The organism is Paenibacillus arenilitoris (genome assembly GCF_014705655.1).
Lineage (GTDB): Bacteria > Bacillota > Bacilli > Paenibacillales > Paenibacillaceae > Pristimantibacillus > Pristimantibacillus arenilitoris.
This window is the reverse complement of the sequence record NZ_JACXIY010000040.1, coordinates 1-57,671: the sequence shown is the minus strand read 5'-3', so window position 1 is coordinate 57,671 and position 57,671 is coordinate 1. Positions and strand designations below refer to the sequence as shown.

50 protein-coding genes, 1 pseudogene and 1 riboswitch are annotated in these 57,671 nt (G+C 56.4%); of the genes and pseudogenes, 39 read left to right on the top strand and 12 right to left on the bottom strand.

From position 1 onward, the window contains the following. The first annotated feature begins 20 nt into the window (after positions 1 to 20). From IDH41_RS26100 to IDH41_RS26090, 3 genes are read left to right on the top strand one after another with little or no spacing between them, the layout of a single operon-like run. Complete coding sequence (locus IDH41_RS26100) at positions 21 to 1,472, top strand: spore germination protein (RefSeq protein ID WP_190866417.1); 1,452 nt, start codon at positions 21 to 23, stop codon at positions 1,470 to 1,472. A 23-nt stretch (positions 1,473 to 1,495) separates the two neighbouring features. Next, the gene (locus IDH41_RS26095; RefSeq protein ID WP_190866415.1) at positions 1,496 to 2,584 is read left to right on the top strand and encodes a GerAB/ArcD/ProY family transporter; all 1,089 of its coding nucleotides are present in this window, start codon (positions 1,496 to 1,498) and stop codon (positions 2,582 to 2,584) included. After that, the gene (locus IDH41_RS26090) at positions 2,581 to 3,657 is read left to right on the top strand and encodes a Ger(x)C family spore germination protein (protein WP_190866413.1); all 1,077 of its coding nucleotides are present in this window, start codon (positions 2,581 to 2,583) and stop codon (positions 3,655 to 3,657) included. The genes IDH41_RS26095 and IDH41_RS26090 overlap by 4 nt, the downstream gene beginning before the upstream one ends. Positions 3,658 to 3,777: 120 nt before the next feature. Here IDH41_RS26090 and IDH41_RS26085 read toward each other — a convergent pair whose 3' ends face one another. Continuing rightward, on the bottom strand, positions 3,778 to 4,059 hold the full coding sequence (locus tag IDH41_RS26085) for an alpha/beta-type small acid-soluble spore protein (RefSeq protein ID WP_190866411.1): 282 nt from the start codon (positions 4,057 to 4,059) through the stop codon (positions 3,778 to 3,780). A gap of 302 nt (positions 4,060 to 4,361) precedes the next feature. On the opposite strand from IDH41_RS26085, the gene IDH41_RS26080 reads away from it, so the two are divergent. The 26 genes and pseudogenes from IDH41_RS26080 to IDH41_RS25960 all read left to right on the top strand — a co-directional run bounded on the left by IDH41_RS26080 (position 4,362) and on the right by IDH41_RS25960 (position 36,541). Beyond that, a complete protein-coding gene (locus IDH41_RS26080) occupies positions 4,362 to 8,843 on the top strand; it encodes an InlB B-repeat-containing protein (RefSeq protein ID WP_190866409.1) in 4,482 nt (1,493 codons plus the stop codon). 234 nt (positions 8,844 to 9,077) lie between these two features. Next, on the top strand, positions 9,078 to 9,488 hold the full coding sequence (locus IDH41_RS26075) for an XRE family transcriptional regulator (RefSeq protein WP_190866407.1): 411 nt from the start codon (positions 9,078 to 9,080) through the stop codon (positions 9,486 to 9,488). Between the two features lie 102 nt (positions 9,489 to 9,590). Further along, the gene (locus IDH41_RS26070) at positions 9,591 to 10,334 is read left to right on the top strand and encodes a YveK family protein (RefSeq protein WP_190866405.1); all 744 of its coding nucleotides are present in this window, start codon (positions 9,591 to 9,593) and stop codon (positions 10,332 to 10,334) included. Next, the gene (locus tag IDH41_RS26065) at positions 10,324 to 10,989 is read left to right on the top strand and encodes a CpsD/CapB family tyrosine-protein kinase (protein WP_190866403.1); all 666 of its coding nucleotides are present in this window, start codon (positions 10,324 to 10,326) and stop codon (positions 10,987 to 10,989) included. The genes IDH41_RS26070 and IDH41_RS26065 overlap by 11 nt, the downstream gene beginning before the upstream one ends. A gap of 327 nt (positions 10,990 to 11,316) precedes the next feature. Further along, the gene (locus IDH41_RS26060; RefSeq protein ID WP_190866401.1) at positions 11,317 to 13,143 is read left to right on the top strand and encodes a polysaccharide biosynthesis protein; all 1,827 of its coding nucleotides are present in this window, start codon (positions 11,317 to 11,319) and stop codon (positions 13,141 to 13,143) included. A 25-nt stretch (positions 13,144 to 13,168) separates the two neighbouring features. Next, positions 13,169 to 14,050 (top strand): UTP--glucose-1-phosphate uridylyltransferase GalU, encoded by an 882-nt coding sequence (gene galU / locus IDH41_RS26055; protein WP_190866399.1) that lies wholly within the window; start codon positions 13,169 to 13,171, stop codon positions 14,048 to 14,050. Between the two features lie 22 nt (positions 14,051 to 14,072). Further along, entirely contained in the window at positions 14,073 to 15,236 is a 1,164-nt protein-coding gene (locus tag IDH41_RS26050; protein WP_190866397.1) for a glycosyltransferase family 4 protein, read from the top strand. Next, positions 15,221 to 16,366, top strand: coding sequence for a glycosyltransferase family 1 protein (locus IDH41_RS26045; RefSeq protein ID WP_190866395.1), 1,146 nt, complete (start codon positions 15,221 to 15,223; stop codon positions 16,364 to 16,366). Before IDH41_RS26050 ends, IDH41_RS26045 begins: the two co-directional genes overlap by 16 nt. Then, positions 16,332 to 17,255 (top strand): glycosyltransferase family 2 protein, encoded by a 924-nt coding sequence (locus IDH41_RS26040; protein ID WP_190866393.1) that lies wholly within the window; start codon positions 16,332 to 16,334, stop codon positions 17,253 to 17,255. The genes IDH41_RS26045 and IDH41_RS26040 overlap by 35 nt, the downstream gene beginning before the upstream one ends. Next, complete coding sequence (locus IDH41_RS26035; RefSeq protein ID WP_190866391.1) at positions 17,236 to 18,306, top strand: EpsG family protein; 1,071 nt, start codon at positions 17,236 to 17,238, stop codon at positions 18,304 to 18,306. Before IDH41_RS26040 ends, IDH41_RS26035 begins: the two co-directional genes overlap by 20 nt. 15 nt (positions 18,307 to 18,321) lie before the next feature. Further along, positions 18,322 to 19,062: a glycosyltransferase family 32 protein gene (locus IDH41_RS26030; RefSeq protein ID WP_190866389.1), complete on the top strand. Its 741-nt coding sequence runs from the start codon at positions 18,322 to 18,324 to the stop codon at positions 19,060 to 19,062. Between the two features lie 37 nt (positions 19,063 to 19,099). Next, positions 19,100 to 19,705: a sugar transferase gene (locus IDH41_RS26025; protein WP_317890819.1), complete on the top strand. Its 606-nt coding sequence runs from the start codon at positions 19,100 to 19,102 to the stop codon at positions 19,703 to 19,705. Then, positions 19,695 to 20,687: an ATP-grasp domain-containing protein gene (locus IDH41_RS26020; RefSeq protein ID WP_190866385.1), complete on the top strand. Its 993-nt coding sequence runs from the start codon at positions 19,695 to 19,697 to the stop codon at positions 20,685 to 20,687. The genes IDH41_RS26025 and IDH41_RS26020 overlap by 11 nt, the downstream gene beginning before the upstream one ends. Continuing rightward, positions 20,677 to 21,303, top strand: a pseudogene (locus IDH41_RS31575) (HAD family hydrolase); the annotation flags it as partial. The gene IDH41_RS26020 and the pseudogene IDH41_RS31575, both read left to right, overlap by 11 nt. 90 nt (positions 21,304 to 21,393) lie before the next feature. After that, on the top strand, positions 21,394 to 22,578 hold the full coding sequence (locus IDH41_RS31570; protein ID WP_223830078.1) for a DegT/DnrJ/EryC1/StrS family aminotransferase: 1,185 nt from the start codon (positions 21,394 to 21,396) through the stop codon (positions 22,576 to 22,578). A 133-nt stretch (positions 22,579 to 22,711) separates the two neighbouring features. Further along, on the top strand, positions 22,712 to 23,905 hold the full coding sequence (locus IDH41_RS26010; protein ID WP_190866382.1) for a nucleotidyltransferase domain-containing protein: 1,194 nt from the start codon (positions 22,712 to 22,714) through the stop codon (positions 23,903 to 23,905). Positions 23,906 to 23,928: 23 nt separating this feature from the next. Further along, on the top strand, positions 23,929 to 25,125 hold the full coding sequence (locus tag IDH41_RS26005) for a glycosyltransferase (protein WP_190866380.1): 1,197 nt from the start codon (positions 23,929 to 23,931) through the stop codon (positions 25,123 to 25,125). Positions 25,126 to 25,147: 22 nt separating this feature from the next. Beyond that, positions 25,148 to 26,179, top strand: a complete 1,032-nt coding sequence (locus IDH41_RS26000) for a glycosyltransferase (protein ID WP_190866378.1) — start codon at positions 25,148 to 25,150, stop codon at positions 26,177 to 26,179. Between the two features lie 28 nt (positions 26,180 to 26,207). Then, positions 26,208 to 27,365 (top strand): polysaccharide pyruvyl transferase family protein, encoded by a 1,158-nt coding sequence (locus IDH41_RS25995; protein WP_190866376.1) that lies wholly within the window; start codon positions 26,208 to 26,210, stop codon positions 27,363 to 27,365. 7 nt (positions 27,366 to 27,372) lie between these two features. After that, the gene (locus tag IDH41_RS25990) at positions 27,373 to 28,566 is read left to right on the top strand and encodes a glycosyltransferase (protein ID WP_190866374.1); all 1,194 of its coding nucleotides are present in this window, start codon (positions 27,373 to 27,375) and stop codon (positions 28,564 to 28,566) included. 11 nt (positions 28,567 to 28,577) lie between these two features. Continuing rightward, positions 28,578 to 29,759 (top strand): glycosyltransferase, encoded by a 1,182-nt coding sequence (locus IDH41_RS25985; protein ID WP_190866372.1) that lies wholly within the window; start codon positions 28,578 to 28,580, stop codon positions 29,757 to 29,759. An 18-nt stretch (positions 29,760 to 29,777) separates the two neighbouring features. Beyond that, complete coding sequence (locus tag IDH41_RS25980; RefSeq protein ID WP_190866370.1) at positions 29,778 to 30,965, top strand: glycoside hydrolase family 88 protein; 1,188 nt, start codon at positions 29,778 to 29,780, stop codon at positions 30,963 to 30,965. Between the two features lie 23 nt (positions 30,966 to 30,988). After that, positions 30,989 to 32,569, top strand: a complete 1,581-nt coding sequence (locus IDH41_RS25975; RefSeq protein ID WP_190866368.1) for a lipopolysaccharide biosynthesis protein — start codon at positions 30,989 to 30,991, stop codon at positions 32,567 to 32,569. Between the two features lie 50 nt (positions 32,570 to 32,619). Further along, positions 32,620 to 34,926 carry a right-handed parallel beta-helix repeat-containing protein gene (locus tag IDH41_RS25970; protein WP_190866366.1) on the top strand — a complete coding sequence of 769 codons (2,307 nt, stop codon included), beginning with the start codon at positions 32,620 to 32,622 and terminating at the stop codon, positions 34,924 to 34,926. A 131-nt stretch (positions 34,927 to 35,057) separates the two neighbouring features. Further along, on the top strand, positions 35,058 to 36,104 hold the full coding sequence (galE, locus tag IDH41_RS25965) for a UDP-glucose 4-epimerase GalE (RefSeq protein WP_190866364.1): 1,047 nt from the start codon (positions 35,058 to 35,060) through the stop codon (positions 36,102 to 36,104). 175 nt (positions 36,105 to 36,279) lie between these two features. Then, positions 36,280 to 36,363, top strand: a riboswitch (cyclic di-GMP riboswitch). A gap of 16 nt (positions 36,364 to 36,379) precedes the next feature. Next, a complete protein-coding gene (locus IDH41_RS25960; protein ID WP_190866362.1) occupies positions 36,380 to 36,541 on the top strand; it encodes a hypothetical protein in 162 nt (53 codons plus the stop codon). A 14-nt stretch (positions 36,542 to 36,555) separates the two neighbouring features. On the opposite strand, the gene IDH41_RS25955 is transcribed toward IDH41_RS25960, so the two are convergent. From IDH41_RS25955 to IDH41_RS25925, 7 genes are all read right to left on the bottom strand, one after another. Continuing rightward, complete coding sequence (locus tag IDH41_RS25955) at positions 36,556 to 36,885, bottom strand: helix-turn-helix domain-containing protein (protein WP_190866360.1); 330 nt, start codon at positions 36,883 to 36,885, stop codon at positions 36,556 to 36,558. Between the two features lie 211 nt (positions 36,886 to 37,096). Next, positions 37,097 to 38,896, bottom strand: a complete 1,800-nt coding sequence (locus IDH41_RS25950) for an ABC transporter ATP-binding protein (RefSeq protein ID WP_190866358.1) — start codon at positions 38,894 to 38,896, stop codon at positions 37,097 to 37,099. Positions 38,897 to 38,933: 37 nt separating this feature from the next. Further along, the gene (locus IDH41_RS25945; protein WP_190866356.1) at positions 38,934 to 39,392 is read right to left on the bottom strand and encodes a lasso peptide biosynthesis B2 protein; all 459 of its coding nucleotides are present in this window, start codon (positions 39,390 to 39,392) and stop codon (positions 38,934 to 38,936) included. Next, positions 39,355 to 39,672: a lasso peptide biosynthesis PqqD family chaperone gene (locus IDH41_RS25940; RefSeq protein ID WP_190866354.1), complete on the bottom strand. Its 318-nt coding sequence runs from the start codon at positions 39,670 to 39,672 to the stop codon at positions 39,355 to 39,357. Before IDH41_RS25940 ends, IDH41_RS25945 begins: the two co-directional genes overlap by 38 nt. Positions 39,673 to 39,685: 13 nt before the next feature. Next, positions 39,686 to 40,609 carry an HPr kinase/phosphorylase gene (locus tag IDH41_RS25935; protein WP_190866353.1) on the bottom strand — a complete coding sequence of 308 codons (924 nt, stop codon included), beginning with the start codon at positions 40,607 to 40,609 and terminating at the stop codon, positions 39,686 to 39,688. Positions 40,610 to 40,708: 99 nt separating this feature from the next. Beyond that, a complete protein-coding gene (locus tag IDH41_RS25930) occupies positions 40,709 to 40,840 on the bottom strand; it encodes a paeninodin family lasso peptide (RefSeq protein WP_190866352.1) in 132 nt (43 codons plus the stop codon). A gap of 14 nt (positions 40,841 to 40,854) precedes the next feature. Beyond that, positions 40,855 to 42,792 carry an asparagine synthase-related protein gene (locus IDH41_RS25925; RefSeq protein ID WP_190866351.1) on the bottom strand — a complete coding sequence of 646 codons (1,938 nt, stop codon included), beginning with the start codon at positions 42,790 to 42,792 and terminating at the stop codon, positions 40,855 to 40,857. A 282-nt stretch (positions 42,793 to 43,074) separates the two neighbouring features. On the opposite strand from IDH41_RS25925, the gene IDH41_RS25920 reads away from it, so the two are divergent. Together IDH41_RS25920 and IDH41_RS25915 are read left to right on the top strand one after the other, a co-directional pair. After that, positions 43,075 to 43,836, top strand: coding sequence for a metallophosphoesterase (locus IDH41_RS25920; RefSeq protein ID WP_190866350.1), 762 nt, complete (start codon positions 43,075 to 43,077; stop codon positions 43,834 to 43,836). Positions 43,837 to 44,147: 311 nt separating this feature from the next. Further along, on the top strand, positions 44,148 to 45,503 hold the full coding sequence (locus IDH41_RS25915) for a dicarboxylate/amino acid:cation symporter (RefSeq protein WP_190866349.1): 1,356 nt from the start codon (positions 44,148 to 44,150) through the stop codon (positions 45,501 to 45,503). Positions 45,504 to 45,571: 68 nt separating this feature from the next. Here IDH41_RS25915 and IDH41_RS25910 read toward each other — a convergent pair whose 3' ends face one another. Together IDH41_RS25910 and IDH41_RS25905 are read right to left on the bottom strand one after the other, a co-directional pair. Then, the gene (locus IDH41_RS25910; RefSeq protein WP_190866348.1) at positions 45,572 to 45,850 is read right to left on the bottom strand and encodes a hypothetical protein; all 279 of its coding nucleotides are present in this window, start codon (positions 45,848 to 45,850) and stop codon (positions 45,572 to 45,574) included. Between the two features lie 51 nt (positions 45,851 to 45,901). Continuing rightward, positions 45,902 to 46,198, bottom strand: coding sequence for a DUF3055 domain-containing protein (locus IDH41_RS25905; RefSeq protein ID WP_190866347.1), 297 nt, complete (start codon positions 46,196 to 46,198; stop codon positions 45,902 to 45,904). Between the two features lie 245 nt (positions 46,199 to 46,443). Here IDH41_RS25905 and IDH41_RS25900 point away from each other — a divergent pair, with 245 nt between their 5' ends. Further along, the gene (locus IDH41_RS25900) at positions 46,444 to 47,442 is read left to right on the top strand and encodes an HRDC domain-containing protein (protein ID WP_190866345.1); all 999 of its coding nucleotides are present in this window, start codon (positions 46,444 to 46,446) and stop codon (positions 47,440 to 47,442) included. An 82-nt stretch (positions 47,443 to 47,524) separates the two neighbouring features. Here the strand turns inward: IDH41_RS25900 and IDH41_RS25895 are convergent, their stop codons facing one another. Continuing rightward, complete coding sequence (locus IDH41_RS25895; protein WP_190866343.1) at positions 47,525 to 48,541, bottom strand: zinc dependent phospholipase C family protein; 1,017 nt, start codon at positions 48,539 to 48,541, stop codon at positions 47,525 to 47,527. A 169-nt stretch (positions 48,542 to 48,710) separates the two neighbouring features. Here IDH41_RS25895 and IDH41_RS25890 point away from each other — a divergent pair, with 169 nt between their 5' ends. The 6 genes from IDH41_RS25890 to IDH41_RS25865 all read left to right on the top strand — a co-directional run bounded on the left by IDH41_RS25890 (position 48,711) and on the right by IDH41_RS25865 (position 54,919). Continuing rightward, positions 48,711 to 49,172, top strand: coding sequence for a chemotaxis protein CheX (locus IDH41_RS25890; RefSeq protein ID WP_190866341.1), 462 nt, complete (start codon positions 48,711 to 48,713; stop codon positions 49,170 to 49,172). Positions 49,173 to 49,252: 80 nt separating this feature from the next. Further along, on the top strand, positions 49,253 to 50,026 hold the full coding sequence (locus IDH41_RS25885) for an SDR family NAD(P)-dependent oxidoreductase (protein ID WP_190866339.1): 774 nt from the start codon (positions 49,253 to 49,255) through the stop codon (positions 50,024 to 50,026). A gap of 26 nt (positions 50,027 to 50,052) precedes the next feature. After that, entirely contained in the window at positions 50,053 to 51,453 is a 1,401-nt protein-coding gene (locus IDH41_RS25880) for a DEAD/DEAH box helicase (RefSeq protein WP_190866337.1), read from the top strand. 112 nt (positions 51,454 to 51,565) lie between these two features. After that, the gene (locus IDH41_RS25875) at positions 51,566 to 52,807 is read left to right on the top strand and encodes an S-layer homology domain-containing protein (RefSeq protein ID WP_223830073.1); all 1,242 of its coding nucleotides are present in this window, start codon (positions 51,566 to 51,568) and stop codon (positions 52,805 to 52,807) included. A gap of 112 nt (positions 52,808 to 52,919) precedes the next feature. After that, the gene (locus IDH41_RS25870; protein ID WP_190866335.1) at positions 52,920 to 53,669 is read left to right on the top strand and encodes an ABC transporter ATP-binding protein; all 750 of its coding nucleotides are present in this window, start codon (positions 52,920 to 52,922) and stop codon (positions 53,667 to 53,669) included. Beyond that, a complete protein-coding gene (locus IDH41_RS25865) occupies positions 53,669 to 54,919 on the top strand; it encodes an ABC transporter permease (protein WP_190866333.1) in 1,251 nt (416 codons plus the stop codon). The genes IDH41_RS25870 and IDH41_RS25865 overlap by 1 nt, the downstream gene beginning before the upstream one ends. A 113-nt stretch (positions 54,920 to 55,032) precedes the next feature. Here IDH41_RS25865 and IDH41_RS25860 read toward each other — a convergent pair whose 3' ends face one another. Continuing rightward, the gene (locus tag IDH41_RS25860) at positions 55,033 to 56,331 is read right to left on the bottom strand and encodes an aminotransferase class I/II-fold pyridoxal phosphate-dependent enzyme (protein WP_190866331.1); all 1,299 of its coding nucleotides are present in this window, start codon (positions 56,329 to 56,331) and stop codon (positions 55,033 to 55,035) included. 185 nt (positions 56,332 to 56,516) lie between these two features. Here IDH41_RS25860 and IDH41_RS25855 point away from each other — a divergent pair, with 185 nt between their 5' ends. Then, positions 56,517 to 57,302, top strand: coding sequence for a helix-turn-helix domain-containing protein (locus IDH41_RS25855; protein ID WP_190866329.1), 786 nt, complete (start codon positions 56,517 to 56,519; stop codon positions 57,300 to 57,302). Positions 57,303 to 57,671: the final 369 nt, after the last annotated feature.

The window sequence follows — 57,671 nt, the reverse complement described above, 5'->3', positions numbered from 1 at the left end:
GTGGAAAAGAGTGATTAGAATTGAAATCAGTTCCTCCGCTATGGAAGGAGTTAAGCGAATCGTCGGATTTCGTTTGCTACGAACATCAAACGAACGCCGTTTCTTTGTTCATCGGCTATTTCAAATCGCTTACGGATCCGAAAGTCTTGCACCAGCATATCATGGGTCCCCTGAGCAACGAACCGGATCTATCTTTCGATGATTTGTACCGTTCGATCCCGGTTGCGGAAAAAGAAATATCATGGGATTGGGACTTTATTCATAACAAAATGTTGCGGGGAAATGTCGCGATTCAATATGGTCATCAAAGCCATCATTGCATTTTGGTCAATGCCGCCGATTCCAAAGGCCGCAGCGTAACGATACCCGAAATCGAGTTCACCGTGGAAGGGCCGAAAGAAGCCTTTGTTGAATCATTGGACGTCAATCTGAACTTGATCCGCAAGCGGGTTCCTTTTCCAGAGTTCCGCATAAAAGAGCTCAAGATAGGGAGTATATCCAAGGCGAGAGTTGCGATTTGTTACATAGAGGGAGTAACGAACGAACAATTTTTAAATACATGCATTCAGCGCATTGAGGATGTGCAATTCGATCAAATTACGGATAGCACCAAGCTTCAACAAATGATCGAAGACAATTCCAATTCCATCTTTCCGCAGACGATCGGGACCGAAAGGCCGGATTACGTTGCTTGGGCCGTATCGTCGGGGCAAGTATGCGTGTTGAAGGACGGATCCCCGACCGCGTTTTTTGCTCCGGTCAGCTTGGGGTCGTTTTTCATTACGTACGAAGATTATTATTTGCCTTGGATCATTGCCTCGATATTGCGGCTGATTCGGATGTTTTCCGTGCTGTTTTCCGTCTTTGCCACACCGTTATACGTTGCCGTTCTGACCTATCACGGGCAGGGCATTTCCAATGTTTTTTTGCCCACGATCGTTGCTTCGAGGATCAATGTGCCTTTCCCTCCCGTCGTGGAAGTGCTCATCATGGAGCTTGCCATTGAATTATTAAGGGAAGCGGGCGCCAGATTGCCTACCAAAATCGGACAAACCATTGGCATTGTCGGAGGTATCGTACTCGGAACGGCCGCCGTTGAAGCCGCGCTTACAAGCAACTTTTTATTGATCATTGTGGCGTTATCGGCGCTAGCTTCTTTCGCTACACCTATTTTTCGAATGAGCGCTACCATACGAATTCTTCGTTTTCCGTTTATTTTCGCAGCGCAATTATGGGGGTTGCTTGGTATTTTTATTTGCACCCTTGCCTTGGTTGCGCATCTGCTGCGATTAACGTCACTCGGAATGCCTTACCTGGTTCCTTTCTATCCTCTTCGCGCTTCCGACTTGTATGATACTGTCATTCGACCACCCTATTCCAAATTTCACCATAGATTTAGCTTTCTTAGATCGCCAAAACCGGTAAGATTCGATAAGAAAAACGCAAACTTGAAAAAAGACATAGACGAATGAATACGTTATGGGAGCGATACAACATGAAGTCAACGGAACCCTCGCGTTATACCATATCGCCTTATCTGGTTTTCGTGCTGATTCTCACGATGCAGTTCGGACCCGAGTATATCACCATGTCGAACAAGCCGATTCAATTGGCCGGCCAAGATGCTTGGATCTCCGTTATCCTTTGCGGCATCAGCTTCCACATCGTCATTTGGGTGATGTATCGAATTCTTGACCGTAACGGGACGGATCTCATTCATATTCATGAACGATTTTTCGGAAAATGGGCGGGCGGGGCTCTTAACTTGATCTTTATCGCTTACTTCCTGCTCCATGCCTGTTTTCAAATGCGGTTATTTATAGAGATTATACAAGTATGGCTATTTCCCGATCTTGAAACATGGGCGCTCGCGCTGGCTTTGCTCTTGCTAGTTTATTATATCGTTGCAGGCGGGTTTCGAGTGATCGTAGGCATTTGTATGTTTAGCTTACTGCGATATTTTGCATTATTTACCTTGATTTTTACGGCCGAGTATTTTCATTTTAGCAATTTATCGCCTGTTATGGATCATTCTCTGCACGAGATCATCAAAGCAAGCAAGCAGTTTACATTTCCCTATTTAGGGGTGGAAACGCTCCTATTCTGTTATACGTTCATCAAAACACCTAAAAAGTCTCAAAAATGGACGCATTTATCGAACGTTGTTATAACCGTATTTTACCTTATGATTGTTTCCGTATCGTTGTTATTGTTCAAACCCGAACAGTTATCAACCGAAATGTGGGAGCAATTAACCAAAAATAAATTTGTTCATTTCCCTTTTATCGAACGTTTTGAATACATCGGCGCTGCTTCGCAAATATTGTGGGTAATTCCAGTCATATGTTTTTGTCTTTGGGCATCAAGCCGAATGGTTAAACTCATGTTCACCGTAAAACAATTGACAGTCCTGCCGATATTATTAATGGTTGTTTTTGCCGCCGTATGTCTAATTCAAGGCCGCAGTCGAATGGATGCTATTCAAACGATGTTATCCGAGTTCGGATTTTATATGATCTACGGGTACATCCCGTTTCTGTATATCGTCGACGTTGTCAGAATGAAAGCGAGAAGATCCATATGAATCGGCTATTTGTTTTACTATTGGGTATTTGTTTTCTGTTAACGGGGTGCGTAAAGCAACAAATTTTAGAAAAAATTACATTAGCTACGGTCTGCGCTTACGATGAAGCGCCAAACGATCAAATCGAACTTACGATAGCGGCGCCCATGTTCGAACCTGGTAAATCAGGTTCCGTTACTAATAAATTGTACTCAAAGGTTGGCTACACAAGCAGAAATATTTTGCAATCCATGAACTTGCGATTAAACCGGCCCATTCATCCGGGAAAAATTTCCGTGGCCCTGTATGGAAAAGAGCTGGCGGCAAAAGGGGTGGCAGACGAAATGGAAGTGTCTTCCCGCGACGCTCAATCTTCGCGCAAGAAGTATATGGCCGTTGTCGACGGAAAAGCAAAGGAGCTGCTGCAAGCGAAATTCAGTTCAAATGAGGAAAAAGGAATGTTCTTGTTTAATTTGCTCGATACGAACGCGCGGACCGGACTTGTTCCCGTGCAAAATCTTCACGAATTCGAGTACTCTTATATGGGCAAAGGAATGGACCCTTTCTTGCCGCTCCTTCAATTGCAAAACGAGCAAGTTCTGATTTCCGGCATCGCTTTATTTAAGGATGACAAGTATGTAAGGTCACTGAACGAAAAGCAGATGCGAGTCATGAAGCTTCTTCTGGAAGATGCGAAGCACGGTACGCTTGAAGCGAAGCTGGACAATGGATCTAATATAGCCGTGGTCAATGTCGGCTCAAAAGTGAATTATCGGGTCGGGAAAGATTCGAAAGGTCCAAAAGTGGCGATAAGCCTTACTCTAAATGGTGAAATTCTAGAGTCAAAGGGAATGCTCTATCCATCGCAAGAAAAGCGGACAATAAAAGACCGTTTCGAAACAGACCTTGTCGCAACCGGAACGGAGCTCATTCAATTGTTTAAAAAAGAAGGGATCGACCCGCTCGGATTAGGGGATATCGTCAGGAGCAAAACGCGAAATTGGAACGAAGAGGAATGGAAACAAAAATATCGAACGTTGGACGTTAAATTGAACGTCAAGGTGAATTTTCCGGAAACGGGAATCAGGAAATAAATCCGGCGCTGCGAATAGCCTTAAAACAAGGAGAAGAGCCTCACTAATCAGTGAGGCTAGACTCATTCATACAACTTTTTGCAGTGTACCTGCTAATCACTCTACTCCCGCCGCTTACGATTATTGATCCGAACGGCCGGCCAGCTTGTCCTGGGCGAGCCGGATCATCTCGCGAACCATCGAACCGCCGATTTTGCCGCCGATGTGGCCTGCGGACTCCGTCGATAACTCGCCGTTGTCGCCGGGCTTCAGCGGAATGCCGAGCTCCTTGGCCACTTCGTATTTCACGTCGTCGACCCTCTCGGGGTTGACGGCGTAGCCTTCGCGTTTCATGACCTCCGCCTTAAACTGCTGCATGCCCCGTTCGGCGCCGGGCACCGAATAACGTCTTCTTCTAGCCATGGCTTTTGCTCCTTCGTTGTTTTTACCTTTAAGATGCCCCGCATTCCGTCCCGTCACTCCCGGCGAAGCGAACGGATTTTTTGTCGCGTGTACTGGTTCATTTGGCAGCGGTAGCGAATGGCGGGACCGTTGGCTCGAATCGCGCCGGTTGCCGCGAAAATTTGTCGATGAATTTTTGACAAATTTCGTCGAAATTCCGGCCAAACCTTACATGAAGCGCTTTCTTTTCAGTTTGCCCGAAGGCGACGCCTGTACAATGGAGATTGGTTAATCGAGATTGCGTACGCGCAGGAGGGACGGAAATGAACTTCAATTGGAAGAGAATATGGGCGGTCGCGCTGGCCATCGTCGTTGCGGTCGCAGCGCTGCCGGGGCTCGCGCCCGGCGGAAGCCGCGCTTATGCGGCCCCAAGCAAATGGGAGTATGTGGGAGGGGCGGGATTAACGGAGAACAACGTCAACGATATGTCGCTGTTTGTCGACGGCGGCACCCCTTACGTCGTATACTACGACGATGCGGCTGGGTCCAGAGGCTTCGTGAAAAAATATAACGGAAGCGGCTGGGAGACGGTCGGAGGGGGTCCATTTTCGGATACCTGGGTAAACAATGTATCGCTCTATGTTCATGAGGGGACGCCTTATGTGGCATATGCCGATGGCGCAGTCCTTAGCAAGGCTACGGTGAAGAGGTTTAACGGAAGCACCTGGGAGACGGTGGGCTCGGCCGGATTCTCGCCTTCCTCGGTTTCGGGCGTGAAATTGGATTTTGACGGCGGCACGCCTTACGTCGCCTTCCGGGACGAAGCGAATGAGAGAAAAGCTTCGGCGATGAGGTTTGAGGGAAGCAACTGGGTATCGGTAGGCAGTGCGGGGTTAACGCCGGGCTGGGCCGATAACATTTCACTGCAAGCAGACGGAGGGATCACTTACGTCGCTTATAAGGATCACGATACCTTCAGGCCCAAGGTCATGAAATACGAGGAGGGCAGCAGCTGGCAGCCGGTCGGAGGCGCGAGCATATCGGCGGGCTCAATCGATTACGTATCGCTGGCCGTACATGACGGCAGCCCTTATGTCGCCTATTACGACTGGTCGCTAAGCAGGACGGCGGTAAAGCGATTTAACGGGAGCGAATGGGAATACGTCGGAGGGGCTCCGGTTACGAGCGGCTCTAACCCTTCGTTATTCATCGATGCCGGTACTCCTTATCTCGCGTACTCGGAACCCGCGAATCCTGCCAGGGGGACCGTCGTAAAGTTCGACGGGAGCGGCTGGGCGACGGTCGGAAACGCCGGATTTACGCCCGATGCATTCATCGGGACGTCCTTGTCCGTATACGATGGAACGCCGTATGTCGCCTTTCGGGACGGCAGCATCTCCAACCGGACCTCGGTGATGAAGCTGAGGCACGTCGTCGTCTACGACGGCAACGGCAGCACGGGAGGGGCGGCGCCGACGGACAACAACGGCTACGATGCGGACAGTACGGCTACCGTTCTTGGGAGCGGCAGTCTCGTTAAGACGGGTCATTCGTTCGCCGGCTGGAACACGGCCCCGGACGGGAGCGGGGCGAGCTACGACGCTGGCGAGGCGATCTCTATGGGCTTGTCCGGCGTGGCGCTGTACGCGATGTGGACGATTAACAGCTACGCGGTTGCCTTCGACGGCAACGGCGCGGCGACCGGTTCCGCGCCTGCCGGAGGCAGCCACCTCTACAACGCCAGCGTCACTGTGCCCGGCAACACCGGGAACCTGGCGAAGCCCGGCCATACGTTCGCCGGCTGGAATACGGCCGCGAACGGAAGCGGAACGCGGTACGTCCCGGGCGGCATGTTGACCGTCGGCGACTCGAACTTGACGCTGTACGCGGAGTGGAGCGCGATTCCATACGCGTTCGCCTACGACGGCAACGGCGCGACGTCCGGCACGGTGCCTGCGGGCGGAAGTTACCTATATAACGCCAGCGTTACGGTTCAAGGCAACATAGGAGGGCTGTCGAGGACAGGCTATACGTTCGCGGGCTGGAATACGGCGGCGGACGGAAGCGGAACGGCCTACGCGGCGGCGGAGGCGGTGACGATCGGCGAAAGCAGCGTGACGCTGTACGCGCAGTGGACGGTGAACGTCTACTCGGTCGCCTACGACGGCAACGGCGCTGCGTCGGGCAGCGCGCCGGCCGGCGGCAGCCACGATTACAATACGAGCTTCGCCGTACCGGGCAATACCGGAGGGCTGTCGCGGACAGGGCATACGTTCGCGGGTTGGAATACGGCGGCGGACGGAAGCGGAACGGCTTATTCGGCTGCGGACATGTTCACGGTCGGCACAGCTAATGTCACGCTGTACGCGCAATGGGCGGTGAACGCCTATTCGGTCGGCTACGACGGCAACGGGGCGACGTCGGGCAGCGCGCCGGCCGGGGGCAGCCATGACTACAACTCGAGCGTTACCGTACAGGGCAACACGGGAGGACTGACAAGGACCGGCTATACGTTCGCGGGCTGGAACACGGAACCGGACGGAAGCGGAACGAACTATGCGGCTGCGGACCTGCTCACGGTCGGCGCGTCTAATGTCACGCTGTACGCGCAGTGGACGGTGAACGCTTATTCCGTCGCTTACGACGGCAACGGGGCGACGTCCGGCGGCGCGCCGGCCGGAAGCAGCCATGACTACAATACGAGCGTCGCCGTACAGGGCAATACGGGCGGGCTGGCGCGGACAGGTCATACGTTCGCGGGCTGGAATACGGAAGCGGACGGAAGCGGGACGGACTATGCGGCCGCGGACTTGCTGACGGTCGGCGCGTCTAACGTCACGCTGTACGCGCAGTGGACGGTCAACCGCTACGCGGTTGCCTACGACGGCAACGGAGCGACATCCGGCAGCGCGCCGGCCGCGGGAAGCCACGACTATGGCGCGAGCGTCGCCGTGGCGGGCAACGAAGGGAGCTTGGCCAGAGAGGGCCATACGTTCGCCGGCTGGAACACGGAAGCGGATGGCAGCGGGACGGACTACGCCGATGCGGACCTGCTCACCGTCGGCGATTCCGACACGACGCTGTACGCAAGGTGGACGGTGAACCGCTATAGGGTAAGCTTCGAGCCGAACGGCGGCATCCCGGTAAGCAGCCAGACCGTTGCCTACGGCGACACGGCGGAGAAGCCGGCCGATCCGGCGAAAACGGGTCATACGTTCGGAGGGTGGTACGCGGACGGCGGCTTGAGTGCGGAATATGATTTTGATTCGGCGGTTGCCGGGGACATGACGTTATTCGCGAATTGGGTCGTGAACCGGTACTCGGTCGGTTATGACGGCAACGGCGCCGACTCCGGCATCGCTCCGGAGGCCGCCGCCCACGATTACGGGAGCGTTGTCGCCGTGACGGGTAATTCCGGCGAATTGGCGAAGACCGGCCATACGTTCGCCGGGTGGAATACGGCGGCGGACGGGAGCGGGACGGCCTATGCCGAATCCGATACGTTCACAATGGCCGACGCGGAAGTGACGCTGTACGCGCAGTGGACGATCAACCGGTACGCACTCGCCTACGACGGCAACGGCGCCGCTTCCGGCAGCGCGCCGGCGGCCGAAAGCCACGATTACAACGCGAGCGCCACCTTGCCCGGGAATACCGGGAATTTGGCGAAGGCCGGCTACCGGTTCTCCGGATGGAATACGGCGGCGGACGGAAGCGGCGATCGCTACGCTCCGGGAGATGCGATCGTGATCGGAGCGGAGAACGTCACGTTATATGCGCAGTGGGCAGCAATACCCGCGTCCGGCACAGGCGGCGGAGCGGCGCCCGGCGGCAAAGTCGCTTCGTCGGACGGGCAGCTGACGCTGCCCGCGGGCTTGATCGGCGAGCTGAGCTTGCAGGATGAAATTTTCGTCGCGATCTCCGCAGGCTCGTTCGACCAAGAAACGAAGCTGACGATCGGGAAAGCGGCGGTCGCCGAGGGGCGTTTGCCCGAAAGGGCGAAATTAATAAGCGCCGTCTATTCGGTTCGAAGCAGCTTGGCGCAAAGCGCCAAGAAACCGGCGCAGGTTGCGTTAACGTTCGATCCGGCGATGCTGGCGAGCGGCCAAGAGCCGGCGGTCTACTATTATGACGGTGCGGCGGGAAGCTGGACGAAGATCGAAGGCGGCCGGATAGACGGCAACCGCGTCGTCGTCGACGCCGATCCGCTCCGTGCTTTTGCCGTATTCGCGGCGGATACGGAGCCGGAGATCTTCTTCAACGACGTTTCCGGCCATTGGGCGGAGGCTCGAATCGAACAAGCGGTCACGGCCGGCATCGTCTCCGGCTATCCGGACGGTACGTTCAGGCCCAAGCAAACGGTGACGCGAGCGGAGTTCATCGTCCTGCTGATGCGCGTTCTGAGGCCGGAGAAGGGGCAAGCGGCGGAGCTGCCGTATTCCGACGCGGATACGATTGAAGCTTGGGCAGCGGAATCGGTGGCGCAAGCCGTTCAAGCGGGCATCGTAAGCGGCTTCGAGGACGGCAGCTTCCGGCCGGACGCGGAAATGACGCGGGCGGAGATGGCGGTCATGCTCGCGAACGCGCTCGGGAATCCGGACGGCGAGAGCGCCGCGACAAGGTTCGAGGACGAAGAACGCATTCCGGCCTGGGCCAAGGGCGCGGTGAACGCCGTTTCGGAGCTCGGCATCGTCCAGGGCAGCGCGAATCGGTTCAATCCGGCAGGCAAGACGACGAGAGCGGAGGCGGTTACCGTTCTGCTGAACCTGTTGGACACGCGCGAGCAAGCAAGCCGAATCGAATAGGTAGCTGGTACACCCCCTCGCTTCCCGGCGAGGGGGTGTTTGCCGGCCGAAGCAGGCGGGGCAAGCGCGGGATGGAAGCGATTTTGCCGAAACGGCCCCGGAAACGGCTTTACCCTGTTGACCTGTTCTCTTTAAAGAACTAAAATAGGATTATCGTTTGTTATAAAGTCCATCTCTGTCCATGCCGGCTTGATGGGATTGATAAGATATCTAATCTGACCGAAGGAGAATTTTATGATTGGGGAACGAATCAAAAATTTACGGGAAAAGAAAGGCTTATCGATAACGAAGCTTGCCGATCTTGCAGGCGTTTCCAAGTCCTATTTGAGCTATATCGAACGAAATATGCAAAACAACCCCTCTCTGCAAGTGATGGCCAAAATCGCGGCTCCTTTGGATTCGAACATCGAATATTTGCTGGGAGAAGACCATTTACCGAAACTTCAAGAGGAAGAGGTGCTCGACGAGGAGTGGCGCTCCCTCATCAAAAACGCGGTGGACGAAGGGATGAGCAAAGGCGACTTCCAAGCCTTGAAAGATCTGATCCGCTCGAATAAGTGGAAGGAAGGCGCGCCTGCCGAAGGAGACGGAGCAAACGAAAAAAAGAAAACATCGAACATCATCATTCTTCATATCGATAACTAGCGGAGGTGCGGAGAGCAGGAAATCCCGTATTGACATGTTCTATATAAAGAACTACTATTAGGTTAGTGTTCTTTATAACAAACAATGTTGGCAGGTGTAAAAATGGATGAAAAGCAGTTGGAAGACGCCCATTCGGCGCGTGGAGAGAAGGAGAAGGTCAAGGAGATCAACATCAAGGCGCTTTACGCCGTCGTCCGAAAGCGGCTTTGGATGATCGCGCTCGTTACGATCGGCTTCACCGTGCTGGCGGGCATTTACAACTCGAGGCCCGAGACGCCGCTCTATTCGGCCTCTTCGCGGATGATCATCGCCTCCACCCCGGATATGATGGGCACGATGAAGGTGATGCTGCGCGAGCCGATCGTGCTGGAGAAGGTCATCGAGACGCTTGGCCTGGACCGTTCGGTCGGGCAGCTTAGGGGGCAGATCCGAGTGGACAGCGTCGACGGTTCGCTCGTCACCGTCGTCTCCGTCGTCGATCCGGATCCCGTACTTGCGTCGGACATTGCGAACGCCTCGGTCGAGATTTACCGGCAGGTCGCGGCGCAGACGCTCGGCAACGGGAACATTCGGGTGCTCACCGAAGCCGAGGCGAATCCGGTCCCGATTAACGTCAAGAGCAATACCGTGTTGTACGTCGGCTTCATTGCCGGCCTCGTGCTGAGCGTCGGTCTGACCTTTCTGCTCGATTCGCTCGACGATTCGATCCGGACGGAGCGGGAGATCGAAGAGCTGCTCGGCCTAACGATGCTGGGGCAAGTCGCCGACATGAAGCGAAGAGATTACGCCAGAAAGCCGAAGAAACAAAAAAGCGTCATAGCGCGAGGTGAGACCATTGGTTCGTGAACGAAAAAAAGCGGCTAAAGCGTTCGTCGGCAAAAGCTTGCTGTCCAACGTGAATCCGTACGGTCCGACCGCCGAGCAATTCCGCACGATCCGGAACAATATCCAGTACGCCTCCAAAAGCAAAGCGATCCGTTCGCTGCTCGTCACGTCGCCCTCCGAAGGAGAGGGGAAATCGACGGCGGCTGTCAATTTGGCGGTGTGCATGGCGCAGCGCGGCGACCGGGTGCTCGTCATCGACGCCAACTTCAGAAACCCGATGTTGCATCAAATCTTCGGCGTCCAGACGTCGCCCGGCTTGTCGAACGTGCTCGGGCAGCAGCTCGAAATTCGCGAGGCGATCTACAACACCGAGGTGGAAGGGCTCGATATTTTGCCGAGCGGGCAGCGGTTCTTCAATACGACCGAGCTGCTCGATTCCGAGCGGATGGCCGATGTGATGGACTACGCGTCGAGCCATTACGACAGGGTGGTGCTCGACTGCCCGCCGGTGCTCGGGACGGCCGATACGAACGCCCTCGCAGGCAAGTGCGACGGCGTCATCCTGCTGCTGAAAAGCGGGAAGACGCAGGAAGGGCTGGCGAAGGAGGCGAAGCGGTCGCTGCTGTTCGCCAAAGCCAATATATTGGGCGTCATATTGAACAAAAAAAGCGTTTGATGATGGCAATCGGATAACGCTTTTTTTTCGGGCAAATGTTCTCAATAAAGTACAGGTACTATTTTCAAAGGAAAAAGCTTGCAAGCGGTAATGTCTCCTCACCGTTATCAACGGAGGCACTCGGCCATGCTGTGGGTTTCGAATGGGACCTTAGACGCAAGTCGTCAAGAGTGTGGCGTGAGGGCGGGTTTGATGCCCACGGCTTAGCATTAGCGTGCTTAACTATGAGGTTTTTGGGAGCAAAGACCTCGCAGTTAAACACTCTAACGGGTGTCTCATTATACCAACCATTATTTTGACGCATTTTCTGGAAAGGGTGAACGGGCTTTGACGTATCGGCAAAGGATATCGTTACTGATTTTAATGGACTCGCTTATCGTTCTGACCGCAATTTTTTTCAGCAGGTTTCTGCTGGACGCCTCGCTCGACGTCGTGACGGCTCCGATCGTCATCAGCTCGATTACGCTGCTGCTCAGTCATCATTTCGTCGCCTTCTGGTTCAAGTTATACAAGAAGGCATGGGAATACGCGAGCGTAGGGGAGCTGCTGATCATTACGAGAGCGGTCTCGCTCTCGATCGCGTGCGCGGCGCTCATTCAGCAAATCGTCGTGCAGGACGTATACTTCAGGCTGCTTGCCGTTACGTGGATGATTCATATGCTGCTGATCGGGGGGTCGAGGCTGTGCTGGCGGGTGTTCCGGGGCCGTTACCAGAAGCAAGGCGGGCAGAGGAAGCGGACGCTGATCGTCGGCGCGGGCTCCGCGGGGACGATGCTGGCCAGGCAGCTGCTCTTAAGCGGCGACAAGGAGCTTCTGCCGGCGGCCTTCGCTGACGATGACGTCAACAAGCATCACCTGGACATTATGGGCATTCCGGTCGTCGGCGGCGTCGCGAAAATTGCCGAAATCGCGCAAAAGCACGAAATCGACAATATCGTGATCGCTATTCCTTCCTTAAATAAAAAACAGCTGAACACGATTTTTACCGAATGTGCGAAGACGAAGGCCAAGACGCAAATCATTCCGATGCTGGAGGATCTCGCCACGGGCAAAGTATCCGTCAACCAGTTCCGCGACGTACAGGTGGAGGACTTGCTCGGACGCGAGCCGGTCGAGCTGGACATCGACAGCATCTCCGGCTACGTCACGCAGAAGGTCGTGCTCGTGACGGGAGCGGGCGGGTCGATCGGCTCGGAGGTATGCCGGCAAATCTCGAAATTTGTGCCGGAGAAGCTCATTCTGCTCGGTCACGGGGAGAACAGCATCTACTCCATCGAGCTGGAGCTGCGGGAGCTGTACGGCCATACGAAAATTCAGTTCGTGACCGAAATCGCCGACCTGCAGGACGCAGCCAGAATGCAGCTCGTCATGCAGACGCACCGGCCGCATGTCATCTACCATGCCGCTGCGCATAAGCATGTGCCGCTCATGGAGCGCAATCCGGAGGAGGCGTTCAAGAACAACGTGCTCGGCACGTTGAACGCCGCCAAGGCGGCCAGCCTGTGCCGCGTCGAGACGTTCGTCATGATCTCGACCGACAAAGCGGTCAATCCGACCAGCGTCATGGGCGCGACGAAGCGGATCGCCGAGATGATCATTCAACAGATGGACCGCGTCAGTTCGACGAAGTTCGTCGCCGTCCGGTTCGGGAACGTGCTGGGGAGCCGCGGAAGCGTCATCCCGCTGTTCAAGAAGCAGATCGAGAAGGGCGGTCCGGTAACGGTCACCCATCCCGACATGGTCCGGTATTTCATGACGATTCCGGAAGCGTCCCGCCTCGTGATCCAAGCCGGCGCGCTGGCCAAGGGAGGCGAAATTTTCGTGCTGGATATGGGCGATCCGGTCAAAATAACCGACCTCGCCCAAAACGTGATCCGGATGTCCGGCTATACGGTCGAGGAGATCGGCATTCAGTTCACCGGCATCCGGCCGGGCGAGAAGCTGTTCGAAGAGATGCTCAAGGATAACGAGATGGAAGAGCAGCAGGTGTATCCGAAAATTTACATCGGCAAGTCGATCGAGGTCGATTACGGGGAAATCGAAGAGATCATCCGGGACTTCGGCGGCATGAACAAGGCCGAGCTGCGCGTTCGTTTGCTCGATCTTGCGAATAATGTTGTTGTTTTACCGAAATTCGTGTCGGTTACCGGCTAAAGAAGGCGAAGGAGCGGATGTACCTATGAAAGTAAGAAAAGCGATAATTCCGGCCGCGGGACTCGGGACGAGGTTTCTGCCGGCGACCAAGGCGATGCCGAAGGAAATGCTGCCGATCGTCGACAAGCCGACCATTCAGTATATCGTCGAGGAAGCGATCGAATCGGGAATCGAGGACATCATTATCGTCACCGGCAAGAACAAACGGGCGATCGAGGACCACTTCGACAATTCGCTCGAGCTGGAGCAAATTTTGACGGCGAAGCACAAGTTCGACCTGCTCAGCGAGGTGCGGAAATCGGCGGATATGGTCGACATTCATTACATACGGCAGAAGGAGCCGAAAGGACTGGGCCATGCGATCTGGTGCGCGAGGAAGTTCATCGGCGACGAGCCGTTCGCCGTGCTGCTCGGGGACGATATCATCGCCGCGGATAAGCCGTGCATGAAGCAGATGATCGAGAAATACGAGCAGTATCGCACGTCGATCATCGGGGTGCAGCAGGTGCAGGGCGATGCGGTGTCGCGATACGGCATCGTCGACGGGACGCGCATGGAGGAGTCGTTCCACCGGGTGAAGCATCTCGTCGAGAAGCCTTCGAGAGAAGAAGCGCCGTCCAATATGGCGATCATGGGCCGGTACATATTGAACCCGTCGATCTTCGACGTGCTGGGCAATCAGCAGCCGGGCGCCGGCGGCGAAATTCAGCTGACGGACGCCATCGCGGCACTAAACATGACGGAGGCGGTGTATGCCTACGAGTTCGAAGGGACCCGCTACGACGTCGGCGAGAAGATGGGCTTCATCCAAACGACGATCGAGTTCGCGCTGCAGCGGGACGATCTGCGGTACGAATTGCTGGATTACCTGTCGCAGACCGTGGACCGCGAAGCAGCCCGCAGCTAGGCGGGGGATAGGACGGGTATCGATGACGAACAAAATCTTGTTTTGCGCTAGCGTGGATTACCATTTCCAGGCGTTTCACCTGCCGGTGATGCAATGGTTCAAAGAGCAGCAGTGGGAGGTCCACGTCGCCGCGAACGGCGGGCTGGACCTTCCTTTCGTAGACCGGAAGTTCGATCTTCCCATCGAACGCTCTCCCTTCAGCTTAAGCAACGCGAAGGCGTACCGGACACTTAAGGCGATCGTGGAGACGAACGACTACAGCATCGTTCACGGCCATACGCCAATGGGGGGCGTGCTCGCAAGGCTCGCGGCCCGGAAGGCCAGACGGGCGGGGACGAAGGTCATCTATACGGCGCACGGCTTTCACTTCTGCAAAGGAGGGCCGCTGCTGAACTGGCTGCTTTATTACCCGATCGAGAAAGGACTGTCCGGCTCGACCGACTGTCTCATTACGATAAACGGGGAAGATTACGGGCTGGCCGCCGAAAAAAGGTTTAAGGCCGGCCGGATCGAGCACGTGCACGGCGTCGGCGTCGATACCGCGCGTTACAAGCCGATGGCCAAAATCGAGCGGTGGCGGCTGCGGCAGGAGATGGACTACCGGACCGACGATTTTCTGCTGTTCTACGCCGCGGAGTTCAATAAGAACAAAAACCATCAACTGCTTATTGCCGCGCTTGCCGCCATCAAGGACCAAGTGCCGCATGCCAGGCTGCTGCTCGCCGGGCAAGGCCCGCTGCTGGAGCCGTGCCGGGAGCTGGCGGCGCGCCTTGGCGTGGAGCCGATGGTCCGGTTCCTCGGCTACCGCCGCGACATCGACCGGCTGCTGCCGATGTGCGACGTCGCGGTGGCGTCAAGCCTGCGCGAAGGGCTGCCCGTCAATATTATGGAAGCGATGGCGTGCGGACTGCCGGTCGTGGCGACGCGCAACCGCGGGCATGCCGAGCTGATCGGGGAAGGCGTGAACGGCTTCGTCGTCGAGCCCGGAGACGCAGCCCGGTTCGGAGCCAGGCTGAGGCAGCTGAGCGAGTCGATCGAGCTGAGAAGGACGATGGGCGCCCGCAGCTTGCACGATGTGCAGAAGTACGGGCTGATCCAAGTGAAGCAGGAGCTGAGCGGCATATACAAAGCATACATGAAGCCGAAAGGCGACGGATTGGAGCGGTTGGAATGGGCGGTCCAATAAAAATATTGCACGCCGCCGTGAACATGAACCGCGGCGGCGCGGAGACGCTGATTATGAATCTGTACCGCCATATCGACCGGACGAAGCTGCAGTTCGATTTTCTTACGTGCAAACCCGGCGTGTTCGACGAGGAGATCGAGCGGCTGGGCGGCCGGATTCACCGGATTCCCCACATTACCGACGTCGGCCATAGGGGCTACGTCCGCGCGCTGCGGCGATTCTTCGCCGAGCATGGCGATTACCCGATCGTTCATGCCCATATGGACCGGATGAGCGGCCTGGTGCTGCGGGCGGCAAGAGGGGCTAACATTCCCGTCCGCATCGCCCACAGCCATAACACGAGAAGCGAAGGAGGCTTGCTCGCCAGACTGTACAAACGGTACGCGGGCGCGCATATCCGTTACTCGGCGACGCACCGTATCGCATGCTCCGATGCGGCGGCCCGTTGGCTGTTCGGCGGCAGAGCCGCTTCCGCCCGGATTATGCGCAACGGAATTGCCTGCGAGCGGTTCGCATACTCGCCGGAAGTCCGGTCGGCGCTCCGGTCGGAGCTCGGCGTCCGGGAAGGGACGCTCGCGATCGGCCATGTGGGCCGGTTCGTCCATCAGAAAAACCACGCCCAGCTCGTGGAGCTGTTCGGCGAGGTGAGGCGGCGCAGGCCGGATAGCGTGCTGCTGCTTGCGGGCGACGGCCCGCTTCGGCCGGCGATCGAGCAGCGGGCGCGCGAGCTGGGTCTCGCGGATAACGTGAGGTTATTAGGCGTTCGAAGCGACATTGACCGCCTGATGCAAGCGTTCGACGTATTCGTGTTTCCGTCGCTCCACGAAGGCCTTCCCGTCACGCTGGTCGAAGCCCAGGGCGCCGGGCTGCCGTGCGTCATTTCGGACGCCGTTACGCCGGAGGTCGATATGGGCATCGGCCTCGTCCGCTTCTTCCCGCTTCGGGAACTTACGCGCGGCGTCGAGCATGTTCTCGAGGCGGCGGAGCAGCGGGGCCGGATCATTCCGCCTGCCGCTTTGGCCCGGAAGGGGTATGACATCAAGCAGGCGGCGAGGGAGGCTGCGGCCTTCTACCTATCCCATTTCGAGGTGAACCATGAAGACGTTAACCGTGTTTACGCCCACCTATAACCGGGCCTACTGCCTCGGCCAATTATATGAAAGCTTAAAGCGGCAAACCTGCGCCGATTTCGAATGGCTCGTTATCGACGACGGCTCCTCCGACGGGACGGAAGCGCTCGTAGCGGGCTGGATGGCGGAAGGAACGGTGCCGATTCGCTATATCCGCCAGCCGAACCAGGGCATGCACGGCGCGCATAACACCGCCTACGGGAACATAGAGACGGAGCTCAACGTCTGCATCGATTCCGACGATTACATGCCGGACGACGCCGTGGAGCAGATCGTCTCCTTCTGGGCCGAGCACGGGTCGGAGCGCTTCTGCGGCTTCGCCGGTCTGGACGCCCATACCGACGGCCGGCTTGTCGGATCGCCGTTTCCCGAGCAGTTGCGCAGCTCGACCTTGTTCGATCTGTATTACAAACACGGCGTAACCGGAGATAAGAAGCTGGTGTACCGCACGGAGCTGACCAAGCGGCATCCCTATCCGTTATTCGAAGGCGAGAAGTACGTCGGCCTGGCCTACAAATATTATTTGCTGGACCGGGAGTACGAGCTTCTGCTGCTGAACGAGGTGCTCTGCCACGTGGAATATTTGGCGGACGGCTCCTCCCGGAACATGCTGCACCAATACCGCAGAAACCCGAAGGGCTTTGCCTTCTACCGCAAGGCGCTCCTCGCGCTTCCGTTCGGCAGCAGAGCGTTCAAATACCGGCAGGCGATCCATTACGTATCCAGCAGCCTGTTGTCCCGGAACGGGCGCTGGCTGAGCGAGGTTCCGGCCAAGCTGCTGACCCTTGCCGCCGTTATTCCCGGCGTGCTGCTCTACGCCTACATAACCGCGAAAACAAGAAAAACGCACGCGCCGAAAGGACCGGCCCATGATTATCCTGTGGCTTAGCCTGACCGCCGTGTTTCTGTTCGCCTTGTCCGCCCGATATTTCGCGGCCCCTGCGGGCGCGGGACAGATCTACGTCCACCCCAATAAAATATTGGCCGCGGCGGCGGCGGCGACGCTGGTGCTTGTATCGGGCCTTCGAAACAATATCGGGGACACGTTCCTCTACATGCACGGGTACGTCGTGAACGATTTCGCATGGCCGAACGTCCTGCAAGAGAAGGATTTAGGCTTCGGCATCCTGCAGATGCTGCTGAAGCAAATAACCGGGGATCCGCAAATTTTGCTGTTCACGACCGCGCTCGTGACGAACGCCTTGATCGTCATCGTCATGTACAAGTACGCGCGAATGTTCGAAATCAGCCTATATGTGTATATTACGTCGGGCGCGTTCGTCGTTTCGATGAACGGGCTCAGGCAGTTTCTCGCGGCGGCCATCGTCTTCGCCGCGACGAAGGCTCTGTTCGAGGGCAAGTGGAAGGTATTTATGCCGGTCGTGCTGTTCGCCTCCCTCTTCCACCAGAGCGCGCTCGTCATGATCCCGCTTTATTTTATCGTTCGCAGGAAAGCGTGGACGGGGGCGACCTTCGGCTTGCTCGCAGTCGCCATTGCCATCGTCATCGGGTTCAACCAGTTCTCGGAGCTGTTCTTCGCCGCGATTCAAAATACGCAATACGCCCACTATCAAAACTTCGAGGAGGGCGGCGCCAGCGTCATCCGCGTATTGGTCTATGCCGTTCCGCTCGTCATCGCCTATTGGGGCAGGGAGAAGCTCCGGCATATATTTCCGAAGAGCGACGTCTTCGTGAACTTGTCGATTATCGGCATCGTCCTCATGATCATTTCGACGCAAAATTGGATTTTCGCCCGGATGACGATCTATTTCAACCTGTATCAGCTCGTGCTGATCGGCTGGCTAGTGAAGCTCTTCAGGGAGAAAGACCAGAAGTTCGTTTATTTCGGCATTATCGCCTTCTATTTGTTGTTTTTCTATTTCGAGAACGTCATCACGCTGGGTATCCGGTATACAAGCAATTACCTAGTATGGCCGTAAAGGAGGCAGCTGCGCGTGAGCGATGCTGAACAAATCCCCCGCATTCTGCATTATTGCTGGTTCGGAAGAGGGGAGAAGCCGAGAAAGATCGTGAAATGCATGAAGAGCTGGCAGAAGCATATGAGCGGCTACCGGGTGATGGAATGGAACGAGGACAACTTCGACCTCGGCGCGAGCCGCTACGCCAAGGAAGCCTACGAGGCGCGAAAATACGCTTTCGTCAGCGACTACGTCCGCCTGCACGCGCTGCATAAATACGGCGGCATTTATTTGGATACGGACGTCGAGGTGATCCGTCCGCTTCATCCGTTTCATCGTCACGGCGCTTTCTCGGGCTTCGAGGACGAGACGTTTCTTCAATCGGGCACGATGGGCGCCGCGAAGGGCCACCCTTGGATCGAGGAGCTGCTCGGGCACTACGACGGCAGGCGATTCGTGCGGGAGGACGGCTCGTTCGACCTGACGACGAATACGGCGGTCATCACCGAAATTTGCCGCAAGCACGGCCTGATTCCAAACGGCAGGCATCAGGTGCTGAGCAACGGCGTAACCTTCTATCCGCGCGAATATTTCAGCCCCTACGACTATATTAACGGCGGCAACTACATCACGGACGAGAGCCATACGATCCATCACTTCGCGCAATCCTGGCTTCCGGCCCATGTCAGGCTCAGGGGGGAAGTGAAACGGATGGCGGGGCGCCTGATCGGGCCCCGGATGATTTCCAAAATCAGAAAGCTTCTTACGTCCCAATAAGAAAAAAGAGATGAGATCGCAGGAGTCGGATACTATGTTGAAACGAATCATCGATATGATCGCCGCAAGCCTCATGCTGCTTGTTCTTGCGCCGGTCATTGCGTGCACGGCATGCCTCGTCCGCCTAAAGCTTGGAACGCCGGTCGTGTTCAAGCAGAAGCGCCCGGGCCTGCATGGCATGCCATTCTATTTGTACAAATTCCGGACGATGACCGACGGGAAGGACAGTACCGGGCAGCCGCTGCCGGATCATCTTCGGCTCACCTCCTTCGGTGCGATGCTGCGCAAATTCAGCCTGGATGAGCTTCTTCAGCTGGTCAATGTGCTGAAAGGGGAGCTGAGCCTCGTCGGCCCAAGGCCGCTGCTCATGGAATATTTGCCGCTATACACGGAAGAGCAGTCGAAGCGGCACCGGGTGAGGCCGGGCATTACCGGCTGGGCGCAGGTGAACGGGAGAAACGCGATTTCATGGGAGGAGAAGTTCGCGCTGGACGTCTGGTACGTCGAGAACGGCAATCTTCTCGTCGACCTAAAGATCATTTTGCTGACGATCAAGAAAGTGGTCCGCCCGGAAGGAATCAGCAGCGCGGGCCACGCGACTATGCCACTGTTTAAGGGGAGTGTCTCGAATCATGAAGGCTGACGAAATCAATATTTTGTTCACGAGCTCGGGAAGAAGGGTATCGCTCGTCAAGAAGTTTAAAGAGGCCTATGCCTTGCACGGGATCAAAGGGAAAATCGTAACGGCCGACCTGAAGCCGACCGCGCCGACCGCCTTCATGAGCGACCGCCATGTCTTGGTGCCTAGAGTGACCGAGCCGGATTATTTGGAACGGCTTCTGGCGATTTGCCGGGAGGAACGCATTCATCTTGTCGTCCCGCTCATCGATACCGAGCTCGTTCTGCTCGCGGACCACAAGCCTTTATTCGACGAGATAAACGTAAAGCTGCTGCTCTCCAGCAAGGAATTGAACGAAATGGCCAATGACAAGCAAAAGACGTACGAGTACTTCTCCGCGAACGGCATTGCGACGCCGAAGGTATACGGCGAAGACGAGCTGGAGAAGGGACGATATCAATTCCCGCTCATGATCAAGCCGAGGAACGGCAGTTCCAGCCAAGGGGTGACGAAGATCCTCAACGAGCGGGAGCTTCGCTTCTTTAAGGATTACATTCCGGGCGCGATCGTTCAGCAATTCGTGACCGGGGACGAATATACCGTGGACGTCATGGTCGATTTCGGCGGCAACATCAAAACGATCGTCCCGAGGCTGCGCATCGAAACGAGAGCCGGCGAAGTAAGCAAAGGCATTACGAGAAAAAACGAAGCCGTCATCGCGGCGGCCGAGAAGGTCGTTCGCGCCCTGCCCGGTCCCGTCGGCTGCGTTACGCTGCAGTGCTTCGAGCAGCAAGGCGGCGAAATTACGTTTATCGAGATTAATCCGAGGTTCGGCGGCGGCATCCCGCTCGCGATTGAAGCGGGCGCCGATTTTCCGTTATGGACGATTCGCCTGGGCCGCGGCGAAAGCTTCGCCGAAGGTCAGGATTATGGCTGGTGCGACCGATTGACGATGCTTCGTTACGACGACGCCGTATTCACGAAGGAAATCGCCTATGGCTATTGAGGCTATCAAGGCGATCGTATTCGACCTGGACGACACGTTATACGACGAGCGGGAATATGTCATGAGCGGCTTCCGGGCCGTCGGCCGCCATGTATCGGAACGGTACGGCGAGGAAGGCTTTGCGGCGGTTGCGGAGACGCTCTTTCGCGAAGGGGAACGGCGGCATATCTTCAACCAAGCGCTGGAGCGGTTAGGCATAGGCTGCGACGAGCATACGATCATAGAATTGGTGGACCGCTACCGCGCGCATCTTCCGGATATCCGGCTGCTGGACGACGCCCGCTGGGCCCTTGACCGTCTGGCGCCTCACGCAAGGCGCGGCCTTCTCTCCGACGGTTACCATATCGCGCAGCGGCAGAAGCTGACGGCATTGAACCTGCTTGACCGGTTCGATGCGATCGTTCTGTCCGACGCCTTCGGAAGGGAGAACTGGAAGCCAAGCCCGCTCGTCTACGAAGAAGTAAGCCGCCGGTTGCGCCTGCCTCCCGAAGCCTGCCTGTACGTTGGGGACAATGCGTCCAAAGATTTCGTGACCGCCAACCGGCTGGGCTGGACGACCGTCCATGTCCAGCGGGAACGGGGCGTATACGCGGGCGTCCAAGCCGCGCCCGGATACGAGGCGCAATACCGGATTCGCGATTTGCGATGCCTGGCCGGCCTTGCGGTTTGCACCCATTTATTCATGAAGGAAGGAGAGCACCGGTTCATGGGCGTTGAATCCCCTTTTATTTATCTCTCCCCGCCTCATATGAGCGGAGAGGAGCAGTTCTATATCAATGAAGCGTTCGCGTCGAACTGGGTCGCTCCGCTCGGCCCGCACGTCGACGCCTTCGAGAAGGAGGTCGCGGCATATGCGGGCGTCAAGGATGCCGTCGCGGTCAGCTCTGGGACGGCGGCGATTCATTTGGCGCTCCGGCTGCTTGATATTAAAGCCGGCGACCGCGTATTTTGTTCCAGCTTGACGTTCGTCGCTTCCGCCAATCCGATTTTGTACGAGGGGGCGGAGCCCGTCTTTATCGATTCCGAGCCCGACACGTGGAACATGTCGCCGCAGGCGCTGAAGGCCGCGCTCGAGGAAGCGGAACGCGAAGGGACGCTGCCGAAAGCGGTCATCGTCGTTCATCTGTACGGGCAAAGCGCCAAGATGGACGAGATCGCCTCCTTGTGCGGGCGCTATCAAATCCCGATCGTCGAGGACGCCGCGGAATCGCTCGGCTCGACCTACAAGGGGGCGGCGAGCGGCTCGATCGGCAAGTTCGGTATCTTCTCGTTCAACGGCAACAAGATCATTACGACGTCCGGCGGAGGGATGCTGCTGTCGGATGACGTGGAGTCGCTTGTGAGGGCGAGATTTCTGGCCACGCAGGCCAGAGACAACGCTCCTTATTACCAGCACAGCGTTGCCGGGCATAATTACCGGATGAGCAACCTGCTTGCGGGCGTGGGGAGAGCGCAGCTTGCGGTGCTGGATGAACGGGTCGCGGCCAGAAGGGCCGTATTCGCCCGTTACCGGGCCGCTTTGTCGGACCTGCCCGGCGTCCGCTTTATGCCCGAGCTGGCGAATACGCTATCCAACCGCTGGCTGACGGCGCTGACCCTCGATACGGCATCGGGCGTAACGGTTCGCCGGTTGCTCGAAGCATTGGCCGGGGAGCGGATCGAAGCCCGCCATGTATGGAAGCCGCTCCATCTTCAGCCGCTATTCGCGGGCAAGCGATTTTACCCGCACGAGGAAGGGGCGGCCGTATCCGAGAGGCTGTTCGCCGCCGGGCTCTGCCTTCCGTCCGGATCGAATCTCGCGGAAGCCGATCAAGCGCGGGTCATCGCATGCATCAAATCGGTTTTCGACAACGCAAGGGCAGGCAGCATGCCGCTCGGGACATCCGTATGAGGATTTCATAAAGTTCGCTAGAAATCGATTGACAACGGTAGAGGTCGATGATAATCTGTAGTCGTGTTCTTTTTATAGAACAAAAAACCTGAATTTTGTTCGTTATTGGTTAATTGGCATGAAGGAGAAAGCGATGAATAACGACATCACTCTACAAATGGAAGATTTGCCGAATGAATTAAGGCTGCTCCTTGCGTTCCTGTCAGCGGATCATGAAGCGGATCTTGCCTTCGACTATCAGGAGCTGCTGCAGCAAGCGGACTGGGACCGGTTCATCGCGCTCGCGCGGCATCACCGCGTATTTCCTTCGGTGAAGCGCAGGCTGCACGAGCTCGGCTCGGTTGACATTCCGACATTCGTGGCGCAGCTGTTTCACCGGGACTATTACCGGAATACGCTGCAGATGCTCGCGCTTAGCGGAGAGATGGAGCAGCTGTCGAAAGCCTTCTCGGACAACGGGATCCGAACGTTGTTTCTCAAAGGTCCGGTCATTGCGGCCGACTTGTACGGCGATGTCTCGCTGCGCACCTCCTGCGACCTCGACATGCTCATTCCGATGGGGCAGCTGAACGGGGCCGAAGCGCTTCTCGTCTCGCTCGGCTACGTGAAGGACGAATATATCGTCTCCGTGCTGAACGACTGGAAATGGAGGCATCATCATACGACGTTTCGCCACCCGGACAAAGGGATCAAGGTCGAGCTGCATTGGCGCTTGAATCCGGCGCCGTCGAAGGAACCGGGCTTCAACGAGCTGTGGAGCCGGAGGCGGAAGAGCTCGCTCATCAACCGGCCGATTTACTATTTGGGTCGCGAGGATCTGTTCATGTTTCTCGTCTCGCACGGCGCGAGGCACGGCTGGTCCAGGCTGCGCTGGCTGCTCGACATCAAGCAGCTGGTGAATCAGAAGCTGGATTGGCCCGCATTGATCCGGCTGCTTCGGAAGCACCAGTACAGCCATATCGGAGGGCAGGCGCTGCTGCTTGCCGCCAGATTGCTGCGGCTGCCGCTGCAGGACGAGATGAAGCCGCTGCTCTCGGGCAGGAAAGCGCACTGGCTCGCGGAGGACGCGATGTTCTATGTCCACCGCATGGTCAATTTACATACGCCGCCATTGGCGGAGGAAATAAGCCGCTACCATAAGCGTTACTTGTTTTCCCTCATGACCGTCAGGCAAAAAATACAGTTTATCGCCAGCTTCCTGTTTCCTTATCACGAGGATTCGGAAACGCTGCCCCTGCCGAAGCCTCTGCACTTTCTCTACTTTCCGCTCCGCCCTTTCCTATGGGCATGGCGGAAAACGGGAATCAGCAAGTTTGGCCGACTATGAACGAGAAGAAGCGGGAGATGAAGATGAGAAATGTACTGGTTGCTTCCTACGACATGGAGGTAGGCGGGGTCGAACGGAGCCTGGCCGGCATGCTGGACCAATTCGACTACGCCTCGCACGCCGTCGATCTGATGCTTTACAGGCATCAGGGCGATTTCATGCCGCTGCTCAGCGGCAACGTCAATTTGCTGGGCGAGGTCGCCGAATACGCAACGTTTCGCAAGAGCATCGGAGAGACGCTGAGGGATAGGCAGCTGCCGATCGGCATCGCCCGGGTTCTATCCCGCGTTCACGCGCGTTTGCTCGGAAGCTGGAAGCGGATCGCAGAGCCGGGTTATATCCAGCAGCAGCTCATGTGGAAATACGCGCTGCCGTTCCTGCCGAAGACGGAGACGGAATACGACGTCGCCATCAGCTACTTATGGCCGCATTATTACGTGGCGGAGAAGGTGAAGGCCGGCAAGAAGGTCGCATGGATTCATACGGACTTCTCCACCGTGGAGACGAACCGTGCCATGGATTTGAAAATGTGGAACAAATTCGATCATATTATCGCCGTGTCCGATGCCTGCAAAGCTTCGTTCCTGGCGAAATACGGCTCGCTTAGCGCCAAAGTAACCGTGATCGAGAATATTATGTCGCCCGAGTTCGTGAAGGGCATGGCCGCGGAGAACGATCCGGACAACGCCATGAAGGCGGACAAAAGGTTCAAGCTTCTGACGGTCGCGAGGCTGTCCCATGCGAAGGGCATCGATCAGGCCGTCAAGGCATGCAAGCATCTCGCCGATCGAGGCTATGACCGGATCGCCTGGTACGTCGTCGGCTACGGAGGCGACGAAGGGATGATTCGGGAGCTGATCGCGCAATACGGATTGGAGGAGCGCTTCATCCTGCTCGGGAAACAAACGAATCCGTATCCGTTCATTCGCGAATGCGACCTTTACGTGCAGCCTTCCAGGTACGAAGGCAAAGCCGTCACGGTGACGGAAGCGAAAATACTCGGCAAGCCGATTGTGATTACCGATTACGCGACGTCCGCAAGCCAAGTGGTGGACGGCGTCGACGGCGTCATATGCGAGCTTAGCCCGGAAGGGATCGCCCGCGCGGTGGAGCGTCTCTATCACGACGAAGAGCTGCGGAAGAGGCTGGCGCGCTACCTTGACGGTCAAGACTACGGCAACGGCGGCGAGTTGGATAAGCTTTATCAATTACTGGCGTAGGCGACGGGAGCGTGGCAAGTCCGTGGATGTGAAGATCAGCGTAATCATACCGGTATACAATGCGGAGCCCTATATAGCCGATTGTGTACAGTCTTTGCTCGGCCAGACGCTTCAAGCATGCGAATTTATATTTGTCGACGACGGGTCTACGGATAAGAGCGGGTTGATTATTGAAAGCTACCGGCTGCGTGACGATCGGATTAAGCTCATTACCCAGGAGAACCAAGGCGTGAGCGCCGCGAGGAACGCGGGTCTTCGGGCAGCCGCGGGCGAGTACGCGGGATTCGTGGACGCGGACGATTACATCGCGCCGGATATGTACGAAACGCTTTACCTCGCCGCGGCGCAAAGGGATTGCGACGTCGTCGTGTCCAACTTCGAGAGCGAGATCGAAGGCGCGAAGGTCGTCACGGCGTATCCGTTTCGAGAGAATGCGGCATTGGACCGGGATTACATCCGGCAGCATATGATGCCTTATTTTCTTCAAACGGATGACCTGAATACCGCGGTGAACAAAATTTACCGGCTGAGCGTCCTGAGGCGGCATCGGGTCGCGTTTCCGGAGAAGGTGGCTCTCGGCGAGGACTGCCTGTTTAACATGCTGTTTTTCGGGCATGCCGCTTCGGCCTTCTACCTGAATTATTCGGGTTACTACTACAGGGAAGTGAGCGGCAGCGCCACCCGGAACATCGGGGAGAAGGATTATTTCGGGAAAGCGCTCGAGGTGTTTCTGTCCGATCCTCCTCCGATTTATGACGGGCTGCTCCCCGCCGAGCACGTAAACGAGTTGAAGTCGGTCCGGCTGATCAAAAGCATGCTTTCCTACATTTATATTTATTTAAAGCCAAGCAAGGAAATGAGCTTTCGAAGCAGGTACCGCTACGTGAAGCGGATGATCGCGAATAAGCACGTAAGGGCGGCGCTTCCGCTCTATTGGAAAGGACGCCGGGATGCGATCGGCAGGTACGAGAAATGCTTGCTGTTCATGGTCAAAGCCAGACTGACGCCGGGGCTGCTTGCCGCAGTGGTGTACAGCCGATCGAGAAATTTTTAATTCTGATTGCAATCGGGAGGAATTCGCAATGAAAATCATGATGTTTGCGCACGGGGGAAGCCTGAACAGGGGCTGCGAGGCGATCGTCCGCTCCTCTACGAGGATCATTAAAGAAAAAATTAACGGGGCCAAGGTGTACCTGGCATCGGAAAAGCCGCAAACCGATATGGTCATCCCGGCGCTGGACGGCATATACGACGGCTCTAGGTCCGACATTAAGCGCTATTCGGTGCCTTGGCTCGTTGCCGCGCTCCAAAATAAAATACTCCAGGACGAATCGTACGCGCTCGGGCTTATCGAGCAAAAGACGATTAACCGGATCAAGGACGTCGACGTATGCCTCTCGATCGGCGGCGATAACTATTGCTATGGAGAACAGCCGAATTGGTACGAGATCGACCGCAGGGTGAAAGCGCAAGGGAAGAAGCTTGTTTTGTGGGGCTGCTCGATCGGCGAAGAGGACATGTCCGAGCGGAAGCTGAACGATTTGAAGCGGTTCGACTTGATTCTGGCTCGGGAGTCGCTCACTTACGGCATGCTGAAGGAGAAGGGGCTGCCGAACGTCAAGCTGTGCGCCGACCCGGCCTTTACGATGGAGCAGGAGGAGCTGCCCTTGCCGGACGGTTGGCAGGAAGGGAATACGATCGGCATTAATTTCAGCCCTCTCGTATGGGAGCGCAATAAGAGGTCCAGGGAAGCGGTCAGGGAGCTCATCCATCATATTTTGAATACGACCGACATGACGGTTGCGCTGACGCCGCATGTCATCTACCAAGGCAACAACGATTACGAGGTGCTGACGAGCTTCTACAACGAGCTCAAGCATTCCGGGCGCGTTATTTTGTTGCCGGACCATTTGACGGCGGTCCAGTACAAAGGCTACATCGCGCGGATGCGGTTTTTTATCGGCGCACGGACCCATGCGACGATTGCCGCCTATTCCAATTGCGTGCCAACGATGGTGCTCGGCTACAGCGTCAAGTCGAAAGGGATCGCCAAAGATATTTTCGGCGAGGAGAAGCTCGTTCTCGGCATCGACGAAATTTCGGACAGCGCGAAGCTGATCGGCCATTTCGAGGAAATGGCGTCGGAAGAGGCGGAGATAAAGAGCCGGCTTAAGTCGACGATTCCGCGCATTAAGCAAATGTCCTACAAAGCGGTCGAATATTTAAGCGAGCTGGCATGAGGCGCGGATGAGAAAAAAACTACTGTTCGTTATGCCGAGCCTGTCGGCCGGGGGAGGGGAGCGGAGCCTCATCAACCTCCTCTCCCAAATCGACTATGGGCAGTTTGAAGTCGATTTGTTCCTGCTGAGCCACGAAGGGCTGTTCATGAGCATGGTTCCCGACGCCGTTCGAATCCTGCCGCTGCCGGAATCGTATACGCGGTTCTCGCAGCCGATCTGGGACGCCGTTCCGCGGTTATTGCTGAGAGGCAAGCCAACGCTTGCCTACGGCCGGATTATGTACAGCGTCGTGAACCGGACCGAATCGAACGTCGGGACGAGGGAGCAGGGAAGCTGGAAGTACATGGCCAGGGCGATGAACCGGATTGAGAAACGGTACGACGCGGCCATCGGTTTTCTGGAGAAGACGTCGATCTATTTTTGCGTGGAGAAGGTAAGCGCGGCGAAGAAGATCGGCTGGGTTCACAACGATTACGACAAGCTCGGGATGGATCCCGATTTCGACGTTCATTATTTTAAGCAGCTGGACCATATCGTTACCGTGTCGGACGAATGCGCGAGCGTATTGAAGAAACGGTTTCCGAACCAGAACGATAAGGTGAACGTCATTCACAACATCGTATCGCCATCCGTCATCAGGAGGCTCGCAGAGAAAGAAGCAAAGGATTTGTACGACAGGCAGGGCGACGAGCTCATTATCTTATCCATCGGCAGGCTGCATCCGCAGAAAGGCTTCGATCTGGCGGTCAAAACGTGCAAAAGGCTGGTCGAACGCGGTTATAACGTGCAGTGGAACATCATCGGCGAAGGGGAGGAGCGGGAGAAGCTGGCGGGGCTGATCAGGAAAGAAGGCTTGGCGGACCGGTTCAAGCTGCTCGGACTCAGGACGAATCCGTATCCTTACCTGAAGCAGGCGGACATTTATGCGCAGACGTCCCGGTTCGAAGGGAAAGCAATTGCGGTCGACGAGGCCAAAATTTTGAATAAACCGATCGTCGTGACGAATTTCAGCACGGCGAAGGACCAGATCGAGGACGGTATCGACGGCCTGATCGTCGAGATGAACGCCGACTCCGTAGCGGCCGGCATCGGCAGGCTGATTCAAGACCGCGAGGCCCGGAAACGGATGACGGACCATTTGTCCCGGCTGCAGCTCGGGACGGAGGGCGAGATTGAGAAGCTGTACAAACTTCTTGGATAGGTGGAAGGACCGTGAAGAAGAAACTGTTGTTCGTCATGAGCAATTTGCATTGCGGCGGGGCCGAGAAGTCGCTCATTTCCTTGCTGCATGCGATCGATTACGGCAAGTACGAGGTTGATTTGTTTTTATTCAAGCACGAAGGGATGTTTTTCGATAAACTGCCGAAGGAAGTTACGGTGCTGCATGCGCCGGACGACTATCCTTATTTCGACATGCCGATCAAAGCGGCCGCCCTCGGCTGCGTGAAGGCGGGCAGAATCGACCTCGCGCTGTCGCGGATCGGCGCAGGCTACGTGTTCAAGACGGAGAAAAACACGGCGAGGCGCGAGCAGCGGGCATGGAAATACGTAGCGAGATCGTTCCGGCCGCTCGCCAAGACGTATGACGCCGCGTTCGGCTATTTGGAGAAGTCGCCGATCTACTACATCGTCGAAAAGGTAAAGGCAGCCGTCAAAATCGGATTCATCCATAACGATTACGACAAGCTCGGCATGGATCCCCGGATCGATTACGATTACTTCGACAAGCTGGACAAAATCGTCACCGTATCCGAAGAATGCGTCACGATTTTGAAGGAGCGGTTCCCGTTGTTCGGCCACAAGGTGGAGCTCATGCACAATATCGTATCGCCGGCCACGATCGTCGATATGGCATCGGCCAACACGAATATCGCGCGAAGCGGGGTTACGGTAGCCTCCGTCGGAAGACTTAATTACCAGAAAGGCTTCCCGCTCGCGATCGAAGCATGCGAGCGGCTCGTGAAGGACGGTTACGAGGTGAGATGGTACATCGTCGGCGACGGCGAAGAGAAGGATCGCCTTGCGAGATTGATTGCGGAGAAGGGGCTGCAGCATTCCGTCATACTGACGGGGCTTCAAGAAAATCCGTATCCCTATATCAAGCATTGCGATATTTATGTGCAAACTTCCATGTTCGAGGGGCGCTGCCTGACGATTACGGAAGCGAAAATATTGAACAAGCCGATCGTTTCGACCAATTTCAAGGTTATTTACGACCAGCTCGTTCATGAACAGAACGGTCTCATCGTGGAGCAGGACGCCCTTGCCGTGTATGCCGGAATCAAGCGGCTCCTCGAAGACGAGCGGCTTAGAAGCCGGTTCGTCGACAACTTGAAGAAGGAATCGCTCGGGACCGAGCAAGAAATCGATAAGCTATACCGTTGGATCAGCTGAGCGAGGTGGTAATTGTTTATGCTATTCGAAATCGCGGCATTGCTATTATTAGGTCTGGCCGTTCTCGTCGTTCTAATCGACGTCGCGCCGATTTTTCGGGATTGGCTGAGCAGAATTCATATCGGGCGATACGAGGATAAGGAGCATTGGAATTCTTCGATAACGAAAGCGGGGATGAAGTGGCTGAACCGTACGCCGAAAATCAAAGTGACCGACAATACGAGATTCGTCGTCCTCGATATGCTGCGCGGCAACTATACGAAGAGCGCCATTCAACATTGGCAGGAGGCGTCGCTGCTGCTGGGGCTTTACGAATATTTGAGACATAGCCGCGACCGGAAGACGGAAGACGAGATCCGGACGTTTCTGAACGCGAAATTCGACGCTGCCGGCGGGTGGAAGCAGAAGCCCGGGCAAATCGACGCGGCGATCCTCGGCTATGCCGTCATGAAGCTCGATTTCGTGGACGTGAATCGCTACAGGAAAGCTTTCGATGAGATTTGGGAGCTGATTAGAGATCATATCGGCGAAGACGGCACCGTGCAATACCGCAAATCGATGAAGCATTACCGGTATGTGGATACGATCGGTTTCATTTGCCCGTTCCTCGTCGCCTACGGGACCAGATACGGCATTAAGGAGTGCGTAACGCTTGCGGTTAAGCAGCTGCAGGAATACGAGCGGCACGGAATGCACGGGAAATATTACATCCCGAGCCACGCGTACCATCTTGATAGCGCGATGCCGCTTGGCTTGTACGGCTGGGGAAGAGGGCTTGGATGGTTCGCGATCGGTCTTGCGGACGCCTGGCTCGAGCTGCCAGCCGGGCATGGCTCGAAGGCCGTGCTCGAGGAGATGATCAAGAAGTTCGCGGGCAGCGTCCTCGACTTCCAACGGCCGGACGGCAACTGGAATTGGTCGGTCGCCCGCGGCGAATCGCGGCCCGATTCTTCCACGACCGCGACGCTCGGCTGGTTTCTGCTGCAAGCTTCGAAGATCGGGGAAATCCGCGAGAGCTGCGAGCGGGGCGCGAGCCTTGCCGTCCGTTATTTGATGAAGGTGACGCGGCGCAGCGGGGCCGTCGACTTCTCGCAAGGCGATACGAAGGACATTGGCGTCTATTCGATGCTGTTCAATATTTTGCCTTTTACGCAAGGCTTCTGCATTCGGGTCGTCAATCACCACAACCATTCAAAGGTCGTGTAGAGATGCTCAGATAGGAGATCCAAATGAGAGTAAAAAGTTCATTGCTCAACATATCGGCCGGGCTGGGCAACCAACTCGTCATTACCGCGCTTAGCTTCGTCTCGAGAACGGTGTTCATCAACAGCCTGGGCATCGAATATTTAGGCATCAACGGCTTGTTCACAAGTATTTTGGCTATGCTCACGCTGGCGGAGGCCGGCATCGGCTCGAGCATCGTCTACAATCTGTATAAGCCGGTAGCGAACAACGACCAGCCCAAAATATTGGCCTTGATGCGGCTGTATAAGCGGGCATACCTGATCATCGCGGGCGTCGTCATGCTGCTCGGGCTTGGACTCATGCCGTTTCTGGGGCTGTTTATCAAGGAAACGAACGTCGAGCATCTCACTGTCATTTACCTCTTGTTTCTCGTCAATACGGCCGCTCCCTATTTGTTTGTCTACAAGCATTCCTTCTTGAACGTCAACCAGAAAAATTATATCGTGACCGCTGTTTTTTCAATCTCGGCCATCGTATCGACCTGCATGAAGATCGCCGTCCTGCACTTCACGGAAAATTACATCCTGTATCTCGCACTAGAGAGCCTGTTTGCCATTGTAACGTCAGTCATACTCGTTGTAATCGTCGACAAGCGGTATCCGTTCTTAAAGCAGAAAGCGCAGGTCGGGCTCGATGAAGAGACGAAAGCGAATTTCAAAAAAAACATGAAGGCGATCATTTTGCAGAATGTGGGCAACTATTTTATTTTCGGCGTGGACAGCATTCTGATCTCCTCCTTTGTCAGCCTTGTTGCCGTCGGCCTTTACTCCAACTATAAAATGCTGATCGATATATGCCGGACGCTTCTGAACCAGGTGTTTGCCAATATGTATCACAGCCTCGGCAATTTGATAGCCAAGGAAAGCCCGGACGCCGTATACCGCATTTATAAAGTCACGCAGCTGCTCAATTTCTGGCTGTATTCGCTGCTCGCCATCGGCCTCTATTTACTGGTCGGTCCGCTCATCGATTTATGGATCGGTCCGGACTACAAAATGAGCCATGCCGTGCTGCTGATGCTCGTGCTTTGCTTCTATGAACGAGGCATGCGCAATTCGTTGAGCGCCGTGAAGACGACCGCAGGCATCTTCCATGAAGACCGGTTCACCCCATTAATACAAGCCGTCGTCAATCTGGGCGTTTCGTTTGCGCTCGTGCAGGCGATGGGCATTGCCGGCATCTTCCTCGGCTCTTTGTTGAGCGCTTTGCTCGTTCCTTTCTGGTATACGCCTCTCCTTGTCTATAAGAAGGTGTTCCGCGAGCCGGTTAGCCGTTATTACGTTCACTATTTCAAATATACCGCAATTGGCACCGCGGTTTGCTTGACAGCGGGCGCCGTCGGCAGACTGCTGCCGGTAGATACGCTGCCGTGGTTCCTGCTGCAAGGTCTCATCTGCCTTCTGCTCGTCAATCTCATCTACGTCGTGCTTTTTCACCGAACGGAAGAATTCCGTTACTTGCTTGGAATCGCCCGGACTGTGCTGGAGAAGGCTTCAAGCGTATCCGCGATATTCCGGAAAGTCGCCGGACATGGCCGCAATATGGAGGTTGGCGGAAAATCGTAACGCTTCTGTGACAAGCTACATAAGGTGAGAGTAAAACGGAGGTGAAGGTAATGAGTCAGAATGGGTCTTACCGCATTGAACTGATCCGTTTTCAAATCAACAACGCGGGCCAGAAGCCGGCGGAAACGACAAGGGGGATCAATCAAGCGCTCGATTGGGCCAGATCGGAGGGGTATACCCATGCGGTTCTCCCGGCCGGCTTTTATCTCGTCCAGCTCGATCCCGACGAGCACTACGCGATCCGCATGCAGAGCGGACTGCATCTGGAGCTCGAGAGCGGCTGCGAAATCGCTTTGCAAGCGAATACTTCTCCTAATTACAACATCATAGAGATGAGAGGAACCCGGGGCGCCAAGCTTTCCGGCGGCAAAATTACGGGGGACAAAAAAAGCCATACCTATGAAATCTACGTCAAATTCGTAAGAGGCGGCGTCAATATGGATGGAACGCCGAACAACGATCCGAAATGGATACGCAGCGAGGTCATCGACCGCTACGCCAATCCCGGCCTGCTTGCGAACTTCAGGGTTTGGAGCATGCCCGGCGTGAACGCGCCCGGCTATCATTTCTATCAATACAAGGATACGATCGCCAAGGAGACGCTGGTAGGCTACCGTACGAATGGCGCGTTCGCTCCCGCGAATCCGAATGGAAGAGGATGGTTCCTGAACGAAACGAACGATATGAGCAACAATAATAAAATGATCATCGCGATTCCGCTCACGACGGCGCTGACGAATCAGCAAATCGCCGCGCTGCAAGCGAAGATCGACCATACCCATTACACGCACGAGAGCGGATTCGGGGTTGCTCTGTACGGCTGCAACCATATCGAAATAAGCGAAGTGGAAATTTCGCACTGTACGGGCGATGGTATTTTTACGGGATGGGAGCAGTACCATCTCGATCCGGCGCAATATACGCAGGAGCAGATGGGGCAGCACATACGCATTCACGACTGCCGCATACATCATTGCAGAAGACAGGGCATATCGCTGACCGGTTCGAACGATACGCATGTTTACCGGAACAACATACATGATATCGGTTACGACGATGACGGCGTAACGACGAATTTTCGGAACGGCACGCCTCCCATGTTCGGCATCGACATCGAATCCATGTACGGCGAAACGAACATTCCGATCAAGACGCCGGACCGCACGGACGGTCTTGAGCTGAACTACAGAATCCATGTCTCGGACAACTATATCTATAACAATGTCAGAGGGCATCTCGTCAATGCGGACGGGACCTACGTCACGGTGGAAGGAAACACCTTCGAAGGGTATAACGTCGGAGGGATCGGTGCGAACCCTAATTTCCCCGGAGTCAAATACGTCGACAACACGTTCATCGGCTGCGAGCTGTCGGTGCAAGGCGACAACTATGTTAACGGCGCCGTCTTTATAAACGGCAACTTGAAGCTGCTCGACGTACAAGGCGCGGTCGTACAAAATTGCCAAATCAAGAACGGCCGGTTCTTCGGCACGACCGCCTACGGTTATCTCGGAACGCCGTCCGTCAACGCGGCAGCGGGTACGTTCACGTATGTCGCCTCACACGGCATAGGCAACGGCGCGCAAGTCGCTTTCGAGCAGTGGATCGGCAAGGTCCCGTCGGGGATTAGCGTTGACAAGCTTTATTACACGGTCAACGTGACCGCGAATTCCTTTCAAGTATCCGAGACGCAAGGCGGCACTCCGGTCGCGCTAATTGACGCCGGCCAGAGCGGATTTAACATCAGCCGATTCAACTACGGCAGGTGCTACATTTCCGATATTACGCTCGAGAGGGACTGGCGCACGGATAATGCGCTTGCCCAGCACTTCAATCTGCTTACCGCGGGGGCCGTCATCAAGAACGTAACGGTCAAAAACTACGACGTGTCCGTAATGGTGCCGCAAGATTACGCCGGCCGGCCGACAAGCATAGACGGCTTGACGCTGATCGAAGGCTCGGCCAGGTTTGAAGGCTGCCATATTAACAATGCGGAATTTGTACGGGCGAAGTCGCCGGCGATGGGATGGACGGACATCCAGCTCGGCTCCAATAATGCCAGGTATACGCGACAGGTCACGCTTCGGGGCGGGCTGCTTCAAAATCTCGGGGTCATGCTCGACGGCAATTCGCTCGTGAACGGAACGACGTTTCTCAATGCCGCAATAAGCAAAGCGGACAATACGAACAAAGCGGTCATCGTTCATTCGCATCTGGACAACACCAGAGTCAATTTGAACTGGATCCGCCAAAATCAATCGGTTACGATCGCAAAATCCGTTTTTAGAGGCGTCACGATAGCAGGCACGGCTCCGTATTTGCGGCTGGTTGACAATACGGACTTAGGAAGTGCTTAAATAAACCTCTGGCTGCGCTGAATAATAAGAGATCCCTGCAGACGTAACCGCTGCAGGGCGTTTATTTGCCGAACTGTTCTTTATTACGCACAACTATGCGATCTATGATTGCAAAGAGAGGAGAAGATCGAATGGCAATCTTACTAACGGGCGGTGCAGGGTACATCGGAAGCCATACTTGCGTAGAACTGCTGGAGGCGGGCTATGAGGTGGTCGTCGTCGACAACCTGGCCAACAGCCATTCCGCCGCCTTGGACCGCGTCGCCGAAATTACGAACAAAGGCTTTACGTTTTACCGGATGGACCTGCTCGATCGCGATGGGCTTGACGGCATTTTCTCGAGGCACCCGATCGAAGCGGTCATCCATTTCGCCGGGCTCAAGGCCGTCGGCGAGTCGGTCCGGCTGCCGCTTTCCTATTACTATACGAATATTACGAGCACCTTGGTGCTGTGCGAGGTCATGAAGAAGCACCGCGTCCATAAGCTCGTGTTCAGCTCGTCGGCAACGGTATACGGCCTGCCGGAGCAGGTGCCGATCCCGGAGCATGCGCCGCTTGGCGCGACGAATCCTTACGGCCGGACGAAGCTGATGCTGGAGCAAATTTTGCAGGACTTGTCCGCGTCGGGCGGCGAGTGGGGGATATCGATCCTCCGTTACTTCAATCCGGTCGGCGCGCATCCAAGCGGTCTGATCGGGGAAAATCCGAACGGCGTTCCGAACAATTTGCTGCCGTACGTCTCGCAAGTGGCGGTCGGGAAGCTGAGGCAGGTGAACGTCTTCGGCGACGATTATCCAACGGCGGACGGAACCGGCGTCAGGGACTATATCCACGTCGTCGACCTCGCGGCGGGGCATGTGAAGGCGCTCGAGCGGATCATGAACAAATCCGGGGTCGACGTCTACAACCTTGGCACCGGTCGGGGCTACAGCGTGCTCGAGATGATCGCCGCTTTCGAGAAGGCTTCGGGATGCAGCATTCCGTACGCGATCACGAGCCGCCGGCCGGGCGACATCGCGGTCTGCTACGCGGATACGTCCAAAGCGAACGAAGAGTTAGGATGGACCGCCATTCGAGGAATCGAGGAGATGTGCGAGGACGCCTGGCGCTGGCAAAAAACGAATCCGAACGGCTATGGGCAGGCGAGCGAAAGCGCGGAGCTGGATCTGGCTTTGTAGCTTGCATGCCAAGCTAGTTTCCCAGACCTAACCGAACGCCGCCTAATCCCTGGCTCCGCTAACAACACTTAAAGAAATTCGACAAAAAATGTAATTATCTCTCAATTTTGTGAGACACAAACCGACAGTATGCGCAGTTCGAGTGGATTATAATACTGTTATTGAAAGCCAATGACAAGCATAGGGAGACGATGAAATGCGTTTAGTATTTGGGCACCTTAAACGTATGGAGTCAGTGGTGCAACCGTCCCAAAAAGAATGGGGGACATAGGATTATGGTACTTGTGCCATCGGAAGATCATCAGGAGTTGGACATGGAGTGGGTAACCTTGATTATGCGCGCGCGATCGATGGGGTTCAATCAAGACGAGGTTCGCAAAATTATTAAGGTGCTGGCGGAAAGCGGCAAGGACGGCATGGAAGAGACAGCCGTTTAGACGCGAAAAAAGCGCTACTCGCGCTTAATTTTCCACTTGTTGAATTCCAGAAATTCTTTGAATTGATCTTTGCTGACGCCAGAGGCCATGGCTTCCCTAACGAGTTCGGCCCACTCGCTGTCAAGCTGCTCGGTTTTGTCACCGGATTGCTCATTATTCAAAAAATCTTCAACCGTCACGTTCAGTACGGCGCCTACTTTTTCGAGAAACTGGATCGAAGGATTTTGTTGGAGCCCCCGTTCAATGGAGCTTAAATACGACTTAGCGACTCCCGCCCTCTGGGAAAGCTCGGTTAGCGAAAGGCCCTTCCTCTTGCGCAGCGTTTGAATGCGTTCTCCAATCATGACGAACTCCTCCGTTATCACATAAGTGCGGTCTTCTTCCCATTATAACGAAAAACGTTAGTTCGCGAAAGCATGAACACGAATGTTAAAGTATTTTAATGCGGATTTGAACGGATTTTAGATCGCACGCCGTTTCAAAAGGAGCAGACCAAGGATTATTCCTTGGTCTGATTTGTTCCTAATTCCATTTTTTGTATATATTTCGTTATTTTTAAGCGATTTCCTCGGCCTGACTATGAATAAGATGGCCGAGCAGGCTGGTCGGATCGGCCGCCAGCTGGCGGTAATCCCCTCGTTCGACGAGCTTTCCCTGGTCGATCACGATCACCTGGTCGGCATGGCGGATCGTCGATAACCGGTGCGCCACGACGATGATGGTCATCTTGCCCTTCAGGCGGTCGATCGCTTCCTGGATTTTTTTCTCGTTCTCCGTATCCAGAGCGCTCGTCGCTTCGTCTAGCACGAGGATCGCCGGCTTCCGGATGACGGCCCGAGCGAGAACGATCCGCTGCCGCTCGCCTCCGGACAGCCGTATGCCGCGGTCGCCGATGACCGTATCCAGCCCTTGCGGAAGCTTGCGCACAAAGTCGGAAGAGGCGGCGAACTCCAGCGCTTCCCACATCTCTTCTTCCGTCGCGTCCGGTTTGATGAGCAGCAAATTTTCCCTGATGCTGGCATTGAACAGGAACGGATCCTGCGCCACGTAGCTGATGGATTTGCGGTAAGCGAGCAGGTTTTCCTCGCCGACGGGCTGGCCGTCGATGCGGAGCTGGCCGTCTTCCGGCCGGATCATCCCCATGACGAGGTCGATCAGCGTGCTTTTTCCTGCGCCGGAAGGGCCGGCGATCGCGGTCATGCGATTCGCCGGGATATGGAGATGGATGTTCTGTAGCGTGAGGGCCGAATCGTTCTTGTTATAACGGAAAGAGACGTTGACGCAATCGATGCCTTGTTCCACGCGCATGGGGGAGACCGCGTCTCCGCCCGGCGCCTCCAATCGCTCCGCGGCTTGCCTGCAATCCTCCTGCAGCCGAAGCAGCCCTTTGCACGCCGGAGCCATGGACGCCAATTGCTCCAGGTTGGACTGAATGCTCGTGAACCGCGGCCACAATCTGGCGAATATGGCCGTGATCGTCAGCAGCTGCAAGCTCTGCGTATGGAACAGCTTGTACGAGATGAAGAGGAAGACCGCGATCAGCACGGCGGACGACATTTTGTAGATCAGCTGGGAACTGGACCGAAGCCGGATATAGGCCAGCTGCTCGGCCGCCATCCCGTCGGTCAAGCCGTCAAGCCAGCGCAGCCGGGAGCGCTCCAGCGTATTGCTCTTGACGTCCTTGATTCCGTTCAGTTGATCGGTAATGCCGGCAAGATAGCTTTGCGACAGCTTCGAGGTTTGGCTGCCGAGCCGCTTCGCCCGCTTAATGAATCTTCTGGAGAACAACCCGAGCACGATGCCGCTGGCGAGCACGAATAACGTCAAGCCCGGCGACAGCCAGAAGGCTAGACCGATTTGAATAAGCGTGAAGACGATCGAGGCCGTAAGCTGGAGGAAGAGGCTGACGGCGCCGAGAACGCGGGCCAATTCGATCGTGAGGAGGTTGATCAGATCCGACGATCGCTTCTTCAGGAAGAAGGGCCAGCTTGCGGCAAGCAGCGCTTGGTACGTTTCTAGCCGCAGCGCCTTCCCGAATTTCTGCTGCAGCGCCACGCTTTGCACAGCGACGTGTCGCTGGACGAGGCTTTGACCGAACATAATGGCGATATAGGCGCCCAAAATGATCAGAAGCGCCGTCGTCGGGGGGATATTGTCCAGCACATCGGATATCCAGGAGAAATAGCCTGCTCCCATGTCCATGCTGACGATTCCGATCAGGCTGAGCAGCGGGATTAGCAGTAAGATGCTGACGCTGTCCAGGAAGCTGGAGACGACCATCCCGAACAGGTTGACGTACAGGGCCGTGCCCGAGACGGCTCGCAGCCGCTTCATATAATGAAAGATGGATGCCATGATTCTCTCCTTATGCCGCCAAAGGACGGCGGAACCTTCACGATTGGCCGCGTGCCCTTTTGGCGAATTTCTCGACGACGACGAAGCGGCTCATGACGTCCGCGCCCGTTACGTACAAGGGCCCGCTGCGCAGCCAGGCATGGGCGATCAGCCGTCCCCGCTCGTCTTTGGCCGTACCGAGGTACAGAGTGCTGTCGATGGCCCGCCGCTCCAGCATCTTCATGCCGGCAATCGCTTTGACGAGGCATTTGCTCTCCCAGAGCGTATGGCGGCTGACCGCTTCCAACGCATTCGAAATTTGCTTCAGAAGGCGCAAGTGCTCCGCCGTCTGCTGGGTCGAGGTTTCCTCGGTTCTGGTTCCGAGCGCGGGAGCGAGCCTTGCGAACGGACGCCGCATGAGAAGACGAGCCCAGCCTAAATAAACGAAAGCCTCGAAGAACAAGAGCAAGGTGCGGCGATCAAGCGCGAAGAGCAGCCGAATGTTCCGGACGGACAACGATCAGACCTTCTTTCCGCAAATGTTCCAGAAAAGAGATGACATGACGCTCGCATACGTCGCGTTCCACGTCGAATTCCTTCAGCAGCTCATCGATCAGCGTGCCGGCCGTGACGGGGCTGACTAGCAAATCCCAGATACGGCCGCCAACGGCCCCGAGATTGTAATAATTGCCGTTGCGCACGCTCAACATCACCTTCTCGCCGCCCATGTCGCTGACGATGTTTTGTTCGCATGCCGTAATAAGATCGGACAAAACGATTTTTTCGGCGTTCGCCATTTCAATCTGCCTCCTAATGAATGGTTTCCAGCAAGCCGTCGGCCAGCGCGTGGGCGCTGAAGCCGGAGGATGCCCTCTTGATGCGGTACATGTCGATCCGGTTCACGAATCGGGCCAGCGTGCCGAAGTGCCACTCCATTAACCCTAACCGGTCGATCAGAAAACCGCGGAATGTATGGTTAAGCAACGTATGGAATCGTTCAAGCCCGTTGATTGCCTTCATCGTCGCAGTCGTTTCCGTTTTTATCAATTCGTAGACGCCGGCCAGAGGCAGCGGTTCGTTGCAAAACTTGGCGGGAACCGGCACGGCGAATTTCGTCTCCCTGTCATAGAGGGGCGTTAAGTGCGCGGAGCTCATGCCGAGACGGTCGATCGACTCCTGCCACATTTTTTGCTGGGGATAGGCCGGCATGACCATGGGCGTACCATCGGCTGCCAACGTTACCGCGATCAAGTCGTCGCTTAATAGCGAACAGCCTCTTCCGAGCAAGGTCGAAGCGAGCGTCGACTTCCCGGCGCCGGATGCGCCCGCGATGACGTACGCCTTCCCTCTGATCGCGACGGCGCTGCCGTGCAGAGGGAGGATTTGCCGCTGCATCAGGACGATGCCCATGCACGTGCCGAGGACGAACAAGCGGATCTTATCTTCGCTTGCGCCTTCGCAAGGGGAGAAGAGGATCGAATCGCCGTCGACGCAGAAAATCGCGGTGTCCGGTATCCGGAACAGAACCTGCCGGCCGACCAGGGCGATCGATTCTTTGACCGGCTCGTACTCCGCCCACATGGCGGAAAGGTCGCTCTTTTTCACGTTGACGGGCACCATGCCCAAGTAAGCAGGCGAATCGGATCGCGTAAGCTCGGGCAGCGGCATTTCGCTTTCGATACGCAAGCCAAATGCGCAGTAATCGGTAAGGCTATCGGTCCTTGGCAGGATCATCACTTCCATTCGTTCGTGAGGCTATTTTGGGGAAGGTGCCCCTATACTTTGACATATAAGGGCATCTGTCTTCTAAGTATGAAAATATTCGAACGGCGATTAGCTTTCGTGGTGAATGATCTCTGTAGGGTCCGGCTGAACGGCGTCAGGGATATCTACGCCTGGACCCGCCATCGTTTGATTCACGTCAAGCACTTCCAACGTCGGTTGCAGCCATGCTTTCTTTTGCATACTATCACCTCCTTTCAAGCGAATTTTTTCATGAACCGGTAGAAGATCAGGCTTCGCATCAGCATTCGGAATTCGGCCGCGAATATCCATTCGGGACGTGGTTCCCGCTGGATTTTGTTCAAAGATTCCGTCAGCTCGGCCACGTTCAAATATTCCGAAACGGCCGGATCCTTCAGCAGCTGCCGGAACTCGCCGACGAGACTCGGCCAGGACGACGCCAAGCGATGGACGCCGTCGGCACCCTGCACGCCGCGAACCTTCTGGTTCAGCCGGATGCTGTCGGGCAAGTAATCGCGCGTCGATCTGCGAATAAGGTTGCGGTCGAGGCCGTTCTGGACGAACTGATCCTCGGGCACCGACAAGCAGAAGCGGATGACGCGCAGATCGTTGGTGGCGTCGCGTTCCCAAAGCGCGTTCCGGAGCGATTGCTTGCACCCGACCGTTCCGGTAATCGTCCAGTAGAAGAGCTTCTCGAACTGTTTTTTTCGAATTTCGTATACGTTCTGCAAGCTGTTTCCGAAAAAGTCGAACCCGTGATCGAGAAGCCTGCCGTGCACGTTCGTCCGCTCTGCGAACGCCGGGTTGATCAGCTTGGAGATGCCGGGCTGCTCCTTCGGGCCGAACAGCCGCGCGACTTGAGGGAACGCTTTTTTGCCGACGATCGGGAAGACCCGCGACTTTTTGACGCCGAGATTGCTCGTATACAGGCTAAATTCCTGATAGAAACGAAGCCATTTGAATCTTCGCAGCAGATCGGCCTGGTAATCGAGGGCGGGCCCCCACGAAATGCTCCAGTTCCCCCGGCTGCCGCTGAGCAGGACGCCGACGCCTTCCTCGTTCGCTTTCTGATAGATTCCCTTTAACCAATACGAATTCTCGTAAAATTTGTAGGGCGACTCCATCAGCTCCAGCCAATCGTCGACTTCCGTGTACGGGTTCATCTCGGGGAAATCGAAATACTGGTCATGGATGTTGCCGACATGGCGTACGGTGGACTCGATGTTCTGCCGCTCGTTGGCCACTCTGCTCTTAGGCGTCCAATCCTGAAAATCGTCGAGCGGCACGTAGCTGTACGTATGCAGCCGCTTGTTCTCTTCGCGCAATGCCTTGGCGGCAAAGCTGACCACGGAGCCGGAATCGAGACCGCCGCTCAGGTACGCGCCGACCTTGCGATGCGTGCGAAGCCTTGCCGTCACGGCCGTCCGGAACACGTCCCGGAACGCCTCCTCGTAATCGCCGTTGGACTTCAGCTTCAGCTTCTCCTCGGGAAGGACCGTGCAGTATCTCGTAAATTTCACCTCGCCGTCCGCGACCGTCACGGAGTGGGCGGGAGGAATTTGACCGATCGACCGGTATGCCGTCGTAAACAGATCCACGCATTCGGTCGTGGTCGGGATGGCCAAAAATTCGGACAGCCATTGTTCGTTGATTCCTTTATCCACCCCGGGAATGAGGAGGAGAGGGCGGATGGCCGTGCTGAAGGCGAACAGCTCGCGCGTCCGGGCGAAATAAAGGGTACGGTTCCCGGAAAAATCCCTCGCACCGAACAGCGCGCGATTCCGCTCATCCCAGATGAAGAAGGCGAAATCGCCGATAAAATGCACAGGCGCGTCCGTTCCCCATTTCCGGTAAGCGAGCACGATTAAGGCGCTGTCCGTCATGCCGCTTCTCTCGGACGGATTTACCTGCAGCTTCTCGAACAACTCTTCGCGGTTATCGAGGATCGCATCCGCCGTAATGGCGAGGCCGCGCTCGGCGTCGTAATGCGGAAGCCGTTCATGAACCGATTCCGGCGTAATCCACTGGGCGCGGCAGCCGAGGAACACGTCCGCGTCCTGCCAGGTAAGCGCGTAATCGGCGGGGTATTGCCGCAGAGCCTGCATCACCCGCTCGCCCAGCTCGGGGGGCACGGGTTCGTGATTGAAGCGATGAATTCCGACGATTGCGCTCATAAGATCCTCCAGCCATGATGGAATGCGTGCGACGTTGTTCTTTTTTAAGAACATCTAAAGCTAACGGTGCCGTTCCGAAAATATATTGAACATTATTATATTTTCTAATAAAAATATTGAGCGCTATGACATGTTTTCGCTCTCAAATTGTTCTTTATTAAGAACTTACTCATAGGTTACCATCTTCGCCGAATCATTGTCAACAGATTAGTTGTGATGGGCATTCCGATTGACTATACTGGGTCATAGGGCGCTTACGGGCGCCAGGAAAGGGGGAAGGCGATGTTAGTTGCAGCCATCGCGGTCGGAGTCGTTCTCGTTTATCTATTTTTTATCCTTCCTACGCAGTGGCTGAAGGTGGAGAAGATCCGCCATCCGTCCGGAATCAACAAGCGCATTCTGCAAATCAGCGATCTTCACGTCGACCGGCTGCGCATCAGCGCGAGAACGATCGGAAAGGTGATCGAAGAGACCCGGCCCGATTACATTTTCATGACGGGCGACTATACGTACAAGACGAGCTATTTGCCGCGGGCGAACGATTACTTCAAAGTCATCGCGGGCTACGGCGTTCCCGTATACGCGGTACTCGGCAATCATGATTACGAGCTTCCGAGGCTAAGCCGGCTGCTGGATTTATTGCAGACGAACGGGATACGCCTGCTTCGCAACGAGTGCGTGCCGCTGCCGGAGTTCGACTTGGTCGGCATCGACGATTTCGGAACCGGGCACAGCAAGCTCCGGCCGGCTTTCCGTGGCGCGGACGGACGGAAGCCGATCGTCGTCATGACGCACGACCCTAACGTTGTTCTCGCGATCAAGCGTCCGTACCATTATTTGATGGCCGGCCATCTTCACGGGAAACAATTGAACGTGCCTTTCTTCTTCAAGCTCAAGCCGAAGGGCCCGCTAGCCGATAGAGGCATTTACAAAGGACTGCACAAGAGCGGGGAAGGCTATTATTATATTTCCAAAGGAATCGGCCAGGCGGGCGTCAATGCGAGATTCATGGTAAGAAGCGAGCTCACGGTCCATGATTTGTAAAGTGACAATCGCCTCGTTCGCTGGTATGATGCATACTTATCCAAGTAACCTTATGCGAATATTGCTGTCGGCGTACTGCCGTACATACGGAGGCTTCCTTCTTGCGATGGGAGTCTCTTTTTTGATGCCCGCCGGGCGTCAATCGATTTCGCGCATATTCCAGCGGCTGCCGTGTAAAAATAGTATTGACAGAAAAGAATCGACGATGATATATTGGTCCAACAAAGTATAGTAATCGCATCGGAATTATAATTAATTGATTTTCCGGGTTACTTTTACATCCACGAAGCCTAAGAAAGGGTGCATGCGCAATGGAAAACAATTTATTGTCGGCGATCGAATTAAACGGGATCAGCTTGCTCGTATCGGCCGTTCTGCTCGGAGGGTTGTATTATTTAGCGAAGAAACGGGTGGGCTTCGGCACGCGAGTGCTTATCGCGCTCGGACTCGGCCTTGTCGCAGGCATTATTTTTAACAACTTCAAGCTCGAAACCGAAGGCGTGGGCACGATCGGCTCGATTTATATCAATCTGATCCGGATGATCGTCATTCCGCTCGTGTTCGTGCTTGTCATCAACAGCATCATCTCGATTACGAATATCGAGTTTTTGCGCAAGCTCAGCCTGAAGACGATCGGCTGGTTCCTCGCGACGACCGGCGTCGCGGCCGTCATCGGCCTCGTCGTCGCCTCGCTCATTAATCCGGGCGCCGGGTTCGAGCTGACGAAGCCGGAAAACTTCGAAGCCCGCGAAGTGCCGAGCTTCTTCGAGGTTATTTTGGACCAGGTGCCGTCCAATCCGATTCAGGACGCCGCGGAAGGAAGGGTCGTGCCGATTCTGATCTTCGCCTTGTTCATCGCGGTCGCCATCGTGAAGGTCGGCGCGAAGAAGCCGGACGCGGTGCAGGCGGTCAAGGCGTTCGTTCAATCCGCGACGGAAATTATGCACCAGGTCGTCAAATTCGTTCTGCGCTTCACGCCATACGGCGTCTATGCCCTGATCGCGGTCATGGCCGCGCGCTATGGCTGGGAGACGCTGGAGCCGCTCGCGATGCTGATCCTTGTCAGCTATATCGCGCTCATTCTTCACTTCGTTTTCGTATTCGGCGGATTGGTCTCCTTCGTCGCGAAAGTGAATCCGCTGCGCTTCTTCAGAAAAGCTTACCCGACGGTGGCAGTTGCGTTCACGACGCGAAGCAGCTTCGCTACGCTGCCGATTAATCTCGAGGTCATCACGAAACGGCTTCGCGTCTCTCCGAAGATCGCCAGCTTCGTAGCGCCGCTCGGCGCCACGATGAACTTCAACGGCTGCGGAGGCGTATGGCCGGCCGTCGTATCCGTATTCGTCTCGCAGGTGTACGGCATTTCGCTTTCGGCAACGGATTACGTATTGATCGTCCTCGTCAGCGTCATTTCATCGATCGGCGTCGCCGGCGTGCCGGGCCCGGCTTCGATCTCGACGACGGTCGTATTGACGGCGATCGGCCTGCCGCTCGAAGGCATCGCGCTCGTCGTGGCCGTGGAATCGCTCATCGACATGGGCCGTACGGCGGTCAACGCGACCGGCACGACGGTAACGGCGCTACTGGTGGCGGATTCCGAAGGGGAGTTCGACCGCGAATCGTTCAACCGGGGCGAAGAGGATGAGATGGAGCTTAATCCCGCATAATTTCACGAACCGCTGGAAAAAAGCCCTTGGCCGGCACGCAGATGCGTACGGCCAAGGGCTTTGCGGTTTTAAGGTTCGTCGTGGACTTCAGGGTATACTTCGTCATAGTCGTCTTCGCCCGGATAATCGCGCGGCAGGCCGGCATGCAGGCTGCGATTCTCGTAATCGAGATTGGTTAGCGACCGCTGGCCGAACCGCCATGGCTTGCTTTTGCCCAGCGTCTCCACCGGCATTCCGGAGCCGTATGGCCCTTCCGGAAATTCCTCCGGAATGAGCTCGCTGCGCTGCGATTCTACTGTCGATACGTCTGATTCCGGCGGGCGATCCTCGCTAGTAAAACGATCCATCGGCAGACTCCTCCCGAAATGGTAGTTGGTTACCGTTTCAGTGTGCCCCGATTAATCGGTAAAATGCACCGTTCCGACGACGAAATACAAAAATTGCGTAAGCTCGGCCGCTTCTTCCTCCGTCAGCTTGTACGTATATTCGAGGTAGCCCTCTTCCTCCAAATCATCGGGGCCGATGATCGCGGTTTTGCCGGATTGCAGATCGGTAACGAGCTTTTTGCCGTAGAATCGGTTCGTGGTCGTCACGGCAAGGTCAAACCGCTTCAGGCTCGGGCCGATGAACGTGACGAAACGGGTCGACGTTTGTTCGGTCGAGTCGGACATAAAATCAAAATCGGGCAATAGCATATCGGTCAGCCTCCACATTTATAATGTACTAACATTATACAACAAGCGGTAAACAAAATGCTTGTCAGGCACGAATCGTTATGATAGCATTAAGACAATCGAATCATTGAACGAACGAGGAAGCACCTCTTCTGCCGCGGCGGAAGGGGTGCTTTTTTGCGTTGTCAGGCATCAGCCCGCAGGCGAGCGCGGCCCCGCCGTTCATGCATTCGCGACTAATTCAGCCGATGGAGGATGAGGTAAACATGCAAATCGTTTTTTTGAACACCTTCGAGAAAGCGGGAGAAGAAAGCCGGGTATCGAGCGCGCAGCTGTCGATCTGCGAGCGTCAGGGACAATGGGCGGTGCTATGGATGGAGAGAGACGGGGAGGCGGAAAATCCGCAAACCTGGTTTGAAGGGACGTCCTGGGAAGAGATGATGACCGCCTTCCGTCACGGGATCGCCAAGGTGATGGGCGAGGGTTACGCACCGATCATCGACGGGATGCTGGACGAGAGACGAACGGGCGCAGGCAGCTTCCAGTCGATGCTGCAATGCTACGGCGAGCTGCACGCCGATCCCGAGCTGTTCCAGACGCTCAGGGAATGGCGCCGCGGCAAGGCATCCGCCGAGAAACGCTCCGCCTATTTGATCGCGACGAACCGGCTGCTGTGGATGATCAGCGCATTCGTGCCCAGGACGGAGGAGGAGCTCGCGCAAATTCCGGGCTGGGGCAGCGCGAAGCTCGCCGCGTACGGTCAGGAGCTGCTCGCTGTTACGGCCGGCGCGCAGAGGACGACCGGATTCCCTCTGCAATGGGTGGAGGACAAGCTCGATCCCGCCGCTTACACCGCCTGGTTGTTCAAGCAGAAGGAGCTCAAGTACAAGGTCCAGATGGACCGCCAGCAGGCGAAGCGGCAAATTTTGTCGGCGGTGCAGCGCGGAGGCACGCTGGAGCAGCTCGAAGCCGAGCTGTCCATGCCGCGCCGCGAGTTGATGGACCGGATCGAGCAGCTGGAGCGGGAGGGCTACGATTTCGAGCCGCTCATCGCCAGGGAGCTGAACGGAGTGCCGGAAGAGGAGCAGCGGCTTGTCTGGGATACGCTGTCGCTCGTCGGCGACAAATATTTAAAGCCGGTGCTGCAGCAAGTGTACGGTTCGGCCGAGGCTACCGAGCCGGGCAAGCCGGTCGACGCGCTCTACGAGCGGCTTCGCCTGATCAGGCTCCGCTACCGCAGGACACAATCGGGCAAAGCCGTCTGATCCGCTCCTTCATCGATGGGCGGTACGCCTTGCCGAGCGCGATCCCGGCCTCGCGAACGCTTCCGCCCAGGCGATCCGACCGTTATTCGGACGGCGCTTCCGTCATGCCCGGCTGGTCCGGCCAGATCGTGTCGGCATAGCGGATGCGGGCGCCGGAATCGCAATCGAGGCCGGTCTCGTACGAACGGTTGCCGATTAAACCGGCTGCCTGCTCGCGAAGCAGCCGGACGCCGGTCCGGTCCTCCTTCGTAGGCTGCGGATTCTCGTAAGCCCGCAGCCATACGAGAACGGAGCGGATGACCTCCGCCGCGTCGTCCACCGCCCGGTCCCATAGCGTCCATGCGCTTTCGCGGCGGTATGCGCCGGAATCGACGGGGTCGATCCATGGCTGCTCCGAGTCGTTCATGACGTCGTAAGGGATGACCCCCCGTTTGTAGACGAACGGTTCGATCCGGCCGAAGGTCAGCTTGCGCCGAAGGCCGGTAGGGTCGTGGAACAGGCGCTGCGCGGCCGTGAAGTCCCGGTTGGCCCGGTTCCAATCCTCGCGGGAAATGAGCGGGGCAAGCTCCGAATAATAAGCTTCCGTCACGGACTCAAATGCATCGATGACCGGCGCCGGGAAGGCGCCGTTCGTGTCGATATGTTTCCAAACCGCTGTCTTCCACGTTTCGATCCCCCACAACTGGCGCGCGACTAACGTATCCATCATGATTTCGAAGCGCTGATGGTCCCATTTGCGAAATCCGGATTTGCTGAACACGTACGGATGCATGTTCCGATCGAGGATATGATGCAGGACGAAGCCGAGCGCGTACAGGACGGACGGGTCGGGATCCTTCGGGCATGCCCGCCGGCCGCCGACGCAATCGAGCATCTCGACGAGCGCCGGTCCGCAATGCCGATTGTGCATCTCCGTGCCCATACGGTTCAGCGCGGCGCTCTTCTGCCAAGGCAGGAAACGGTCATAGAACAAAAAGTCCGGCCCCTGGCAGCCCAGGTTAAACATGTTTTTTTGCTCGTCGGTCCGAAGCATCGACGCCTCTCCGATCTGCTCCAGCACGAGCTGCCCGAATATGAGATGAGCCCAGACGTTAGGCATAGAAGCGTATCCTCCCAATTGCGCAAAATTCAATACATTTTGTTGCGATAAATCTAGTTCCGAAGAATGAGAACATTTTTTTATAGTATACTTGTCCTAGTTAATTAAGTATAATAGAAATTAAACAAGACATAGCACGAATTTTGTCGAGAAGGAGCGTATCCTCGTTATGAAGGCAGAATATATTAACCCGTTTCTTGAATCCGCCAAAATCGTGATCGAACAGGTCGTGCAGATCCGGCCTGCGACCGGGGAACTCGGTCTTAAGGACATCAAGTTTGTAGAGAACTACATATGGATTCAAATTGGGCTCAACGGACAAATGAACGGCGACATTGTATTCGGGCTTAGCGAGCAGGTAGCTCTAAAGATGGTTTCGGCCATGATGGGCGGCTTCGTCATTTCCGAAATCGATGAAATCGGCAGAAGCGCGATTTCCGAGCTCGGCAACATGATCAGCGGAAATGCCAGCACCATGCTGTACAACCAGGGCGTAAGGGTGGACATTACGCCGCCGAAGGTGATTCAATCCGCCCAGTCCGCAGGCTTCTCGGCCCAGAAAGCATTGACGATTCCGCTTATTATGGACGGCATCGGCGAGCTGGACATCCAAGTTTTAGTTGCATCGTAGCACAGAACGGGCTCCCAGGGGGAGCTTTTTTTTTGCGTATGCGACTTCGATCAAGTAAACTAATGGGTGGGTGATGCGGGATGTTGGAAGGGAAAATCGTCTTTATTTCCGGCGCATCGAGCGGAATCGGCGCGCTCGCGGCGGTCAGGCTGGCCGAACGCGGCGCGATACCGGTGCTGACCGGACGCAATATAAGCAAGCTTAATGATATCGCCGCTACGATAAAAGGAGATTGCTCCGTCTTCCGGATGGACGTAACCGACAACGAGCAGGTGAAGCAAACGGTGGAAGCCGCCGCTTTGAAGCACGGCAGGATCGACATTTTGCTGAACAACGCCGGATACGGGAAGTTCGAGTATTTTACGGAGATGCCCGTGGAAAGCTTTGAGAAGATGATGGATACCAATTACATGGGAACGGTGCGCTGCACGAAGGCCGTCATTCCCCATATGCTGGAGCGTGGGAGCGGGCAGATCGTCAACATCGCGTCGATGGCCGGCAAGATCGGTTCCGCGAAATCGACGGCGTATACCGCGACGAAGCATGCGGTGCTCGGCTTCACCAACTCGCTGCGGATGGAGCTGAGAGGGACGGGCATTCACGTATCGGCGGTCAATCCGGGGCCGATCGACACGCCTTTCTTCTCGTTGGCTGATCCGACCGGGGCGTACGTGAAAAACGTGAGCTGGTTCATGATGAAGCCGGAATACGTCGTGAAATCGATCATCCGGGTCATGGAGAGGCGCAAGGACGAGGTCGATTTGCCGAAGACGGCTTCGGTCGGCATTAAGCTGTATCACTTGCTGCCGCGCGCGGCGGACCGCTGGTTCGGCGGTTGGTTGAATCGAAAATAACGGTTGGATTAAGAGAGGGTTACACGATGAGTACATACACTTGGAATGAAATCGGCGTCGACGAGCGGCTTATCCGCAAGCTGGAGGCAAACGGAATCGCGAAGCCGACGGACGTGCAGGCGGAGACGATCCCGGTCCTGCTCGGCGGCAGCGACGTATCGGCGAGATCGCAGACCGGAACGGGCAAGACGCTCGCGTACCTGCTGCCGCTGCTGCAGAAGCTGAATCCGCGCTCCGGCGCGGTGCAAGGGGTTATCCTCGCCCCTACGCAAGAGCTTGCGATGCAGATCGTGCGCGTGGCGGAAACGTACGGGGAGGCGCTCGGCATTCGCGTGCAGCAGCTCATCGGAGGCGCGGCTCTGAAGCGTCAGGTGGAGAAGCTGAAGCTCCGCCCCCAGCTCGTCATCGGCACGCCGGGACGGATTCACGAGCTGCTGAAGCTGCGCAAGCTGAAGCTGAGCGAAGTGACGGGCGTCGTCATCGACGAAGCCGATCAAGTGTTCCAGCTCGGCTCGACGAAAGAGGTGGAAGCGATTCTGTTCGCGATGGGGCGGGAGAGGCAGATCGCTTTTTTCTCCGCGACTTACCCGGACCAGATGGCGAGATTCGAAGGGCGGTGGATGAATGATCCGCAGCGCATTCAAATTACGCCCGAGCATCGCGTGTCGGAGACGATCGACAACTTTTACGTCGTCTGCGACAAACGGGACAAGACGGACACGGCGAGGCGGCTGATCCGGCTGCTTGATCCGAAATCCGCGCTGCTGTTTCTGGCCGACACGGACAACATCGCGAACTGGGAAGCGAAGCTGGCCTATGAAGGCTTCACCGTCGAGACGCTGTACGGCGACGCGGACAAGCAGCGCCGCGCCGCGACGCTGGCCCGCTTCCGCGACGGCCGCTGCCAGCTTCTGCTCGCGACGGATGTCGCCGCCCGCGGGATCGACATCGAGGGGCTGCCGCTCGTCATTCAGCTGGACCCGGCCGCCGATGCGGACCATTACGTCCACCGTGCCGGAAGGACGGGCAGGATGGGGCGCGCCGGAACGGTCGTGTCGATCGTCACGCCGCAGGAGAAGTTCATCATGGAGAAGTTCCGCAAGCAGCTCGGAATCGAGCTGACCGAGCGGACGATGTTCAGAGGCAAGCTGCTGAACGAAGAGGAGCTGCGCGAGGCAACGCGGCCCGGCGCGCTTCGACCGGAAGCGAGACCCGTCATCCGCAAGGGAGAAGCGTCTGCGAGAACGAAGAGAACCGGGGAAGCCGCGGACGCGAAGCCGGCCGTTGCTGCGACGCATGCGAAGAAGCCTGCGGCGAGGCCCGTGCAGACGAAAGCATCGGCCAAGGCGAAGCGGAAGAGCGAAGGCAAGAACAAGGGCGCTCCGAAATGGCTTAAGGCGAAGCGGGAAGCCGAAAAAGAACAATAAAAATTTTTTTTAGGGAAGCCACCCTCTTAAATCGAACAGCCTCTCCCGAAACGTATGGGCGTAGGTTACGAAGCGGAAATTTCCGCCAATCGATCAAAGGAGAGTGGCTTTCTTGACGAAACAAACGATGTGGAAGAAGACGGCAATATCCTCGCTGGCGCTGCTGATGCTTGCGGGCGGAGCGACCTCGGCATTCGCGGACGGCGGAAAAGGAAACAGAGGCCATCACGACGACGATGACCGCGACGACGATCGATACGAAGAAAGAGATGACCGGGATGACGATAACTATAAAGTAACGTGGAAATTCGAAGACGAGAAGGAATTGAAATGGGCGCTCGAATACATCATGCGCTTGGCGTCGAAGGGCGTATTCACCGGCTATAACGACGGCACGTTCAAGCCGAACCAGAAGATCAGCCGGATCGAGACGCTCGTGGCGGCCGTCAGGCTGATGGGGCTTCGCGCGCAGGCCGAATCCGCGGCCGAGATGAACACCGAGCTGCAATTCCGCGACGCCGACAAGCTCGAGCGCAAATATCCTTGGGCCGTAGGCTACGTGTCGGTTGCGCTGGAGAACGACCTGTTCGCCGAAACGGAGACGGAAGTAAATCCGGAGGAGAACGCGACAAGGCTATGGTCGACCATCCTGTTAATTAAAGCGCTTAAATTGGAAGACGAAGCGAAGGCGCTGAACAATACGAAGCTGGACTTCAAGGACGCCGATCAAATTCCGGCGGGCTCCGTCGGCTACGTCGCTCTCGCGCTTCAGAAAGGCATCATTACCGGTTACGAGGACAAGAGAGGCAAAACGTTCCGTCCGAACCAGCCGGTAACCCGCGCGGAGCTGGCCGCGCTGCTCGACCGCACCGACACGGAAATGCCGGACCATGACGCGCAGGCGATCTCGGGCAAGCTGAAAGCGGCTGCGAGCGGCGGCAAAATTACGGTCGTGAAAGCCGACAACTCCGAGGTAACGCTCGGTCTGGACGCGAACGTATTTATTTTCCGCGACGACAAGAAGGCGGCCGTCAGCGCGCTGAAAGCCGGCGACGAAGTGCTCGTCCGCACGTATCAGAATAAAGTCGTCTTTATCGAGGTCACGAAGCCGGCGCCGGTCGTTGCGGCGTTCAACGAACTGGGCATTGTCAATACGATCACGTATACCGATAATTCGCAAGGGAAGCTTGCGACGATCTCGATCGCGCGGATCGAAAATGGGGAAACGGTCGTTTTCATCTATAACGTCGATGCGAGCGTAGCGGTGATCGGCAATGACGATCTGCTTAAGCAAGGTCAGCTTGTCCAGCTGAAAGGCGAGAACGGTACGGTTAAAGAGATCAGGATCATATAAGGAACGAAGAAGAAAGCATCACCGCGCGGTGATGCTTTTTTTTGATATTCCGCTCGCAATTCGTTATGCTGATACTTAGCGCAAGTTAATTATCGATAGCGAAGGTGAACGGATGGACCCGATTTTATATGTACACGACTTAACAGGCGGCTACAGCCCCAAGAGGCCCGTGCTGCATCGCATTTCCTTTCACGTGAAAGCGGGGGAGATGGTAGGGCTGATCGGCCTTAACGGCGCGGGCAAGAGCACGACCATCAAGCATATTCTCGGACTGATGAAGCCCCAGTCGGGCGAGGTAAAGGTAGGGGGCGTCGAGCTGGAGGAGGATACAGAGAAGTACCGTTCCTCCTTCGCGTACGTGCCGGAGACGCCGGTGCTCTTCGACGAGCTTACGGTGGAGGAGCATTTGCGCCTCACGGGCATGGCTTACAACGTAACGGACAACGCGGATGGCGAGCGCGGGGAGGCGCTGCTGGAGCAGTTCCAGATGACGCCGAAGCGGAGGGCGTTCGCTTCGCACTTGTCCAAGGGGATGAAGCAGAAGGTGATGATCATGAACGCGCTGCTTGCCGAGCCGCCATTGTATATCATCGACGAGCCGTTCCTCGGGCTCGATCCGCTCGGCATCCGTTCGTTGCTGGACCGTCTCGTCGAGGTGAAGCGGAAGGGGGCGGCGATCTTGATGAGCTCGCATATCCTTTCCACGGTGGAGGCCTATTGCGACCGGTTCATCGTCATGCATCACGGTAAGATCGTTGCCCAAGGCACCCTCGACGAGGTCAGGCGGGCAGCAGGCATGGAGCAGCGCGGCGGCACGCTGGAGGAAGCGTTCTACAGGCTCGTTGCCGGGGGGAACGCGTAATGGGCGGCGAGCTTAGGCTTGAAGCGATTTGGAGCCGCCGGGCCAGAGCGTTCCGCGAAGAAATCGTTCCGTATATCCGCTACATGGCCCAAAGCGGCTTTACCGCATTCCTTTCACTTATCTTCATTTCCTCTTCCATCGGTTACGTTACGCTGATCCGCGATTTGCCGTCCGGCTTCCCGATCGCGGCGGTCGGCGTCGCCGCGCTGGCGCCCGTCTTGTGCTGGAGCCCGCTGCGCACCTGGCTTGCGCCCGCCGACACCGTCTTCATGATGCCGCGCGAAGCGGATATGGCCGGTTATTTGCGGCGCTCCGTCCGCCATACGGCGGTCTTCGGCGCGCTGCTCGCCGCGCTCGTGCTGCTGCTTTATTTGCCGATTTACAATCAGGGTCCCGCGCTTGCTTCGGGATGGCTGCTCGCGATTCTGGCTGCCGGATTGAAAGCGGCGAATACGTGGGGCGCTTGGCGGGAGCGCCGGATGGCATGGCCCGGGATGAGAAGGGGGATGCGCCTGCTTCGCTGGGGGCTGACCGCGCTTGTCCTGGCGGCATGGCTGACCCGGGAGGGTTGGCAAGCCGCCGTCTTCACCGCGCTGATCGGCTTGCTGTTCGCGCTCGTCCACCGGTTTCCCGCGCGGCATCGGTTTCCTTGGGAGCGGCTGATCCAGGAGGAGGCGCGCACGCGGAATCGTTATTACGCCTTCTTCGGCCTCTTCATCGACGTCCCGACGCTGCCGGCCGCGGTCGCGAAGCGCTCCTATTTGGCCTGGCTGCTCCGCGCCGTGCCGAACGCAAACCGGTATACGTACGTTTACCTGTATACGGCGTCGTTCATCCGCGCGGAGATCGGCGGCATCGTCATCCGGCTGCTTCTGCTTGCTTGTCTCGTCGTCTATTGGCTGGCGGACGCCGCCTCGTTGTCCGGCTGGGGCGCCGCGGCCGCATACGGCTTATTCCTCGCCGTGCTGGCCGTCCAAGCCGGCGGTCTCCGCCACGTTCACCGGCATTCGATCTGGAAGCATGTCTATCCGCTGCCGGACAAGCGGCGCATCGAGCAATATTTGAAGGTAGACCGCGTCGTCGTCACCGTCTGCGCGATCGTCGCGTGGCTGTTTGCGGCGATCCCGCTCGCGATGGCTTCGATCTATGCGCCTTCGATTTCGGCCGCGGCGGGAGCCGGCGTCTATATTGCACTCCGCCCGTCGCGGATGCGCAGAAGATTGCTGCTCGACGAGGAGGAAGGCGAATAAGCCGCCGGCTGCTTCCGAAGCCCGGCGGCATAACCAAAATACCCCCAAACGCATCGCCGCCGCATTAAGGCGCATGACGTTCAGGGGTATTTGACGATTGCGGGCGTCTTCTCTTACTTCGTCAGCAGATCGTTCACCGCTTTGAAAATCGTATCGAACAGCTCTTCCAAATACGGCTCTTCGATGCAGGAGAAGGCGACGCGGAGATCGGTCTCGCCGAGCGCGATCGTGCCGATGCCGTATTCGTCCAGCAGGCGTACCCGCACGGCTTCGGCCGATACGCCGTTCAGCTTCAGGCACATGAAGTAGCCGGAGTTGAACGGATAGTACGTCCATGCGTTTTCGTATCGGCCGCTGTCCAGAAGCGATTTGACGCGGTTCGCGCGTCCTTTCATGATGTCGTATTTCTCCGCCTTCTGGGCGTCGAAATCGGGCGACGTCAGCGCGTGCAGCACGAACGTCTGCGACGGATGCGGGCCGCTCGAGATGGTGGCGCGGATAATGCCGAGCGTCTTCTGCTCCAGTGCGGCGAGCGCCGCCGCCGAATCGGAGGCGTAAGTGATGAAGCCGACGCGGAAGCCCCATACGTACTCTTCCTTCGTCGCGCCGTCGACCTTCACGGCGAGCACGCGAGGGTGTACGTCGGAGAGCTTGGCGAACAGCGATTCGTGCAGCGAGTCCTCGAAGAACAGGCCGAAGTAGGCGTCATCGGTCACGGCGACGACGTTGATGCCGGCTTCGGCGGCGTCCCGGATCGCGGCGACGATCTCGTTGCCCTCCTGCGGCCCCGGCGTGTAGCCCGTCGGGTTGTTCGGGAAGTTCAGGACGACGATCGCCTTGCCCTTGTCCTTCTGCGCCAGCAGCGCTTCGCGAAGGCCCTCGCTGTTAAACTTCGTCCGTTCGTTGTAAAGCGGGTATTCCACGATCTCAGCGCCGCGGCGGACGCCGAAGGTCAGCTCGTAGTTTTCCCAGTTTTTGTCCGGGATCACGACGGCGTCGCCCGCATCGGCGAACAGGTCGGCCACGATGCTGAGGCCGTGCGTGAGCGCGTTCGTCACGATCGGATTGCCGAAGCCTTTCCCTTCGAGCGCCGGATTGTCCTTGATCATCTTGGCGCGCCAAGCGCTGCGGAGCTCCGGCTTGCCGGCCGGCGGCGCGTATTCGTATATGTCTTTCGGATTGTAAGCGGAAAGCGTCTCTTGAATGACCTTAAGGTGCATCGGCTGACCGCCTTCTGTCGCGATTCCGATCGTAGCGTTAAATTTCGATGCTTTCGTCTTCGCTTCCGCGGATTGGCTGAGAATGCCCTCCTTCGGGAAATAAATCGCTTTGCCGAGGGACGACAACATCGCGTAGACGTACGGATTTTCCGTTCGAAGCGTCTCGTTTAACTGCTGGGCAAGTGGGTTCATGGACTTCATTCCATCCTTCCGAAATCATTCTCGAGAAATGAGTATTTGTCGGGTGCTATTATAACATTTTTTAAGCGCCGCAAACCATTCTCAAACCAAATTTTTTCGTAACTTCGGGACGGCTTGCGCAAAACTTTGCCGCTGTTGTATGATGACGGCATAGAATGACACGGGAGGAACGCCCAATGCTGCACATTTCGCCCGAGTCGCTCATCCTGACCCCCTATTTCGCCAAAATCGTGTGCGAGCCGGGCTGGAGATGGGCCAGACGCGAGAAGCCGATACCCAATTACGATTTATTCTATGTATGGAGCGGCGAAGGGGAAGTAGAAGTGAACGGCGGCCACTATAAGGTCGGTCCGGGCAGCTGTTTCCTGTTCCGGCCGGGCGACTATACGAGCGCCACGCATAATCCTCAGCGACCGCTTGTGCTGTCCTATATCCATTTTGCCGTCGATGGGCCGATCGACGAGGTGCCTGGCCGCTACAGGCAGATGAACGATACCGTCGATTTCGAATACATGCTGTCCCGCTACGTGAGGCTGTTTCTCGTGCAGACGTACGGGGCGGAGGAAGAGGCCCGGCTCATCCTGAAGCAGCTGCTTATCCACTTGCTGCGCGAGGATACCCAGCTGCCCGTCGAGAAGAAGGCAAGCAACCAGCTGACGGAGGCAATCCACGAAGTCGCCAACTTCGTCCGGCAAAATCCGAGCATCGCGCACCGCGTCGAGGATTTGGCGATGCGCGCCCAGCTGTCGCCGCGCTACTTCTCGATGAAGTTCAAGGAGCTGATCGGCATGTCGGTGCAGACCTACATGATCCGCACCCGGATCGAGCGGGCGCAGCATCTGCTTATGCATGCGGGCATGAACGTCACGGAAGTGGCGGACGCGCTCGGCTACCGCGACATCTTCTTCTTCAGCCGCCAGTTCAAGCAATATACGGGCCGAAGCCCTTCGGAAATCCGGTAAATCGCATCGGATCTTATTTTTTGACCTGTTTTGTCACGGGGCCGCCTTATGAGCCCAATTCCCGCCGGCTGCGGACGGTCAATCCGTTTCCGGCTTCACTGTTCGGGCTTGAGTTTCAAAAATTGAAACTAAACGCGAAAGAAGGCGGCGAACGAGGAAATTAGATTCAAAATTTGACATTATTCCGGCAAATATCGAATGGAATGGCTTGAATCGTATCGATTAATTTCAAATACCGATACTAAATCGTGAGGGAATAGGATGAAGAGCGAATTGGTTTCATTTTTTGCACTAGCCATGCGACAAACCTAACATGATCTGAAAGTTTTCCTTTTCAAAAACAAAAAAGTTCCCTATTGTGAGAGTATG

Excerpts from the sequence above, each read along its gene's own strand:
- IDH41_RS26095 (WP_190866415.1), top strand. The coding sequence starts at position 1,496 with ATGAAGTCAACGGAACCCTCGCGTTATACCATATCGCCTTATCTGGTT.
- IDH41_RS26090 (WP_190866413.1), top strand. The coding sequence starts at position 2,581 with ATGAATCGGCTATTTGTTTTACTATTGGGTATTTGTTTTCTGTTAACG.
- IDH41_RS26085 (WP_190866411.1), bottom strand. The coding sequence starts at position 4,059 with ATGGCTAGAAGAAGACGTTATTCGGTGCCCGGCGCCGAACGGGGCATG.
- IDH41_RS26080 (WP_190866409.1), top strand. The coding sequence starts at position 4,362 with ATGAACTTCAATTGGAAGAGAATATGGGCGGTCGCGCTGGCCATCGTC.
- IDH41_RS26075 (WP_190866407.1), top strand. The coding sequence starts at position 9,078 with ATGATTGGGGAACGAATCAAAAATTTACGGGAAAAGAAAGGCTTATCG.
- IDH41_RS26070 (WP_190866405.1), top strand. The coding sequence starts at position 9,591 with ATGGATGAAAAGCAGTTGGAAGACGCCCATTCGGCGCGTGGAGAGAAG.
- galU (WP_190866399.1), top strand. The coding sequence starts at position 13,169 with ATGAAAGTAAGAAAAGCGATAATTCCGGCCGCGGGACTCGGGACGAGG.
- IDH41_RS26050 (WP_190866397.1), top strand. The coding sequence starts at position 14,073 with ATGACGAACAAAATCTTGTTTTGCGCTAGCGTGGATTACCATTTCCAG.
- IDH41_RS26045 (WP_190866395.1), top strand. The coding sequence starts at position 15,221 with ATGGGCGGTCCAATAAAAATATTGCACGCCGCCGTGAACATGAACCGC.
- IDH41_RS26040 (WP_190866393.1), top strand. The coding sequence starts at position 16,332 with ATGAAGACGTTAACCGTGTTTACGCCCACCTATAACCGGGCCTACTGC.
- IDH41_RS26035 (WP_190866391.1), top strand. The coding sequence starts at position 17,236 with ATGATTATCCTGTGGCTTAGCCTGACCGCCGTGTTTCTGTTCGCCTTG.
- IDH41_RS26020 (WP_190866385.1), top strand. The coding sequence starts at position 19,695 with ATGAAGGCTGACGAAATCAATATTTTGTTCACGAGCTCGGGAAGAAGG.
- IDH41_RS31570 (WP_223830078.1), top strand. The coding sequence starts at position 21,394 with ATGGGCGTTGAATCCCCTTTTATTTATCTCTCCCCGCCTCATATGAGC.
- IDH41_RS26010 (WP_190866382.1), top strand. The coding sequence starts at position 22,712 with ATGAATAACGACATCACTCTACAAATGGAAGATTTGCCGAATGAATTA.
- IDH41_RS26005 (WP_190866380.1), top strand. The coding sequence starts at position 23,929 with ATGAGAAATGTACTGGTTGCTTCCTACGACATGGAGGTAGGCGGGGTC.
- IDH41_RS25995 (WP_190866376.1), top strand. The coding sequence starts at position 26,208 with ATGAAAATCATGATGTTTGCGCACGGGGGAAGCCTGAACAGGGGCTGC.
- IDH41_RS25990 (WP_190866374.1), top strand. The coding sequence starts at position 27,373 with ATGAGAAAAAAACTACTGTTCGTTATGCCGAGCCTGTCGGCCGGGGGA.
- IDH41_RS25980 (WP_190866370.1), top strand. The coding sequence starts at position 29,778 with ATGCTATTCGAAATCGCGGCATTGCTATTATTAGGTCTGGCCGTTCTC.
- IDH41_RS25975 (WP_190866368.1), top strand. The coding sequence starts at position 30,989 with ATGAGAGTAAAAAGTTCATTGCTCAACATATCGGCCGGGCTGGGCAAC.
- IDH41_RS25970 (WP_190866366.1), top strand. The coding sequence starts at position 32,620 with ATGAGTCAGAATGGGTCTTACCGCATTGAACTGATCCGTTTTCAAATC.
- galE (WP_190866364.1), top strand. The coding sequence starts at position 35,058 with ATGGCAATCTTACTAACGGGCGGTGCAGGGTACATCGGAAGCCATACT.
- IDH41_RS25960 (WP_190866362.1), top strand. The coding sequence starts at position 36,380 with ATGGTACTTGTGCCATCGGAAGATCATCAGGAGTTGGACATGGAGTGG.
- IDH41_RS25955 (WP_190866360.1), bottom strand. The coding sequence starts at position 36,885 with ATGATTGGAGAACGCATTCAAACGCTGCGCAAGAGGAAGGGCCTTTCG.
- IDH41_RS25950 (WP_190866358.1), bottom strand. The coding sequence starts at position 38,896 with ATGGCATCCATCTTTCATTATATGAAGCGGCTGCGAGCCGTCTCGGGC.
- IDH41_RS25940 (WP_190866354.1), bottom strand. The coding sequence starts at position 39,672 with ATGGCGAACGCCGAAAAAATCGTTTTGTCCGATCTTATTACGGCATGC.
- IDH41_RS25935 (WP_190866353.1), bottom strand. The coding sequence starts at position 40,609 with ATGATCCTGCCAAGGACCGATAGCCTTACCGATTACTGCGCATTTGGC.
- IDH41_RS25930 (WP_190866352.1), bottom strand. The coding sequence starts at position 40,840 with ATGCAAAAGAAAGCATGGCTGCAACCGACGTTGGAAGTGCTTGACGTG.
- IDH41_RS25925 (WP_190866351.1), bottom strand. The coding sequence starts at position 42,792 with ATGAGCGCAATCGTCGGAATTCATCGCTTCAATCACGAACCCGTGCCC.
- IDH41_RS25920 (WP_190866350.1), top strand. The coding sequence starts at position 43,075 with ATGTTAGTTGCAGCCATCGCGGTCGGAGTCGTTCTCGTTTATCTATTT.
- IDH41_RS25915 (WP_190866349.1), top strand. The coding sequence starts at position 44,148 with ATGGAAAACAATTTATTGTCGGCGATCGAATTAAACGGGATCAGCTTG.
- IDH41_RS25910 (WP_190866348.1), bottom strand. The coding sequence starts at position 45,850 with ATGGATCGTTTTACTAGCGAGGATCGCCCGCCGGAATCAGACGTATCG.
- IDH41_RS25905 (WP_190866347.1), bottom strand. The coding sequence starts at position 46,198 with ATGCTATTGCCCGATTTTGATTTTATGTCCGACTCGACCGAACAAACG.
- IDH41_RS25900 (WP_190866345.1), top strand. The coding sequence starts at position 46,444 with ATGCAAATCGTTTTTTTGAACACCTTCGAGAAAGCGGGAGAAGAAAGC.
- IDH41_RS25895 (WP_190866343.1), bottom strand. The coding sequence starts at position 48,541 with ATGCCTAACGTCTGGGCTCATCTCATATTCGGGCAGCTCGTGCTGGAG.
- IDH41_RS25890 (WP_190866341.1), top strand. The coding sequence starts at position 48,711 with ATGAAGGCAGAATATATTAACCCGTTTCTTGAATCCGCCAAAATCGTG.
- IDH41_RS25885 (WP_190866339.1), top strand. The coding sequence starts at position 49,253 with ATGTTGGAAGGGAAAATCGTCTTTATTTCCGGCGCATCGAGCGGAATC.
- IDH41_RS25880 (WP_190866337.1), top strand. The coding sequence starts at position 50,053 with ATGAGTACATACACTTGGAATGAAATCGGCGTCGACGAGCGGCTTATC.
- IDH41_RS25870 (WP_190866335.1), top strand. The coding sequence starts at position 52,920 with ATGGACCCGATTTTATATGTACACGACTTAACAGGCGGCTACAGCCCC.
- IDH41_RS25865 (WP_190866333.1), top strand. The coding sequence starts at position 53,669 with ATGGGCGGCGAGCTTAGGCTTGAAGCGATTTGGAGCCGCCGGGCCAGA.
- IDH41_RS25860 (WP_190866331.1), bottom strand. The coding sequence starts at position 56,331 with ATGAACCCACTTGCCCAGCAGTTAAACGAGACGCTTCGAACGGAAAAT.
- IDH41_RS25855 (WP_190866329.1), top strand. The coding sequence starts at position 56,517 with ATGCTGCACATTTCGCCCGAGTCGCTCATCCTGACCCCCTATTTCGCC.